Raw genomic sequence first — 57,671 nt, 5'->3', positions numbered from 1 at the left:
GTGGATGATGATGCCCATGGGTCTCAATGAATTGGTTTTGGGGATATGGCTCATAGTGAAAGGATTTAATACCACTGCAACCACTGCTCGTTCAACGATTCAATAAACGAACCGGTTCCAATTTCAATAGGTTTTGAGGAAAAGGGATAATCGCTGGGAGGCCACATTCAGTGATCAGTGCTCAGAAATCAGAAGTCAGAGGTCAGAAATCCGAGGTCAGAGGTCAGGACTTAGCACTGACAACTGCCCCCTGCCCAATGTTCAAAGTGCAAGTGCAAGCCCAAGGTTCCTGGTTGATCATTGTTAATTGCTAATTGTTTATTGTTCACTGCCCACTGCCGGATACAATGTAGCGCGCCATACGCTAAGCGCCAAGCGCATTGCCAACTCATCGTTCATAATTCAACACTTAAGACTTAACGGCCAACACTGAAAACTGCCTACTGCTTACGGTTTCTGGTTTCTGGTTTCTGTTAATTGAAAATTGTTCATTGCAAACCGCCCACTGTCAGCATACACCACAGCCTGTGCCTCCGCTAAAGCTATGGCGACATGTGGATGGCGTAGGTGTGCACACTGCTTACTGCCTAGTGTTCAAGAATGTCAGCATCCGTTAACTGATTGATATCATTTTAATTGGGCGTGATCAGGATTAATTTTGTAGTTCCAGTGTAATCCTAAAAACATCTATCATGAATCAAGAGCATCCCAACATCGCTGTTTTGAAGAAATTGGATCTCACGAATATCGCCGGAGCTGCTGACCTGTTGGCCGAGGATGCCGTCTTTCGTTATTTTAATCCGCGACTCCCCGATGTCCAGGGAGACTATGTGGGCCCAAAAGGTTTTCAGGCGTTCTTCGAAAAAATAGGAGGACTTACCAAAGGCACCTTTAAAGTTAATCCGATTTCTATCTTTGCTGCCGGAGATGAACTGGTCGTGGTGCACAGCAAGAACACCATGACCCTGGAAGATCAACAAATAGCTACCCATGTGGTGGTGGTTTGGCGTATTGTTGACGGTAAGATTAAAGAGGTCTGGGACATCCCGTCCGTGTATTCGTAAAGGTTAGGGGTCATGAAGTTGCTCACTGACTCTTTGGCCCGGTTGACCATAGGCCATTTTTTACAATCAAATTCGAAACGGACCTGACCACCTAAAATCACCGAATTTTATCCAAAAAGTACTGCTTTCATGGCTTATGGAATGGAGTTCGCCCAAAAAATGCCCCGCATGGGTGCGCTTTCAATTACCGTTGGGTTTGTTATATAGAAACCCTTAAATCATTTATCTTTAGGTCAGGGCAAATCATTTGCGCCATGGGAAGGACGGCAACTTGACCCATAATCTCGGGCAGCGCGTAACCCATTGTACATTGGACCCATTGTAAAACACAAATACCCTTAACATCATGAAGCATTTTTCCCATCTTATTATCGGAACAGGTCAGGCAACAGGAGTGTTACTGGGAAAACTCATTCCCACCAAGGCCACTATTGGGGTTATTGAAGCGGATAAAGTGGGCGGCAGTTGTGTGAACTATGGCTGTACCCCTACCAAAACCCTAGTGGCCTCCGCAAAAACCTTCCATCAGGCCCAAAGAGGGGATTTTTATGGCTTTCGGGCCGAGAATTTACAGCTTGATTATGGAAAGGTAAGAGCGCGTATGAACAGTATTAGAAATGGTGGCAGCAAAGGCCTAACCAACTGGATGGACAACACCCCCAATGTGGACCTCATGATGGGCACCGCCAGGTTTATAGGAAAAAAACAAGTGGAGGTGAATGGCGAGGCATGTACCGCAGACCATATATACATCAATGTGGGGACCCGGCCGTCGGCCCCGCCAATTCCAGGTTTGGATGCTGTAGATTGGTTGGATAGTGCCGGACTGTTAGATCTGGATAAGGTCCCCGAACATTTGGTAATCATTGGGGGAGGCTATATCGGGGTGGAATTTGCGCAGGTGTTCCGGAGATTTGGGGCCAAGGTCAGTATTATCCAGCGCGGGACCCAGTTGATGCCCCGGGAAGACGAGGATGTAGCCAAGGCCGTACAAGAATTTTTGGAAGAGGAAGGAATCGATATTTACTGCCATGCCAACACCCTAAAAATTACGCAAAAAGGCGATTCCAAAGAAGTGGAGATCCAAGTAAACGGGGAAGCGAAGTTATTGTCCGGAGACCAGATCTTGGTAGCAGCAGGGCGGGTTCCCAACAGCGATACGCTAAACTTGGAAAGTACCGGAATAAAAACCAATGCCCGTGGCTATATTGAAGTGGACAACTATTGCGAAACGGCCGTCAAAGGGGTCTACGCGGTGGGCGATGTTAACGGACATGGCGGGTTTACCCATACCGCAGTGAACGATGCAGAGATCGTTTTGGACAAGCTCTTCGGAGGGGACCGGACGCTCGACGGACGGAATTTGATCTATGGCCTGTTTACCGACCCCCCACTGGGCCGGGTGGGCATGACGGAAAAAGACGCCAGAAAAAGTGGCAAGAACGTTTTAAAGGCCATCAGACCGATGAGCAGGATAAGTCGGGCCAAAGAAATGGGCGAAACCAAGGGATTTGCCAAGTTATTGGTGGATGCCGATACGGACCTGATCCTGGGTGCTTCTATTTTAGGGGTCGGGGGCGATGAAATCATCAATATGTTTGCCACGATCATGCATTCCAATATTCCGTGTAAGCATTATAGAAAGGTGGTATTGGTCCATCCCACGGTTTCCGAGTTGATGCCCTGGATTTTGGATGGGATTCAGGAATTGATGGAGGAAAAGGGCCTCTGACAACCTTTAACCCCTTCGTTTGTTCTTTCCGATTAATTCTCAAAAGCAAAGGAGATCAACTTAAGACGTGGATAACTTCAAGCTTATCCGATTACCATGAAAAAATTGAACTCTGTAAGAGAATAGATTGCCCTGGCACAAGCTCCGTCACATAGATTCACTTTAAATTTCCCTAAAATCAAGGTTTAGATTACCTAATTGCCTTTAATTCTGAAAAGGATATACAGTTTTTACCATGTCTTTGCTACCTATCATATGACAACTGGTACATCCAATAACACCATTGCCAATGGCCTGGAGAGCATTGGAATTCTCTGCGCTGGTCACCTCGTACCAGAACCAACCATTACCTTCATCTGAAATTTCCTGGGTCTTGACCATAACCGCCCAACCAGATAGGTTGTTGTTCGCATCGAACATTTCCTTTACTATAGCGGATCCCATGGGGTGTTCACTATTGTTTGCCTCCAGGGAATTTACGATAGCTTCGTTCATATAAACTCTTACCGGAAGCCCCAGTTTCGTATGAGGTCCCGCGGACGGATGTCTGCCCTTTTCTTTTGCTTTAAACGCTTCATATTTCTTATCTGACAAAAAAGAGAACAGTGCTTCCTTATCCACTGGCAGATCTAAATTCAAACCCTCTGGCGTAGGAGCACCAGCTTGCCATATTTCATCCATTGGATCTTCACTCATATGCATCATACTGAAGGGTCCATCACCGCGTTGTGAGGAATTCTCCGGAACAACATCGGCCCCAACTCCTTTAGCAGCACGCAAGACGGGATAAAATTGTGTGAATACAAAATCGTCCGCTGCAGTCTGGTCGTGGCATAGATTGCATTGGTTAGTCTTAAAGGCAACGCCCCTGTCCTTCAAATTTGGTTCATCGTGATTGGTAAAACTGAAATAGGCCCAATTACCGGGTTCATCAGGGAATCGTGTTTTATCCTTAATAGTGGCCTCTAAACCTTGAAATTCGCCCATGAAGTAACCGTTGCCACTGGTGGCGGTTTTTGCACCCACGCTAATCAATTCTTTCATCAGAATGGTACCGTCCCTGAATTCTCCGGTAGCTTTATAATGTTCGTAACTCACAGGATCTATGTATACACTATGAATTTCCGGAAATGGCGCCAATCCGTTATTTAGTTCGTTGGGTGTTACCGGTGCTCCAACATAGACCCAGGTTCTATAGTTGGTAGGCCGAATGAGTTCATCTCCCTCGAATGTGTAAAACGTTACATTTTCATAACCTTTCTCAACGTCATTGCAAGAAGTAAGAGTAAATAAAACTCCCAATACCAGTGTTCCTAAAAGTTTGTGATTCATTTTTATTGTTTTTATTGGTTAATTACCAAATGTTTATGGTAACAAATAAGGTTGTCTTGCCATTTATTCAAGATTTGGTGTTCACTGAAATCGATTTGATGATTTTCGTCCATTGTTACCAAATAAATTATATAAGAAATGTGGTTCGCGGTATACTCAATGTCCGCCACTTTAAACTGTAAAATCTGCAGAGGTTCCACCACCTTTTGAAGTAGCTGTATAGCCGAAGTTTTTTTATTGGTTTTAGCCATATTATCTAGAATTACATTGACTATGTCTGCATAATATTTTTCGACCAAAACGTTATAATTACCTGATGACAATAGCGAAAGGAAGTGATTTAATACATTTTCTGACATACTATCCGAGTGTTAACATATTCGTTGAAATAAATGTTCCATATATCCTCAACCTAGGCTATATCTAGTGAAGACGATACATGCTTTTACAGTGAACACTACAAACTTAACCGAAGAATACGTGTTGTAAAATGTGGATAATTCCAAATTGCTTGTACATTCCACCTAGGTAACCGGAGTAAATACTCTTTTTCTAAATTGAGTAGGACTTGTACCTACATTTTTTTTAAAAAATTTTGAAAAGTTACCCGGTTCGCTGTATCCCAAATTGTAGGCAATTTCCTCAGAAGTTTTATCTGAGAATAGCAATAGACGTCTTGCCTCAATGAGGATACGTTCATTTATGAATGATAAGGCTGTCTTTTTGGTATGTTTTTTAATGATACTTGAAATGGTTTTAGGAGATTTGTGGAGCAACTCCGCATAATCAGTGACCTGATGTTTATTTCTAAAATGTGTTTCTACCAAATAACTGAATTCTCCTATAACGGTAGAGGCTCTATTTGGTATTTCATCATTTTCGCACCGGTTGTTGACCATTCTTTTGAACATGATCAACAATTTTTTTAAAAGTACCATTAACATCTCTCCCTGAAAACGATCCTTGCGTTCAAATTCTTTCTTGAATAATTTAAATAATAGCTCAAAATTTTGGGTGTCGGCTTCATTAAGTCGAACTAATGGCAGGATTAGTGCTCCTTGAAAAAGATAATCTTGAAAAGATAATTTACCTGTGTAATCCCATAGGTTATAAAACTCTTTGCTGAAGATAAAAGAAATAGCACCTTCGGTATGAGGTTCAATGTCCAAGATATTTAAAGGAGAGCATAATAGTACGTGGTTCTTTTTTACAATTATTTGATACCCATCTATCCCAATAGTTATGTTCCCTTGTCTTGCCCAAATTATTTTATAATTATTACCCTTTCCCAATCTTTCCGAAAAAGAAGCACAGTTAAAGTCCGTTAGCGCAAAACGACTTTTATCAGTAAGACCAGAGTAGATATGATTCACGACTCAGAGATTTATAACTTATTTAGGTTTTCTATCAATTTATATTTAAACATGTGACTTCCCTTTGATTTTAAGCAAGATTATTGCCTCCTCCCAATTCGGTAACGTATATGCTTCAATCGTAAGCGTTTTAATTTCTTTTGCTATTGTTTTAGACTTTCCAATTGCGTGCTTGTGCGCCTCATTATGAACAAATCTTTTTATATCATCTTTATTTCTCCACAAGGTCATGGTATAGTACTTTATCCAACTACCTTTCTTTTTAAATTCAATACAGTTATGGGATTTAAGTTGATGAACTATGTTTTGATTAAATATTAAAAAAGCAAAAATTTTAAATGGCGATTTTAGCTCAATTGATGTTATAGCTACAATCATTTTGTTTCTGTACTCTAGCGCCATTAAATTTTGATCTACAAACATTATCAACCTCCAGTTCGCAATATTTCCTAATCATTTGTTGATCCCATACCCTAGGTCACAAATATTAAGAACATTTGAGATTTAAATGCTTCATTCGCTAAATTGAGACCTTTTTACTAGTACGTAAATGGTCTTAGTTTGTAAATTGAGCTTTTTGGAACTCTTTTGGAGAAACCCGCACGTACTTTTTAAAGATTCGGTTTAAGGAGGCTTTTGAGTTAAAACCACTTTCTATGCCAAGTGCCAGAATGGTATATTTACGATTTTCAGGATTAGCTAAAAGGTTTTTTAGGTACTCTACCCTAAAACCATTGACATAATCAAAAAAAGACATACCCCCTTGCGTATTAATGGTTTGAGATATTTTGTGCGTGCTAATTTGAAGACGGTCTGAAAGATTCTGAATTTTTAACTGTGGATCCAGATAAACTTTTTCTTCATCAAGGAGTTGGTTTATTTGGATAAAGAGCAAACGCAACTCTTCTTTAGACAAGGAGGAGGTCCTATATTTCAGATGAGGTGAACTGACATTAAATTGTGTATTATCACCGCTCTCGTAATTATCCAATTCTTTAGGTTCTAAGGATTCATGAAATTCAGCCAGCGTATATTGTCTAATTCCATTATAACATAAATAAAACACGGCCAGAACCATCGTAATACTACTAATTGTGATAATGATAGGAAGGTTTTTTTGAATCCCAAGATCTACAAGAGAAAACAGAATCAATTCAATTATATGAAGTATTAAGTAAACATAGGTGAAATTTCGAAACCAGTTTAAGTGAATCAGTTCAACAGACGAATATTGATTCTTGATTTTATTTTGATACCATTTGATCTTTTTCAAAAACCAAACGGAGACCACTATAATAAATAGATAAAGTGCCTTGTAAATTAATGTATGAATCAGAGGAGGTGATTGGAGAAGTGCTTGCACTTTTTCGGGTGTGCTGTAATCGCTGACAAACACAACATCAATAAGCATAAAAAGGTTGAAGACGATGGCAAAACTAAAGATCCACCACCATTTTTTTCTAATTTTATGTTCTTCATCGATTAAAACTAAGCCATAGATTAGAAAACTCGGAAATAGAAAAGTGTTGAATAGATAGGTAAAAATAAGTTTTAATACCGTAAGACCGCCTTCATGTATCCAAATATTGGTAAGTAGTACAAGTCCAAATAGTAAGATTGTTAAAATGAGCAAATAATCGCTGGTTACTTTCTTTCTTTTTAGAAAAATGAACAACAGAAAAATCCCAAGAATAGATATCCCAACAATATTTACTCCAATCATTTTGAGTTTTGTTAATTGCTAAACAACTAAACTGGGGAACTTACTCTATTGAAAATTAGCAGTTTATATAAATATAGTCAAATATTTATACATGGGCTCAAATGATATATGAAGCGCATTGACATTGTTGTTTTTTTTCTAGGAAGTGTAGAGAAATTCTAAAAACAGAATCCTCCTTTATATTTTTACAATATGCTCCATTGAAATTGAGCATGGATACACGTTTTTCCTGGTTTTAGATTTTTCTTCTCTTCAAAATGCAAAACCCAAGGTAAAGACGACCCTACCGCTGTCCGTGCTGTCAAAATAACCGATATTGGCCGTAATCGCCTCAACGCCAATTATCCATAAAGAGCCACCAACGCTGTTGTGCCATTGGCTGGAAGTATCATCCGCTGTCCAGACCCGGCCATAGTCAAAGCTTCCAGTAATTCCAAACCGGATAGGAATAACACTTGTTTTTAATCCGCCAAATGGAATCCTTAAATCAGTATTTTGAAAGAACGATCGTTTTCCGATAAAACGTTCGTTTCTAAAACCCCTTAATCCATTATTACCACCAATTTGAGCGCCGTGATAGAATTCAAAATCATCTCCCAAAATAAGTTCACCACCAATTTTGGTTGCCAACACCAAAGAACCGCTTTTGGTGAGTTTATGATCAAGGGCAATTTCCGGTTGCAGATAACCGAAACTGTTTTCAGCCTCTGTATTATCAATATTTGCCTTATAACCAATCGCAAGACGAATGTGGAGTCCCAAAGTAGGATAAGCCAGATTGTCCTTATTTATGAACTCGTACGCCACCTCTGCCCCACCATAGGCCTGTTTTTCAAAAACGGTGCTTGTAGCTGGTATTCCTTGAATGAAGCGATCTTGGGTATTCTCTACATCAAAGGATTCTATAAGAGGTTTAATGTGAAACGAACCCCCATTTCTTCCTCTATAGATTAAGGAGACGGCTGCATTCCATTCTCTGATCCTCACGCGGTTAAAATCCAGGTCAACAACATCTTTATCGTATGAAGTCTCATTACCAATACCGAAGAAATTGGTAGCAAAGTTGGGACTTGTATAGCGCCCTTCCATACCAAAATTCCACTTATGGAAAATGTTGGAAAATTCACCTTTATAGGATAAATCGTATCCTGAGGTACTTGTGTAGTACGATGCGCTGATTGTATGCCTTTGTGTAAATGGATTGCGTTGCAGCCCATAGAACGTATGGTTACCGAATACACCAATGCGCAGACCATCATCAGGATTGGCCGCCAGGATGGGCAGTAGCTGATTAAAGCTATGCTTTACCTTACGGTGATCATAGTTGTTCACGCCATAATCGTCTACGATCCATTTTTTGGATCTCTTGTTTACAACCGAATTTTCTTTGCTCTTGTAATCATAGAGTTTAACCCTTCGAGTGTTTTTAAAATCATAGGTGTCGTTTTTTTTGCCGCCAATAATTTTTAATGTGATCAGGTTATCCCCTTTTCCATCTACCGTAAACGTATCTTTTCCATCCAGCCCATAAATCCAGATTTCCTTGGTAATATCGCGAGAGAAGGTCCTGTTGAGAATTCCCAAATCTTTCCGGTGGACGTTAATTGTGGTTTTGCCTCCAGAGCGTCTTGTAATTTTGAAGTCATCCGCTTTTTGGGTTCCTACCACAACCTCAAACTTATTCAAATAGGTGTAGTAGTCCTTTGCAATGCGCATAAGATTTCCCCGCCTGCCTTTGAGCTTCATTTTAATGTCCGATATGGTCTCGCCTTTTACCTCTGTAGGAAGGGTCTCAAACGCTTGCTCAATGTCTTCGTCAGTGATGTTCTCTTGAATGTATTTCGCCTGTTTTTCCCATTCTTCCCAACCCGAACCATTGATTAAGGTCAGATCCAAGTGGTAAGGTGATGTTGCAAACCATTTTACACTTCTCAAATCGTCATCATAGGTTTGCATTTTACGCAGTCCTGGAATGGCACGAGTCAGAAAAGCGATCAGTGCACCGTCGTATTTAGAGAATGCCTGATCCCTGTCCCGGGGAATGGGTTTACAAATTTTCGAACCATCTTCCTTTTTAAAAAGCGCCCACCGCCATTGGTCTTCGTGTCTGTCCCAATCGCCCAGGAGCATATCAAAAAGTCGCGCCCTGATATATGAGGGTTCATCTACAACAGATTTACCCGACTTGTGTATTTCACGCAATACATCGGTGGTATTCAGAATTTTGTCGGGAGTGCCAAAACTTTCTACGTCTAACTGTGTATCCCCGACATGTTCTTCGATCATATACAGTTCATCCCCAAAATCTGCGTTGAATACACCTAAAACTTCTTGTTTAGGGATGTAGAATAGTGATGGGTTGGTATGAAAAACGCCAATGGCATCAGACAATCTACCAATAGCAAAAGGCGTATAGGGATGGGAGGTAGTGTAGAAATCTGCAAGAAATCTATCAATCACGCTACCGTCCAGAGCACTGCCTATGTAGGTGTCTTGAAACGCATTGGTCTGCAAAAATTTAATGGTGCTTTTTTTGAGTGCCCGCATTACGAATTGTTTCCCAGACTTGTCCTCTAATCTTAAGGATTTAGATTGTTGGCCCCCGCCCCGTTTTAAAGGTGTAAGCCCATCCATAAGAGTATCTAATAAGACTACGGGAGCGTTAATAGCTCTGCTGTAATATTCCCTATAATGATTTCCCCAAAGTGCTTTGTAAAAACCGCTTTTATCCGTTGCATCAGTAGTATAGATAGAGGAGGCCTGGGTTTTTGGAAAATCGTTATTTATCTCATAGGCAACACTGGCCTTATTGCCCCCTTTTAAAATGGTGCTTGAAAATACCGACATGGAGGCTCCATTGCCCAGGGTCAAAAAATGCGTGGTAACTTTTCCGTCAGTATCAATATCCAATCTTGCATAACCGTTTTCAGCCATAGCAAAATTACCATCTGATGCTTTTTTCACCTTTTCCAAAGTGCCTGCCGCCCCACTAATGATTTGCGGAACCTTATTGTTTATATATTGAAGGTTTTGGTCATTGCCAGAAACAAAAATGATGTTGTCTGTTTCCCTGGCAATGGTTTTTAATCTTTTTCTTAGTTTCCTATATTGTTTACTTTGAAAATCTTGAAGCCCGGTCCCTCCTGTATTGGCAATCAATCCTTGTTTGGTGTAGGTCTCGATAGGATGGTGAATCGCTACAATTTTAATTTTACCCGCTGCTTTTTTAATTTGATTTTCAAACTCCAAAAAGAACAATGTCCTGTTTTGGATTTCTGATTCCTCGTTAAGATAAATGTGCTTGTTCCAGTCTTCCAAAAACCATTGCGAATCAATTGTAATTAACACAATGTTATCTCCCAGATTACGACGTTTAATAGGTTCACTTTTGTCCGGATAAAATTTTGCCTTACTGTTTTTTTGAACATATTTTTCAATTTCTTGAACACTTTTATGACCCTTCACCCATTCATGACTTCCAGGCACAAAAATGGCATTGTCTTTAAACACCCTTATTACTTCGAGCTGTGCTTTAATTGCATTTGCCGCAATGTTGTCGTTAAAACCATGCCTATTTATTGCATTCCCTAAAATTAATAGGGTAGGCGAATTCATGTTTTGAGCGTCCTTTGCAATTCGATTTAGAACGTTTTGATTACTTGCACCTCCTGTATTGGCCGTAATAAATATGGACCTTTCAATTTCTTGTCCATAGACGGATCCCAATATAAAAAACATACATAGTCCGTAGATGAGTTTTATTGAATCAAGGATTTTCATATTTATCGGTTTGGAATTAGGGCAAGGTATACAGCTAAAATCCGTCCACCTTGATTACTATAATTTGTTTTGTAAGTGTATATCAATATTGAGTCTTTTGACCGATACTGTATGAATTATCCAGTAAAAAGAATGGGTTAACGAAAGTTTTGATGCCACAGATCCCTTTGATGGTAGTATTAATTAATGGTTGTTTTGGGTTGACCGACATTATAGGTGCACTTCCTCCGATCAAAAATCAAATTAGTTGTTTCGAATTAAGTGTTTTTTAAAAAAAAATTTAAATCCAATTCTCGAGAGCATTTTTTTCTCCATATTCCAAAAGAATTTATGTTGCCCAAATAGTGTTCCTATAAGGACAAGAAGAATCTGATAAATAACAAACATCATTAATAGCCTGATCGTCCAGAATACAAACAAGTTTGTAGTTTCCTGGGAAATTCCAATTAGGTGTATAAGTGGTTTGGCCAAAGCAACCGATAATGAACCATTTATTGCAAATACGATCATTATTACTAGAATTTGAAAATTAGATTCAATATTCCATCGTTGTTTTAATTTTTCCATCATTTCATACTTTTTTAAATGGGAAATTGACGTACAATTCATTAAAAAATAAGAAAGAAGGCCTTTATAATTTAAAAGTCTCCAATCCAAAAAAAATAAAATGTCCACCTTGACTCTTAATTTATTTGGTATGCCTTATTTGGAATAATGACATCCTCCATTTCATTTGATCTCCCTCCTTACAATTATAAAGGGGATTATCTTCTATTAAGAGTGGTGGACATTTTTGCTACTTTCTATTCTCCTTCTTTTTCAACAATGTCCGGGCGCAAAGTGCCAATAATTGCCATTAGCTCATCGTGTTCTTTTTTTGGGACATTGAATTTATTCAGAACATCCACCAAATGCCCAGCTACAATGTCAAATTCCGAAGCTTTGATTCCCAGCCCCTGATGTGTGGTTTTGGCACTCCGGCTGATAATTTTGCATGGACCTCCCGTTGCGGCGCAAACCAGGTTTATGTTTTTCTGTTTGAATCCTGCCCTAGAATCATCGCCCATACCAAAAAATCTTTTGCCAACCACCTCATCGTTAAAAAGCCGATCTGCAAAATCATCAACAACTGCAGAAATGGCCTCATAACCACCTAATCTTTCATAGAGAGACTTCTCTTGTGCTAGCACTACGGTGGAGGTGGCAAGTAAAAAGATGCTAACTAATGCTACCTTATTGAAAGAACTAATTAAATTTTTCATTTGTCAGGGTTTTGAAAGTTAGTACTGTCCTATCCGGCGTTAAAGTATTCTTCGTTAACAACTTTGCCATCTCGCCAATCACGTTTAATAATCTCATGCCAGTGGATATGTGAATTGTCTTTCATGTCAAAATCAAAAACAAACCTAGAGGCAGACTTGTTTCCATCTACCAAGGTATCAAGGTGGGTAATCTCATTTACTTTGGCTATCGCCCCCAGAAAACCTTCCATTTTTTCTACCATCTCTTGTTTGCTGGCAGTAGCGACATCACCATAATCTGATGAGGCGGCGGTCTCAGCATAAAATTGTTTAACGGCGTCCACCATTTGTCCTTTCTTTACTAAATCATCCATTTGGGCGTTTAGAATTTTTACATTCATTGTTTTTACTTCCATGATTACTTTGTTTTAGTTAATTACTCGATAAATCACTTTTTTTGATGTGTTAATAAATAGCATTGGAACCAATGACCTATTTATTCGTACCTCAATGATACAGAGGGAATCAAGGTGTAAAATTATTGACACTATAGGTTTTATGGAATGTCAATTGTTCCTAAATAATGGTAGATTTTTCCGAAATAAAAATATAAATTGAGAGAAGAGTTGGAGTTGGATTTGAGGAAATTAAAGGTGGATGGAAAAAAGTATTTAACGGCTAAATTCGTGGTGGACTTTTTGGGGCTTTCGGCACCAGCTTTCTTGGATTTGTGGAAAAAAGGGGCATAGTAAAAAAAGAAATGAAAACACGGGTGCAAGGCTGACTCCTTAACCTGACTCAAGGCTTTGCGAACGTATGACCCTACCATTTTGACAACCGCTCTTAACTTCCTGTATTTTAACAAATCCGTAACGCTCTTAATCGGGTAAAATCACCAGTTTTATATCCGAAAAGCACCATTCCCATGTCTTATTGTGCAGGTATATGGAGTTTTCCAGATATCAAGTAGTTATCAATTAATTTAAATCGGGCCAAATGAACAGCAAGTATTATTTCTTATTACTAATTGGACTGACTTTTCTTTTGCAAAGCTGTAAACCTGATACCCCAAATAATCCCTATCTAGGTCTGGAACCACCGGATGGTACCCCTAAATTATTTGCCCCGTCCGTGGTGAATACCGATGCCATAGAAATCAATACGGTGTTCAACGCCACTTTTACGGAATTGTTTTTTACGCGGATCACGGATGGCAGGTTTGTTATACATCATTCTGAATTAATCGAGGATAATTGGACAGCACCCCGACCCATTCAAATGTTTGCGGACCAAGAGGCCAATTCCGTAGCTATTGATCCATCCATTACCCAGGATGGTAACACGATGTATTTTCTCGGGATAAGCCCCGAAGATCGGGCCAAGAATGCGAAACCGGATATTTATAGGAGTCAAAAAATAAATGGCACATGGCAAATCGCCTCAAAGGTGGGATACCCCGTATCTACAGATGAATATGCGGAATCCTATCCCGTAGTAGTTGCCGATGGAAGTATCTATTTCACCTCCGACCGTCCGGGCAGTTTGGGCAAACGCGATATTTATCGCGCCCAATATCTGGGGGGAGGAAAATTTGACACCCCGGTCAATATCGGTCCCGAGGTGAACTCGGAAAAAAATGAACGCAGCACCTATGTTTCACCCGATGAAAGCTTTTTGATTACCGGAAACACCCAAACGGACGAAAAAGGGTTTGCAGTGTCCTTCAAAAAGGATAACAAATGGCAAACCCCCATTTATTTTAACTTTGGCGCATCTTTACTCAAAGATTGGATTTATTTTTGTCCGTATATGTCCCCGGACGGCAAGTATTTTTTCTTTTCCAGAAGATACAGCGATCCCCCTGAGAGTGGGTGGAAAGGGGCAACCAAAGGAGAAGTGTATTGGGTAAATGCCAGCGGTATTTTTAATCTTAAAGGAAAATGAACATTGAATTTAAGCGCCTAACGGAGGTTACAACATCGGATATCATGGAATTGATGAACAATCCGTTGGTGAAACGACAAATGCCCTTGTTGAAAGATGGTTTTGATGAAAGCGCTTGCGATCGGTTTGTAGCTGCCAAGGAACAGCTTTGGACCGAGCATGGCTATGGCCCGTGGGCGTTTATCATCAATGACCGGTTTGCCGGCTGGGGCGGATTGCAGCCGGAGCGCGGGGAGGCCGACTTGGCCTTGGTACTGCATCCGGATTTCTGGGGCACGGGCAAGGTCTTGTATAAAGAGATTATCCGTAGGGCCTTTGGCGAATTAGGGTTGGATTCCGTTACCGTGTTGTTTCCACCCACGAGAACGCGAATTAAGGGATTTTTGCGCCTCGGGTTCAAGGAAGATACCACCTTGGAGATCGGCAACGAACGGTTTATCCGGTATCGATTGGAGAAAGCGGTTACACCTGAAGGCAAGAAAGAAAACTAACACAGTATAAAATGTATTAAACACATCTTAAACAAAACGTTATATCCTGTTTTTTTTAAAGCCCTGGCAATGTACCGTTTTACGGGATAAGGTAGACCTAATTTGCTTGTTAAAGCAGTCCTTTCTCCTCAAGGGACGTTCTCAGCTCCGCCTGATTTTCCCAAAACCTATCCTTGATCTTTTGGATAGTCTCGTCATACTCCGGATGGCTTTTTAGGGGTTCTACGAGCGGGTCCATTTCCAAGAACAACAAAATCCAATACTGATAATTATCCTGTGCCGCAAAAACTTTGAGCTGCTCAATTGCTTTATCGTTCTTCCCCTCATGCGCATACTTCATAGCTGTACTGGCACTTTTGTAGATAGATTTGTCCTTTTCGCAATATTCGGCGTAGGCATTAAAAAAATCCACTGCTTGTTCTTCCAAGCCCATTTTTTCATAGACCACACCGATCTTAATGTCCTCGTGAGGATAAATATTTAGCTTATACGCTTTTCTGGCCTCGGCAAATTTTTCATAATACGTAAAAGCATTTTCGTAGTCCGCCTGAAAATAATGCAGTTTTGCTACCTCCTGCAGGATGTCTAGCCGGGTGGTGTCCTTCTGCAATTCCCACATTAATGCCTTTTTGGTCTGCTCAATATCCCCATCTTTTGCATACTGGATATATGCTTTTACATAAGGCGCATAATAGTTCCCGGGATCATAATCCAAGGACTTGTTTATATACGTAATTGCCTCTTCCGTAAACCCGGTTTGGATTAAGGCATTTCCAAGGTTCAAATAAATATAGCTTTTACCAATAGAGTCGTTAGCGGCAATATCGAGCTGTATACCCATTAGCGCATACTCTAGGTATTTGGCAGTATTTGGAATATAATTGGCGTATAAACTGGAAAGTACTTGCACCACTGCGGCTGAATTGGGATTGTATTCCAAGGCTTTCTCCAAATGGGGCAATGCCAGTCTATACTCCTCGGCATGCATATAATACAGCGCTTTGGCTATAAGGCTTATATCCGATTTGGAATCGTACAGCAGCGCCTTGTCCGCAAAGTTATTGATACGCTCGGTGTATTGTTTTTGCTTCTGGAATACGTCCAGGAAGTAATACGATATGGCAATATTGGCGTAGGCCTGATCGAACTGCGGATCGTGTTCTATGGCCTTCTCAAATAAGGGAATGGCTTCTTCCAGCCCTTCCTTGGTCCTCGAATAAAAAGGGTCGAGGGCCTGGAGGTAATAATCATATGCCTGCAGATTGTCAGTTGGTTTTTTATCAATTTGCTCGAGCTCGGCAGGGGTCACCACAGCCTCAATGGCAGCTGCAATTTTCCGCGCCACTTCATTTTGCAAAGCAAAGATATCTACCACTTCCTGCTTGTATTGCTCCACCCATATGGGGGTATCGGTCGATGCTTCGATCAATTGGATATTAAGCAATACCTGGTCGCCAACCCGTTGGCCGCTACCTTCTACCAGGTAGTTGACATTGAGTTCCTTGGCTATCTCTGGGATACCCTTGTTGGTTTCTCTGTATTTCTCTACCGAGGTTCTACTAATTACGCGAAGATCCCCAATCTTCTGAAGGTTGTTCAAGGACGATTCCATAAGCCCGTTCACAAAATAGAGGTTGGTAGAATCACTACTCTCATTTTTGAACGGCAGGACGGCTATGGACTTCTCAATTTCCACCTTGGGAACGGTATCCTTCCCACTGTAAAGGAAGAATCCAACCGCCATAACCAGGGCTACAGTCACCATTATAGGCCATAGGTATCGCTTCAAAAAATGGGGGCGAACGCTATTTTCTTCCTCATCTTCCACCGTGCCTTTTCCCACCTCCCCCGGGGGATACCCATACTGCTCCCGAAAACACTTGATAAAGTATGACGCACTTCCAAAACCTACTTGATACGAAATCTCCGAAACCGTTAAGGACGTTTCCTTTAACAGCTCCATGCCTTCTTGAAGGCGAACCTGGCGAATGAATTGGCTTGCAGAAAGCTGTGTCTGTTTCTTGATTTTTCTGAGCAGGTTAGACCGACTCATGTTCATGGCGTCTGCCAGTTCGGACACCCCAAATTGTTCGTTGGCCAAATTCTCCAGAATGATAGCCTCCGCCTGTTCAATAAAGTTAGACCTATGGGATGATGGGTTGGACATGTCGTTGTTTGCTAGCCCTAAATTAGAAAAATGTAAACACATACGTGCTATTCCGTCAGGTACATATGTAATGGGGGGAAGTCACCCTTTGCTTCATAATTGATATCCATGCGCCATAGTTTTTATGCCCTCCCGAAACTTGACATCTTTGGCCGCATAGCTCATAGGTGTTGCATCAGCTTCTAAAGGACCTTTGTTGTAACAAAAATTAAAGTCACACTTTTTAAAAATCAAAATCATGAAAACATTTAGAATTGATTCGTTGAAAACCATGGTAAACATGTCACTTGTTCTCCTTTTACTCACATCTGCCTGCGGTGAATCCGGCACTAGGTCAAAGGCCGGGGCAAACAACGGTACGGAAACCACGTCTGTCGTTGAGGCTCCGGAAATCGATATCCAGGCGGCCATATTATCGGATAATCTGGAAGCCGTTAAACAGCATATTGAAGCAGGTACCGATATTAACAAGAAAGACGCCATGAGCGGCTCCACGCCTCTGGTCACTGCGGCGAGTTTTGGAAAAAATGAGATTGCCCAAGTACTTATTGATGCCGGTGCAGATCTAAACCCTAAAAACAACGATGGGTCAACTGCCCTACATGCGGCCGCATTCTTTTGCAGAGTAGAAATCGTGCAGATGCTTATGGACGCCAAGGCGGACAAATCCCCACAGAATAATTTTGGTGCAACAGCCAGGGAATCCGTAATGGGTCCTTTTGCAGAAATCAAACCCGTCTATGAAATGCTTCAGCAACAATTAGAGCCCTTGGGCATGCAACTGGATTTGAACGAAATAGAAAAAACGCGTCCGGTTATTGCCATGATGTTGCAGTAATCCATCTAAAACCACATTCCCATGATAACAGAAAGAAGACACGATATTGATTGGTTGCGCGTAATCGCCATTGGCTTGCTCCTCATCTATCACATCGCCATAATATTCCAACCCTGGGCCATGTTCATTGGCTTTATCAAGAGCGATGAACTCCTTGAGGGTTTATGGAAACCCATGACCATGCTCAACGTCTGGAGAATTCCCCTTTTATTCTATGTCTCCGGGATGGGGCTCTATTTTGCCATGCGTAAGCGAAATTGGAAGCAATTGCTTACGGAGCGGACAAAGCGAATTCTTTTGCCCTTCCTCTTTGGCTTTGTGGCAATTACCCCGCTACATATGTTTGTTTTTCAAAAATATTATAACCTGCCCTTGGGTTATTATCCCCATATGGGTCATTTGTGGTTCCTGGGAAATATATTTCTGTACGTACTGTTGTTGTTGCCACTGTTCTCCTATCTGAAAAAGAAGGAGAACGGTAGTATTGGGAGGGGATTATCCGCACTTATGGGCCATCCTGGTGGATCTTTGTTGGTATCCCTGTTTTTCGTCCTTGAAGCCGTATGGGTAAAGCCACAGCTCTTTTCATTATATGCACAGACCTGGCATGGCTTTTTCCTTGGGTTTCTCGCCTTCTTTTTCGGTTTTCTTTTGGTCTACAGCGGCAAAAGGTTCTGGCTAACCGTTTTAAAATGGCGGTATGTATACCTTGGTATGGCCGTTGTTTTGTACAGTATCCGATACCTTGTTTTTGCAACGGAAGCCCCTGGTTACCTTATGGCCCTTGAATCCAATGGCTGGATTTTTGCCGTTTTTGGCTTTGGCTACAAATACTTGAACAGGCCAAGCAACCTCCTTGGTTATTTAAGTAAGGCCGCGTATCCTGTGTACATCATTCACATGTTTGTCCTGTATGCCGGGGCCCTGATCATTTTGCCCTTGGAGATACCGGCCGTGCTAAAACTCGTGGCAATTATCACGTTTACCGGCCTTGTATGCTATCTGATTTATGAATATATCCTGAGGAGAGTTGTTTTCTTAAGGCCTTTGTTCGGGTTAAAATGGACGTATAAGCAATTGGAAAGGCCAAAACTCAAAGCGTCACCTGAATCAAAAATCCAGTAAATTCAGCTGCGTTGTAAGGTTGAAGCGGCCTGCGGGTTTATGGTACCACCGCATTTGTTCATGCTTATACACGCATTGTTCGTATATTGGATATATAACCAATGACCCTATTCTTAAGTTATCGGGTGCAATAAAAACGATGCATATGAAACCAATAATAATTGCAGTCCTATGTTTATTCCTTCAAGGGGTAAGCGGACAATCTTTAAGCAAGTTGACCATCACAAATGGATCCATTACCTATTTTTCGGCTGGTCAGGGAGAGATAATCGTTTTTATTCATGGGGGGCAAGAAGACTATAGAGTATTCATGCCTCAAACAGAATTACTTAGCAATGAATTTCAAGTGGTTACCTATAGTAGGCGTTATAATTTTCCAAACAACAATGAAATCAACGGGGAGTATAACGTTAAAACAGAGGCTGCTGATTTGAAGGTTTTAATTTCAATGTTTGATAAACCTGTGCACCTGGTAGGGCATAGTTATGGTGGGTTAATCGCTTTGGAATTCGCTGTACGCAATCCCAAAATGCTCAAAAGTCTAACACTTTCCGAACCGGCTTTGGTGAATTGGCTAAATGATATCCCCAAATGTGAATTTTGGTATGAAACCGTTCAGGAGAAACTCATTAATGAAACACGAGATGCTTTTATAACTAAGGATACCACTTTGATAATGAAAGAGTTATTTGAATTTTTTGCTGGCGCCGACATACAAAATCAGATTCCGCCTGAGGTGTTAAGTATGCTAAAGGCAAATCTTAGGGAAATGGAGGTCTTAGTGAATTCTCCTGCTGGGTTTGATTCTCCCTCCCCGGAAGATGTAAAGGCTTTGGATATACCTTTGATGATTTTGACATCGGAGAAAACAATGCCAATGTTGACCTGCACAAACGCCAAACTAATTGAGATCAAACCTCAGGCAACGCATCACCACTTAACAGAGGCTGGACACGAAATGTGGATGACCCACCCCAGGGAATTATCTGTTCATATATCAAATTTCATCAAGAATTAGCATACTTGCAAGTTGGTCAAAAAGTGGTATTTTCACGGGGTGTAGTATGGCTATACGGAAATTTCTTTATATCCATTAGTTAGCCCTTAGTACGACCAACTATTGACCAATGATAAAAATTTTTCGAAAAACTAGACAAAAATTCCTGGCTGAAAACAAGTTCAGTAAATATTTGGTTTACGCCATTGGAGAAATCATTCTGGTTGTTATTGGAATTTTGATCGCATTACAAATCAATAATTGGAATGAAAGTCGAAAGGATGACCTCCAACTTCAGGAGTATGAACAAAGTCTTATAGGAGAGCTAAGAACTGATTTAACCAGGTTGAAGGCGCTTGACAGCGTGAACAGTAAAAAAAAGAAGGCCATCAAAAATTATTTTGATTATTACCATTCTGAAAACCCGGAATCCGAAGTCCTATTACAAGAAATGAACAGCTTGGATATTTCAAAAAGGGCTTTCTATACCACCACTTATACCATTGAGGACTTAATTACCACAGGGAATTTGACCCTATTTCCCGAATCGAAAAGGATTGCCATATTAAAGCTCAAAAATGTTCACGAACAATATTCGTTTTATGAATCTTCCAGTATGCAAGACGTTGCATTGTACGAGCAGGAAATAAAGAAGAACTTTGATTTGGTATTACTAACAGGATTATCCAATAAAGAAAGGGAAGAAACCAAAAGTTGGGAGTTAAATCCCGAATCAAACCAATTGAGGATACTGAACAATTCTGTCGTTGAAAGCTTGAAATTGTTCGAGTTTCAAAGTGAATTGTACCAGGTCATTATCAAAGAGACCACGGAACTTCTGGAACTATTATCCAAGAATAACAAAGGCTAACAACAACGATAACCTGCCTGCCAGGAATCATAGCCAAGAACGTTACCAATCTTATTTTCTGTAAAATCCCGCAAATGGAAGGTTTTATAGACTTAGTCTGCTCGTAAGCTCTCTACCGGATTGGCCTGGGCCACCTTTAGCGTCTGGAAACCAACTGTTGATAAGGCAATAACGAACGCTCCCAGTCCGCCAAGAACAAAAACCACCCAAGTAATATCAATACGGTAGGTGTATTCTTCCAACCATTGTCCCATAAAATGCCAGGCTACTGGTGCAGCTATCAGAAAAGCTATAGCAATCAGCACAATAAATTCCTTGGAAAACAGATATAAAATATTACTGACCGTCGCTCCCAAAACTTTTCGAATACCCGCTTCTTTTATACGCTGGTTCACCATAAAGGAAGCCAGTCCGTAAAGCCCTAAACAGCTCAATAAAATAGCTATGATAGCAAACAACTTGTACATTTGGGAAAGCTTTTTTTCCTCTGCATAAAAATTGGCTATTTTGTTATCCAAGAATTGGTGCTCAAAGGCATAATTGGGAAAGGTATCGTCCCATGTTTTTTCTATGGCCGTTATCGTGTTCGAAATATTGTTCGTCGCCAATTTGATTCCCGCCATACCGAGCCAACTTTTTCTATTTACCATTATTATTGGGGACATTCCGTCTTTAAAAGTACTACTGTGGTAATCTTTTATCACGCCAACTATTTCTCCTTCTATTCGGCCACCTGCAAGACGTATCTTTTTGTTCAGGATCTCGTTTCCGTTAGTAACCCCAAGACGTTTCATAAGATTTTCGTTCAGAAGAATTTCTGTGGCTTCAGAAGATTTTTTTACATTTCTGCCGGCCACTAAAGAAAGTCCATAGGTTTCCAAATATTTATGGTCGATTCCTTTTCGGATGCTATAAAAGTCAGTTTCTTCGGAAGCGTTGTCATAAACGAACCTGGTCCAGTTATTTGTTCTGTACTCCGTGGGAGTATTCGAACTAAAGCTGACATTTTGGATACCGTTTATATCCAATAGCGAGTTGCTTAGATAGTCAATTTTATCTATGCTAACGCTATCCGTGGGTATCAATACGTTTACAATGGCCTCTTTATCATAACCCATGGATTGATTGGTAAAATAGTCCATTTGTTTTACGGTAATCAGTGTTCCAAAAATTAGTGCTTGCGCAATTGTAAATTGAAAAACAACAAGGCTTCGTCTTAAGGTAATCCCTTCGGTCTTACCAACTTTTCCCTGATTTTTGAGAGCGGAAATAGGATTAAATTTAGAAAGCACCAATGAGGGATAAAATCCTGCCAAAAAGGTTACAACAATGGCCATAGCACCGGTTAAAATCAAGGTTTTCAAATTTAAGACCGAAGAAATGGACAAGGGTAAGTCAAGAAGCTCGCCTATCGATGGCAACGACATAATGACAATCATGGATGCAATACAAATAGATGTCATAACTATTATTAGGGTTTCGGAAAGGAACTGCGCCTTCAATTGAATTCTTGTACCCCCTATCACTTTTCGTACCCCTATTTCCTTTGAGCGATTTACCGCCTGTGCTGTGGATAGGTTGATGAAATTAATACAGGCGATCAAAAGAATGAAAATCCCGATGAGCCAAAGGACATGTATGAGTTTCTTGCTTATCGTTTTTCCGCTGTAATTTCCGGCCAGAGCATCATAATGAATCTTATCCAATGATTGTAATAAGTGAATATCTTTGTTAGCGCCTGTCTTTTTTTCCTTGGACAACACTTTTAATCTGGCATTGATATCACTTTCAGAAACATTTGGTGGTAATAGCACAAAACAACCAAATCTTCCGTTGGTACCATTCCAATTATCGGAGTTTTTAAAGTTGGTAGTAAATCCGGTACCATAGGATATTACCGCTTTAAACCGTAAATCCGTATTTGGGGGTATTGTTCCGAGAATTCCCGTGACGGTCAAAATTTCATTGTTATTCCACTTTATCGTCTTTCCTACCGCGTTCTCCCAACCGCCAAAATATCTCTCGGCGGTTTCTTTCGCAAGTACAACATTATTCAGGTCTTTTAAGGTAGCAGGTGCACCCGCTAGCCATTCGTAGTCCAAGATGTCGAACAAAGAAGGCTCGACTAAAAACACCCCATTTTTTTCCTTGAACTTTTTAACGGGATTACCTTTATTGTCCAGCACCAATATTTGATCATCACCATCAGAATATATTGCCGATACCTTTTCCAATTCAGGAAAAGAACTCTTTAACTCTTCGGGTAATGGATACGGGACCCCGCTGCCATAGAAGATTTCAGGCTCTGCATGGTGGTACTCGGTCAACACACGATAGACACGGTCTTGCTTTTCATGATAGTCATCAAAACTCGATTCAAATTGAGTAATAATAAAGATCATCAAACAAACGGCAATCCCCAAAGCCAAACCCCCGATATTGATCAGGGCATGGCTTTTTCGCCGGATTAAATTTCTGAAGGCTACTCTAAAGTGGTTTTTAAACATGGTTCCCGTTCTTGATGACGATGTTATTTCATTCCGTTCGCAAACTTTTCACAGGGTTGGCGTTCGCCGCCTTGATAGCTTGCAAACTTATTGTAATCATAGCGATTGTTATGGTTAAGATCCCAGAGACCATAAAGGCCCACCAACCCATATTGATCCTATATTCAAATTGTAAAAGCCAATTGTTCATAAGGTACCAGGCTATGGGCGAAGCGAGCAAAATGGATAGTCCGATCAATTTCAGAAAATCCGATGACAATAGTTTCATTATCCCAAATGAAGTTGAACCCAATACTTTCCGAATACCGATTTCCTTTATCCTAATCTCAGTATTAAATGCCGCTAGCCCAAATAACCCGAGACAAGAAATGAAAATAGCCAAGAATGCAAAGTACCGGGAAAGGCTCAAAATACGTATTACGGAAAGATATTGCGCATTGAATGCCTGATCTTGAAAGGTGAAATTAAAATTATACCCCGGGTTGTAGCTCATATACGCTTGCTTGATCTTTTCAATGGTCGCTACTTCGTTGCCCGGTGCCATTCGAACCATGGCCAAGCTCATATTTTTTTGGGCATACCTAAAAACAACGGGCGAAATGGGCATTATGACCGAGGCCGTGTGAAAATTCTTCATGACCCCCAAAATGGTCTTGTCCTCTCCCCAGAGTTTTATTTTTTTCCCTATTGGATCCTTTATTCCCATTAATCTAATGGCTTCTTCATTTACTACAAGATAAGATTCTGGTGACCCAAGCTCCTCGGTAAATGTGTCCCCTTCTGCCATTTCAATGTTCAAGGTTTGTATTAAATTTTCATCTACACGACGAAGTACAAAATCAATCTCCAAGTTTTCCGCTTTCCCCGGCCAATCGATACCATAGGTAGAGGAGCCCCCATCTTCACTGATCAGGGTTTCACTAATGCCTCCAACATGTTCTACCCCCTCTATGTTTTCAATCTCATCGAACAACAGGGTCGCATTCTCGTATGCCTTGCCTTCAAGATTTATCTGGACCATATTTTCCTTTTGATACCCTAAAGGTTTGGTAAGTGCAAAATTTATCTGATCGCTAACGATCAATACCGATATGATCAACACTAGCGATGCCATAAATTGAAAGACCACCAGTCCCTTGCGCGCCAACAATTCCGATCCCTTACTTTGAAACTTCCCTTTTAAGGAGGCCATCGGGCTAAATGCCGAGAGGTAAAATGCTGGGTAGCTTCCCGATAGTAATCCCGTCAGCAAAGTGGCTGTTAGCAAGATCCAACCATTTTCGAAGATCAAATGTATACCAAGTTCCTTTCCCGTAATGAAATTAAAGACGGGTATAAGAAGTATGACGATCATTATGGCCAATACCAATGAAAGAAAGGTAATTAAAACCGACTCTGTCAAAAACTGAGCGACCAAATTCCCCTTAGTACCGCCAACGGTCTTTTTGATTCCTATTTCCTTAAATCTTCGTGAAACCCTGGCCGTTGACAGGTTCATAAAATTGATGCATGCAATAAGCAAGACCAAAAGAGCAACAAAGGAAAACAATTTTACATACGTTATCCTTCCACCGCTTTGAACTCCATTTTCATAATTGCCTTTTAGGTAGGTGTCCGAGAATTTTCTGGTAAAAAGACTGAACGTATTGTATTCATCATACTTATCTATGAACCGTTCAATTTTCGAATTAAAAGCAGCAATGTCAACATTTGGTTTAAGCAATAGGTAGGTGCTCGGCCCGGTATTGATCCATAGTAAACCATTGGTCCATATATCTTCCAAAAACTTTTTCTTTGTTGCTACAAAACTGAACTTCATCGTCGAATTGTTGGGGGTGTCCTTGAAGACTCCGGTCACCTTGGCATGCTGTTCTTTTCCGAACATAGTGTATACCATCTGACTGTTCATGGCACCTTCAACGGACCCGAACAGTTTTACGGCAAAGCTTTCTGAAATGACAATCGCATCCTTATCGGCAAGTACTTGGGATGCCGTACCTCGAATCAAGGGGAAGGTAAATGCGTTGAAAAAAGATTTACTGGCAAAAAGTCCTCCGGTCTTAAAATTGTTCCCATCGTTTCTAAAGGTAATTCCTTGCCCAAATTTCTCAAGGTCCATGACGGTAATAGCATGTTCCACTTCGGGTAGATCTTTCTCCATGGCCTCGGCGAGCGGCCCCTGAGTACCATCAAGAACTCTACTAATTCCATTTTCCTCGCTCTTCATCATTACTTGATAAAGATTTGGATCGTTTACGTGAAAACTGTCGACCTTTACTTCGTCGGAGACCCAAAAAAAGATTAAAAAGGCACTGGCCAATCCTGTGGAAAGACCAAGGATATTGATCAATGAAAACAGGGGGTTTTTCTTTAGGTTCCGCCAAGCTATTTTAAGATGGGTTTTGAACATGGTTCTCATTTTTAGATTGATGGATGTGTGAACCTTCCAGATGACCGGATAATTGCCTATGGCCGTTGAACAGTTTCAAAATTTCTATTCCTATATTCATGCCAAAAACGTAACTATTTGTATATCAAATTTTTATATCGAATTGACATTGAAGGGGTTCCAAGAAATGTAAAATAACTTTACGGAAAGTGTCTAATATTTTTACGTTCTTTTTTGCAATTTAATCGGAGAATGCTTTCCTACCATAGTTTACCGGTTACAGTTCCAAAAAAAAATATTTTCCAAAAACACCCCTCCCTACTCCATACCTAGCGCCATAGGCTACGTCTTGTTCTTTTCGTATTCGGTCTCGTCAAAATCCTTTTTTCCGTTTCCTTTCCAAACTCGGACCCAGGTTTTATTCGCTATATTTGAGAAAACACTAACGCCCCAAATATGAAACTAGTGAGATTTGCAGCCATTGCATTATGCCTATTTCTTTCCGCAAACGCTTTTGGTCAAACGCAAACGACCAAAGATGATGAAACCAACAAAGTTTGGATTTTTACCGACAAGGAACGCGACAGCATGCAGATCTGGTTTTACAACCGCGCTACGGCCATGGGGCTTTCCGATGAGATCCGGGAGGAATATTACAACATTATCCTCTACCATTCCTTTAAAATGGCTCGTCTTGATGACAAGGACAAGGGCTTTGCACCAGACGAAATCCGAGCAAAATTTGACGTCCTGCTCGCCAAACAGCATGCCGAGGTCAAAGCCATTTTGACAGAGGAACAATACGGGCTTTATTTAAAAAAATACGCCCTTTTGCTAAAGGGCGTGTTTGAAAGAAATGGTTGGGAGTAGGAAACCTGTTTTAAGCGTGTATCATAGTTGTTATGTCATTGCATAACACTGTTATTTTCAACTTCTTCCAACGAATACACATTGATGGGAGCGTTTTTACCCCGTAATTGCATTTCACCCATAAGCGTCGATCTAAATTCTGTATTTAGATCCAAATCGTTTAAAAGTTTTTCGGAAATTAACAGCTTTACATCCAACCTATTGCATTCGCCCTGAAGTCTTGCTGCGGTGTTTATGGTATCCCCATGATAGGCAATATCACGCTTTAACTCTCCAACTTCGGTCATGGATATGATTCCCCCGTGCATCCCGGCCTTAAAATCCGGAACCACACCATACAAGGACAGATAATGTTCAGATCGCTCGTTCAGTCTTTTTTGAAAAGCAAAAAAAGCTTTAATCCCGTTATTCATTTGTATGGCCCTGTCCACATCCCAAGTAAGCACGGCTTCGTCGCCCACATACTGATAAATCTCCGCACGATAATCGTGTACCACCACAAGATCGCGAAAGCAATCCTGGATTAATTTACTGTAGGCAATATGTCCCAATTTTTCCGCCAATTGCGTAGATCCCTTGAGATCGACAAACATAAAAACCTTCTTGGTTACCAAAGGGGTATAAAATTTCCCAGATAGTATTTTTCTAAGGTTTTCCTTTCCAACTATTGCGCTAATGTACATCACAAAGCCGATGCAAAAATTTATGATCAAAATATAGATACAGGCTATGAGCACCGATAGATCATTCAATAATCCTAGCGTAGAATCGGGAAGCTCAACACCCAAAAGCGCCCTCAAAGATTGCATGAGTGCCACGATGATGCCTATAAAGAGGATCAGCTGTACGAGCACGGTGAAAAGCAACAGTTGATAATACTTAATTCTGCCGATTACAAATTTGGCGATAGCAATATGCATCAAGCCGAAGAGTACTCCCATGATCAACCAAAGCACTATGAATACAGTAATATTGCTTAAAGTAAATTGTTGGGACAAAGGCTCCTGACTTAAATCCGTATCCCTAAGTATCCTCCAAACGATGCTCCCAATAAACCACCCTATCAAGTAGGACTTTATCGTATTTAATTCTCTAACTCTTGGCAAGGGTATACGCTATTTATTGGCGCATTAAGATATAAAAATATATGGCATGTAAAATTACATTTTTTACAGCGCTGCATATTTCGAATACAGGGGTCTATTTTTTTTAAAGGAAAAGAAATTGTATCTTAAAATCTGGCAATAACAAGTGCGGATTGCATAGGTATGAGCACCGTCAATAGTATACGCCTTATTTCAACATTTCTATCGTAATCAAATTTACATCGCGAAGTTTGTGGTTTAAATCTTGGTTGGATGGTACGGAAATTTTAACAAAAATCAACTAAAAGTAAATTATGATGTTTAAAAAGAGAACTATTAACACGTTTGTTTTGGGTATAGCCGTTGCACTTGCCGTTGGTTCATGTGGTTCCTCGGGAAAGGCGGTTAAAAACTATACGGCCACGTCCGATCTGTCCGGACTTGTCGAAGATACCAGTCAGGCACCCACACTTTTATATATCCGCCCAAATGCACCCTCTCTAGGTGCTTATGATGCATTTATCCTTGATCCCGTAGTTCTGGACCCCAGAGATCCCAGTATCAAAAAATTAAAAACTGAGGATTTAAAGCGTATCCAAACCTACTTCACTGAAAGTTTGACCAAGGAATTGGAAGGGAGCGGTTACACGATTACCAGTACTCCTGCGGAAAAAACCTTGCGTATTTCTTTTGTTTTGTCCGGCATAAAAGTACCCAATGCCACGGCAAACGTTACAAGCGTTTTAATACCAGTAGCCTTAAGTGTAGGCGGTGTTACGGTCGAGGGAACCTTTAGGGAGTCTATCTCCAATCGTATAGACGCCGTTGTAATAAGCAGATCACAAGGTAGTCGTGTGGCAAATGACTCCCCCTGGTCTACGTGGGCCGATGTTGAATCGGCACTTGACCAATGGGCAAAGGGTATCGCAGCATCAGTAGACAAGGCGCATGACGAGTAAGGTATGGTTTGTCTTTCAAGCTTATACGCTGCCACAAATCATTTATAAGCGTTTATTGGAACTAGGATTATACCTTGGATTAAAACGTTGTCCATTATGAAAAAAACACGGCCGCTAGTCTTTTGTGGAGTGTTGCTACTACTTATTTTGGTAGGGTGCGCACCCGCTAAAATGAGTTCCTCTTGGACCAAAAAGGATTACACCAAGCGTGAATATGCCAAGATAGCCGTTGTTGGCATTGGGAAAAACTTGGCTGCCCGCAATACCTTTGAAAAAGATGCCGTTTCCCTGCTAAGGGACCAAGGTGTCAATGCCGTAGCGGGGACCCTTCTTTTCCCCCCGGGAGGAACGAAGGAAATTCGTACCGCCACGGATTATATTAAAATCATTACGGATAATAGATTGGATGGTGTTCTTACCATGGCCTTGGTGGATTCCAATGAAAGGGACCGCTACCAACCCGGGGAAACACGGTACATTCCCTCCTATTACCGGGTTGGAAAATACATCGTAAGACGTTATGCAGCCTATGAAACCCCGGGGTACTATTCGAAGACCAAATCCTATCTTATCGAAGCGATTTTATACGATGTAAAGGGGGAGCTTTTTGAAGGAAAGGAAACCATGGTATGGACCGGCCAATCTTCTCTTGTTGACCCTTCTTCAATGGAGTCGGCTTCCAAAAGTTTCACCAAGCGATTGGTAAACCAGCTTATTACCGATGGCATTCTAAAGACACAATAAACCATTGATACGACAACCTTTTGCTCGATTCAGGCCCTCCCCGTTAAGTAGGAAACAGCTTTATCCCCTACCAGATGGTTCTTTCTCCAAACGGGGCATACGTTCAGGGATGCTTTTGGCTGTCTCACAATTCAATTTTGCCGTTTCACTTTAAAACCGTTGATCCAGGCTTGGACTTCTATCTACATTTGTTCAAGAAACAGGATATAAACTAAATAGTAAGACCATGAAAATGCAAAGTGTATCAAGTGGAACAGTAATCGTGCCTAACAGGCCCTACCCAACACATGTCATAAAAAAGGTGTTGATCAAGGTCATAGGCAAGTTACCTGAAAACCTTGGGGTCGTTTCTGAAAAAGTACAAAAAGAAATGGAAATTTATGGCGCTGCAGCTGCTGCGGCCATTAGAAACTGAGAATATCAAAAAAAGATGGAAAAAAAGAAAATTGTCTTGGGTTATAATCAAAAAATATTGAATTAATTAATACCTTGATATTCAATACGATGAAGCTCATTTTCATATAGGATATCAACTAAAAACCACTAATTATGATTTGGATTGAATTACTCGTTGTACTCTTTTTTATCTTTTTGGGCTCTAAAATGGGAGGTATTGGTATAGGCTATGCCGGTGGTGCCGGCGTGGTTGTACTTACCTTGATCTTTGGTTTAAAAGCAGGCTCCGTACCTGTTGATGTAATCCTTATCATTATGGCCGTTATTTCTGCCATTGCAGCCATGCAAAAGGCCGGTGGATTGGATTATCTGGTACACCTCTCGGAGCGGCTGCTTCGCAAAAACCCAAAACGGGTAACCTTTTTAGCCCCTACGGTCACCTATTGGATGACCTTATTGGCCGGAACGGGACATACAGCCTATGCTGCTTTACCCGTCATTACCGAAGTTGCCAAGGAAGGCGGGGTCAGGCCATCAAAACCATTGAGTATTTCCGTGGTCGCTTCACAAATTGCGATAACGGCCTCCCCCATTTCTGCCGCTGTGGTCATTTTTGCAAGCTTTTTAGAACCCTTGGGCGTTTCCTACTTGCAGTTGTTGGCCATAGCCATTCCCTCTACGATCTTGGCCTGTATGGTAGGTGCCATTATAGCAAACAGATTGGGGAAACCCTTGGCGGAAGACCCTATTTATCAGAAAAGGCTTGCCGCCGGTTTGGTAAAGCATAAAAGCGAGGAACATCATGAAGATCCCAAAAGTGCCAAGTGGTCCGTAGGTATCTTCTTGGCCGCCATAGTTCTTGTTGTTACCTACGCCAGCCTGATCTCCAAAAAAGTGGGATTGATAGAAAACCCGGCAATTGGCCGTAATGAAGCCATAATGGCCGTAATGTTGCTGGCCGCAATGACCATTGCTTTGGTCTGCAAGATTAAATTAAGCGATGTACCCGCTATGTCCACCTTTAAATCGGGAATGAGCGCCGCCATATGTGTCCTTGGGGTAGCATGGCTGGGAGATACTTTTGTCAGTAACCATATTGAGGAAATCAAGGAAGCTGCAGGAGGAATCTTAAACCAATACTCGTGGTTGTTGGCAATAGTTTTGTTCTTTGCCAGTATGCTCTTATACTCACAAGCCGCAACGACCATGGCATTAATGCCCGCTGCACTGGCCCTAGGGGTGAGTCCCCTGGCTGCCATAGCATCCTTTGCCGCTGTAAGTGCCTTGTTCGTGTTGCCTACATATCCAACGCTCTTGGCAGCAGTTGAAATGGATGATACAGGTACTACCAAAATTGGAAAATACGTATTCAATCACTCCTTTATCATACCGGGAACCGTAACGATCGCCGCAAGTGTAATCTTCGGATTTCTGATCGGAGGTCTAATACTATAATTTTGAAAATAAAAACACTAGATATGAAAACAAGAACAGAAACAGATCTACTAGGCAATCTAGAGATTTACGACGAACTGTATTATGGGGTCCATACACAGCGGGCCGCTAATAATTTTCAAATTTCAAATACAAAAATTGGCGACTTTCCTATTTTTGTTAAGGGATTGGTATTGACCAAAAAAGCTTGTGCTGCGGCCAACAAAGAGATAGGGACCATCCCTGCGGATAAGGCCGATATGATCATGCAGGCCTGTGATCATATACTCGATAACTTAAAAAAGTATGCATTGTTTTTTCCTTCGGATGTATTTCAAGGAGGGGCCGGTACTTCGGTGAACATGAACGCCAATGAGGTGATTGCCAATGTAGGCTTGGAACTGAATGGCCATGCAAAGGGCAGCTATGACCTATTACACCCCAACGACCATGTGAACAAGTCACAGTCTACCAATGATGCCTATCCAACAGGTTTTAGGGTAGCGGTGTACTATTATATGAACCACCTGCTTGAGCGACTTAATATCCTGACCACTAGTCTGGATAAGAAAGCCGCCGAGTTTAAAAAAGTGCTCAAAATGGGGAGGACACAGCTTCAGGATGCCGTCCCGATGTCCTTGGGTGATGAATTTGGCGCCTGGTCCACCAACCTAAAGGAAGAGATCAAAAATTTAAAACACGCCCGCGATCTGATATTGGAAGTCAATCTAGGGGCAACCGCCATTGGCACAGGGGTAAATGCGCCCGAAGGGTTTACAGAACTTTCCATCGGTTATCTACAACAATATACCAAGGCCAGTTTTGTTAGGGCCGAGAACCTTATTGAGGCCACTTCGGACTGCGGGGCTTACGTGATGATCTCCGGAGCTTTGAAAAGAAGCTCCGTTAAGCTTTCGAAAATATGTAACGATCTAAGGTTGCTGTCTTCAGGGCCCCGTTGTGGACTGAACGAAATAAACCTGCCCGAAATGCAGGCAGGGTCCTCCATTATGCCCGCCAAGGTAAATCCGGTAATTCCCGAGGTCGTCAATCAGGTGTGTTTCAAAATTATAGGCAATGACGTTGCGATATCCTTTGCTGCCGAAGCGGGACAACTTCAACTCAACGTAATGGAACCGGTAATAGCACAATGTATATTCGAATCGGTAGAACTGTTATCCAATGCTTGTACCACACTAGCTGAGAAATGTATCAATGGTATAACGGCAAACGAGGAACATACCAAGCAAATGGTATTTAATTCCGTGGGGATCATCACCTTTTTAAACCCATATATCGGCCACCATATGGGCGATGTTTTGGGAAAAGAAGCCGTAGAAACCGGAAAAAGCATTCGCGAACTGGTCCTTGAAAAGGAATTGCTCACAGCAGAGGAACTCGACAAAATTTTGAGTGTAGAGAATCTGATGCACCCTAAATACACAGCAGCATTGCATAAATAGCCGATAATACCTCAGCGATTTACCGATGTTTTTGTGATTAGAGGTCGCAGGGGTATTATCCATAAATTATCTTGGATAGCAACTATTTAAAAGAAAAACAGATGAAAAGGTTTAAAATAATCGTATTGCTTTTGGGTATAGCCTTGCTCCCTATTCGGGGATTTGCCCAGGACACGGATACCGAACTCCCCAACATTAAAATTCTGGCAACAGGAGGGACCATTGCAGGGTCTGCTGCATCGGCTACTTCAGGGAGCTATTCCGCAGGGCAAATTGGCATACAGACCATGATCAACGCGGTACCTGGAATCAAAAAGATAGCGGATGTCTCAGGGGAACAAGTTTCCAATGTAGGCTCGCAGGATATGACCGTTGAAATTTGGTTAAAACTGGCCAATAGAATTAATGAATTATTGGCTTCCGATGATGTTGATGGCATCGTGGTAACGCACGGTACGGATACGCAGGAAGAGACCGCTTATTTTTTAAGCTTGGTCGTAAAAAGTGACAAACCAGTGGTTACTACGGGTTCTATGCGTTCTTCCACTTCCATTAGCGCGGAAGGTCCCCTTAATCTTTATAACGCAGTGGCCATAGCTGCAGATGAGAACGCGAAAGGCAAGGGGGTCATGTTGTCCCTTAACGATCAGATACACAATGCCCGCGATGTCAGCAAAATGAACACCACCAATGTGAATAGTTTCGCTTCCCCAATAAAGGGTATGCTGGGAGGTGTCTTTTATGGCAGGTTGGGCTTTTTCCGCGAACCAAATACCAAGTTCGGTAAAACCAGTGAATTTTCAGTGACAGGGATTACCAAACTTCCCCGTGTAGATATCATCTATGCATATACCGACATGTCACCAGATCTAATAGATATGCATGTAAAGGCCGGTGCCGAAGGCATCGTCATTGCAGGCGTAGGCAATGGCAATATGACGGAAGCCACTTTGAAGGCAGCCAAGAAAGCCTATGAAGACCATGGCGTGATCATAGTCCGCAGTACCAGGGTAGCTACAGGATGGGTGTTGCGCGATAACGAGTTTAAGGATGATGATTATCACACCGTTGTTTCAGGAGATCTGAACCCGGCAAAAGCGCGAATTTTACTGATGCTTTCCCTATCCAAAGGGAAAAAACTGACCGAAATGCAGCAACTTTTCGACACCTATTAATTTTAAAAGCTGATTATGGCCCTTAACCCATTATTTTTTAGAAAAACGATCATCGCAGGTACAGGGCTTTTCCTATGCATATTCCTGATTGTGCACTTATCGGCAAATTGCATTTTACTGCTGCCCGAGGAAACCGCCCGCGGATTGTACAATTCGTATTCCACCACCCTACGGGAGAGTCCGTTGATCAAATTAGTAGCCTATGCGCTTTATGCATCCATTTTGCTCCATGTGGTTTATGCCTTACTGGTTACCTTACAAAACAGAAAGGCAAACCCGCAGAAGTACGTTCTGAACCGTTTCCAGGAAAACAGCACGTGGACCTCACAGAATATGGGACTTATCGGAACAATGATCCTCCTCTTTATTGTTGTCCATCTGGCCAATTTTTGGGCGCGGATCAAACTGGGAATGGGAGAGGCTGTTAGGCTGGATGCAGCGGGAAACATGGATGTTTATGAGGTTACCAGCAGCCTGTTTCACAACATTTATTATGTGATTTTCTATACGGTATTGGTAATTCCTTTGGCTTTGCACTTGCATCACGGCTTAAAAAGCGCCTTTAAAACCCTGGGGTTCTATCATAAAAAAGGGCTTAGGATCATAGCTAAAGTGGCTTTGATCTATGCCATTATTATGGGAGCAGGTTTTGGAATTATACCATTCATTGTTTATTTCAAATAACACAGAAGAATGAAACTAGACGCAAAAGTTCCAGAAGGAAGACTCGAAGACAAGTGGCGCAACTATCAGGTGCAATCCCAGCTGATCAACCCCGCAAACAAAAAGAAGCTCAATGTTATTGTGGTCGGCTCGGGACTGGCAGGAGCCGGAGCGGCATCTACCCTGGCGGAACTGGGTTACGATGTAAAATGCTTTTGTTATCAGGATTCGGCTCGCCGGGCACATTCGGTCGCTGCGCAAGGCGGTATCAACGCGGCCAAAAACTACCAACATGATGGGGACAGTGTCTGGCGAATGTTCCATGACACCCTGAAAGGGGGTGACTTTAGATCGCGAGAGGCCAATACCTATAGACTGGCAGAACTTTCCGCCCCCCTTATAGATCATTACGTGCAGCAAGGGGTTCCCTTTGCCAGGGAATACGGTGGCACGCTGGTCAATAGAAGCTTTGGAGGGGTGCAAGTACAGCGTACGTTTTACGCTCGGGGACAAACGGGGCAACAGTTGTTGATGGCCGCATACGCCCAACTATACAAAATGGTGCGGGCCAAAAAAGTGGAAATGTTCCCGAGAAGTGAAATGCTAGATCTGGTGGTGATCAATGGTAACGCCAAAGGAATAGTTGTTCGCGATTTGATCACCGGGGAGCTAAAAAGATATGCGGCCGACGCCGTGGTGCTTGCTACCGGAGGTTATTCCCGGGTTTTCCGCCTGTCGACCCTGGCCATAGGTTGCAATGGCAGTGCCCTATGGAAAGCCCACAAAAAAGGAGCGTTCTTTGCGGCACCAAGTTTTACACAAATACATCCTACTGCGTTACCACAGTCCAGTGAAGCGCAATCCAAGTTGACCTTGATGTCGGAATCCTTGCGTAACGATGGACGGATATGGGTGCCCAAGCAACAAGGGGATACGAGAAAGGCAAACGATATTCCAGAGCATGAACGCGACTATTACCTGGAACGGCGGTATCCCAGCTTTGGGAATTTGGCCCCTCGTGATATCGCGTCCCGTGCAGCAAAGGAACGGATAGATGCCGGGTATGGCGTGGGCAGATTAAAAAATGCGGTTTACCTCGACTTTAGGCACGCTATTGAAAAGTTTGGTATTCAGACCATAAAAGATCGCTATGGCAATCTCTTTGCCATGTATAAGAAAATCACCGGTATCGATGCCTACCAGGAACCTATGCAGATTTCACCGGCGGCACATTTCTCGATGGGCGGACTGTGGGTGGATTATGAATTGATGACGACCATTCCCGGATTGTACGCCGTGGGCGAATGCAATTTCTCGGATCACGGGGCCAATCGTTTAGGGGCCAATTCCCTATTACAGGCCAGTGTTGATGGTTATTTTATACTGCCCAACACCATAAATAATTATCTGGCAAACGCTTTGCGGGAGGATCATCCCACTACGGAACATCCTGCATTTGAGGAAGCGGAAAACGAAGTCAGATCGTCTATAAACCGGGTACTTGCGGTGAACGGCACCAAAACCGTAGACCATTTCCACAGGGAACTGGGCAAGATCATGTGGCAGGAATGTGCCATGAGCCGTAACAAAGAAGGCCTGCAAAAGGCCATCGAACAGATAAAAACCGTCCGTGATGCGTTCTGGAACGATGTTAAAGTTACCGGAAGCAGCAACGAACTCAATACCGAACTGGAAAAAGCCCTTCGCTTAGCGGATTTTATTGAATTGGGTATACTCATGTGTACCGATGCCTTGCAACGGGATGAATCCTGCGGGGCACATTTTAGGGAAGAGTTCCAGACAGCGGACGGGGAGGCGGTACGGGTCGATGAGGACTATTCCTATGTATCTGCATGGGAATATAATGCCGGAGATTTTAAATTGCACAAGGAAGCTTTGGCATTCGAATATATACAACCCTCGGTACGAAGTTATAAATAACACATTATGAAAGTAACATTCAAAATTTGGAGACAGGAAGGTCCCAAGGACAAAGGTGCTATTAGGGACTATGAAGTAGAAGGACTTACAGAAGATATGTCCTTTCTGGAAGCCTTGGACCATCTAAACGAGTTGCTGGTCCTAAATAACGAAAAAGTAATCACCTATGAATACGATTGTCGGGAAGGGATTTGTGGGCAATGTGGGGTTTTTATCAACGGTAGGGCACATGGTCCCCACGATAATATGACCACCTGTCAGTTGCACATGCGCAGTTTTAAGGAGGGCGATACCATTGTGGTAGAACCGTGGCGGGCGGCATCTTTTCCCGTAATCAAGGATTTGGTGGTGGACCGTTCCGCTTTTGATCGGATTATAGAACAGGGGGCTTACATCAGTGCAAAAACGGGTGCGGCACCGGAGGCGAATGCCATCCCCATTCCGAAGGAGGTGTCGGACAGGGCCATGGATGCAGCTGCCTGTATAGGCTGTGGTGCTTGTGTGGCCACTTGCAAAAATTCTTCCGCGGCCCTTTTTACCTCGGCCAAGATCAATCATTTGAACGGTTTACCGCAGGGGTACGCGGAACAGCATAAACGCGTTAGTGAAATGACCTATCAAATGGAAATAGAAGGCTTTGGAAGTTGCACCTTTACAGGGGCTTGCGAAGTGGAATGCCCGGAAGGTATTTCCATCATAAATATCGCAGAGATGAATGCAAGACTGACAAAATCCAGAATTTTTGGATAAAACATACAACCATATAAACAAGCATTATGAATAAGAATACGTACGCTTTAGGAGGGGTTTTGACGCTTATGACATTCTTGTTTGCCTTATCGGGTATACGGGCGCAGATTGCCCAGGACAACAAGGATTCGAACACCGATTGGGTCGATGAAATTACTTCCAGGATTACCCTGTATGGCAGTCTCCGGATCGGAGCGGGTTTTGCCGAGGAAGGGGAAATAGCAATAGCCAACAATGCTCCCCGGGCCGGGATTAAAATGAAACATGCATTATCCCAAGATGAAGCGGAGAACTTCAACGTCATTGGCGGTGTGGAACTCGGTTTTAACCTTGTCTCCAGGGACGAAACTGTGGAGTTTGCCGTAGACCCCGGTGCAGGAATAGCCCAGGTAGGTGATGCGGTATTTACCCGTTTGGGGTTCGTGGGGTTCTCCTATCAGGAATTCGAGTTCACCTTTGGAAAGCAGAATTCGGTCTACTATACCATGGGTGCCAATCAGGTTGATAAATTTCTGGCTTTTGGTGGAGCAGGCATCGGGGTCTGGAATATTTCGGACGGCGGTATATCGGGTACAGGCCGTGCCAACCAGGTTTTTATCCTCAAATACAAGAAAGATGGATTGAGCCTGGGTACGCAGGCCGAAGCAAGAAATATATCCGAAAACAGTGAAAGTATAGACACCTATGGGTTTGGTGCCAACTACGAGATTGATGGTTTCCAAATAGGTGTGGGCTACAATAAGGTAAATGATGGTGTGGAAGATCCTTTGCCCAATCAGGCAAAGGAGGGCGATGAGGCTTTTGTGGTGTCGGCCTCCTATGAAAAAGATCGATTTACCGTCGCGGCCTCCTATGCAAGCCTAAAGCAACACCAAAGGACCACTTTGAACGGGGACGACTTCTTTTACGACGCTACGGGGATAGAGCTGTACAGCCGTTATAAATTTTCAACCGACCAAAGATGGCACGTGGCCGCCGGTTTTAATTATTTAGGTCCTGATGATGATCAGGGTCTTGGGGATTTTGACACGAAATTTGGAATTGTTGAAGTAGGTTATAACTTCAAGAAATCCAGTCATATTTTTGTGGCTTCCCAAATTGAGCAGAGTAAGGACATCGTTGGGGACCGCCGCAACCAAAGTGTATATGGCTTAGGAATCCGTTTCGGTTTTTAATTCCACTTTACTCTTTTCCCAGTGCCCGAGCACTTTAGACCCTTTCGACGGATTTCGTTCATTGTTCTTTGCAATTCTCCTTGGAATAGTGATCTAAAATTGAAAATATTTTCCAATCATCATCTTCCTTTACCAATTGAAAGGAAGTAGAGCCGCATTGATAGTAAGAATCATAGAGATAAAACTTGGTCTTGACCCAGGCATTGGCGATGTATTCATCTGCATGTATGCTCACATCACTTGCCTCTAACTTGAATTTTGTGGTTTTTGGAATGGCCATAATGGATTTTATAACTTCGGAGATGTCATTTTCCTTTACCGCTTTGATCCAGAATACGTCCTCAAGTTTTTGGTATTTCACATTTCGGTGCAGGGCAAGCTTTATTTTGACAGAATCACGTTCATTAAACCCATCGTAAAACGTTTTGATGACCCTTTCGACGGACACGTCATTTCCGTTTTGGGAATAGGAGGCAAGACCGATCAGTAAAGCAAGAACAAAGACTATTTTTTTCATGATATTTAGGTTTAGGGTTCTTTTAAAGTTACGAAAAAAAAGGGGAATATGGACTCCCTTAGTTCCTCAGGGAAATTACTTTCCCATCCCTGAGGATTTCCAACACGATGGGGTCCCCCGGCTTTAGGGCATTTGCAAAATCCCCCAACTTGGTCAAGGTCTCATCGGTAAACTCAAAGCGGATTCCATTGACCGCCAAAATAATGTCCCCTCCCAATAATAGGGTCCTCTCCTCTATGGTTGCTTCAATGGTCCCTCCTCGCAGGCCCATTTTACCATAGGGTGAATTGGAGACCACGCGTTGTACGAGCAAAGCATCGTTTTGAGGTACGTTCAACATTTTGGCGCTCTCGCCGGATAGCGGGATGACCTCTGCCCCGGTCCATAGGATTTTCCTATCCAACAGCAATTTTTTTGCAATGTTGGAGCTAGCGGCAAAACCGATTCCCTGAAATCCTCCAGTAATGGTCTTGATGTGGCTTACAATTCCAATAACCTCTCCCTCAAGGTTAAACATAGGGCCGCCAGAGTTTCCCGTGTTAATAGCCGCATCGGTTTGGATATATTCGGCATTGGTGAAGGGGTTTTGATCATCGGTATTTTTGATGAAGCCACTGATATAACCAGAGGAAAGTGAATGTGATAATCCAAAGGGAGCGCCTATCACAACAATCCGTTCCCCTACCTTACTTTTATCCGAATCCCCTAGAGCAGCTATTACGGGATTTTTCTTGGGAGCAGTCAATGCTATCAACGCGATATCGGAATTTTTGAATGAGGATACCACCTTGGCCTCAATGATTTCCCCATCAGAAAATTGAACCAAAAGTTGTTCGGCCACATCCACCACATGGGCGGCGGTCAAAATTTCCGTATCGGAAATCAAAAATCCGGAGCCCAAACTTTGCGAACTGACCATTTGGACCGTAGCACCCTGTTTCTCAAGTTTCATTTCCTCGGTAAAAATAACAACGACCGAAGGCCGTACGGTTTCATATAGTTTGGACAGGTCCTGAGCTTTGGACGCCGTATATAGGAACAGTAGGATACCAACTAACAAGTTGCGCATAATTGAATTATTTGGGGTATGTAAAGATAGCAGAATGCCTTTTTCTATAGGGTTAAAATACTACTTTTTGCCGGTGTTCAAGCCTGAAAATGAACGAATCAAACAATAAGCCCCTGTTTTTCCTGGACAACAAATCCTGCGGTGTTCGGGATGATTTCGACGCCTGTAATTGGAGTGTCTTATGTTATTTTTGGGGAATATCCGCTATAAATCTTTGCGCTTTTAACCTGATAGTAAGTATATTTAACATCTATGGACACTAACATCATTCCTACAGCAAGCAGGTGAGGACCAAAATCTCCAAAATACTTAAAAGCTATCTAATTGGTTGGTTTATCGCCAATTGTATCTGGTTCATGGCAACTCATGTTACTCCTAATGAAATTAGTTCTGTAAACGAAACCGCCATTGGTGAAATTTATATGTTCTTAGTTACGTGGATTGCGCAAGCCATCGTTTACGGACTGTTATACGTAGCCATAGACCGCTTTATAAAAGGTAGGGTCCCTTTTTACAAACTTCAAATATACGCGGTACTGCTTCAAATTGCTATGGGGGCTATACTTGTAGTCTTAGTATTTTATTTGTTCAAAGTCTTCGATGTTGTAGACACAAGCACATCGATTATCGTATTTGTAAGTGAACTCCCGGGACTTTGGTTGGCGTTCATCTATGCCTTGGTCGTAAATTTTACCATCAATCTTTTTATGTACATCGATCTGACTTTAGGGAAAGGAAATCTACTAAAAATTATTAAGGGAAGTTTCTATTTGCCCAAGGAGCATCAGCATATTTTTATGTTTTTGGACCTGAAAGGTTCCACTACCCATGCAGAACGGCTGGGGCATATTAAGTACAGTCAATTGATCCAGGACTGTTTTTACGACTTGGCCGTGGTTGATGCCTATAAAGCGGAGGTTTATCAATATGTAGGTGATGAAGCGGTCCTGACCTGGTCCCTGGAACAAGGGGTTCACAATGATAACTGCATTCGGGCCTTTTATGCGTTTAAAGCGCAACTGCAGAAAAGGGCGGCTTACTACATGGCCAACTACAACGCGATACCCGTCTTTAAGGCCGGAGTAAACGTAGGTCTGGTCACGGTTACGGAAGTCGGAGAAATAAAGCGTGAAATAGCATATCATGGAGATACCATCAACGTCGCGGCCAGGTTGCAAGATCAATGCAACAGGCTTGGTGCGGAACTTATTATTTCTGAGACCATGCTGAACACATTAAATTTGGGTAATTGGATAAACACAAAAGCCATGGGCGAAATTGTTCTCAGGGGAAAAGAACGAAATGTAAATATGTATTCCCTCCAAAAAGTGTAGGCCACGGCATATCGTTTTACGGTTTTTAATGGCAGAAATTTTTTCAAAGGTCAAAAGGTATAAAATATATTGTGGATCCCCTTGGACAGAAACCAGGGAAAATGGCATTTGGTCGGGGATAACTTAAACCGGAAGTATATGAAGTTGGACGTAGATTTTGATCCCGTGTTGTTTAGAAAGGGATACCTATTAAATTTTGATGCGCTCTGGTTGGTAAAGGCAAAATTGAACAATTGGGTCATCGTGTGGAGTTCCATAATGATCCTAATGGGCGCCATTACTGCCTATACAGGAAATACCGTTGGTTACCTGATCGTAGGCATCTCCCTCATTCTGCTCATCAGTTCCGTCAGATTTCTACTTCAATATCTTAGCCTAAAAAAACGGTATGCCCAAGGTATTGAGAAGGAGATTGAAGCGTACACGCAGCCGGGTCGAAAACCCATTGTTTGGGCGTTTAATGCCGATAGTTTTAGTTATCGGGATCATAAAATGGAACTCACCTATACCTATTCCGCATTGCAGGGGCATCGGGTCGTTCAGGACGTTATCTTTATCGATGTATCCAAAGAACGGTATATCAGCTATTCCTTGAGCAAAAAACAGTTGGGAGAAGCCAATTTTACCAAGATCGCCGAATTGCTGTCCAAAAAAATCCCATGATTTAGGTGTTGACCCATTTTTTAAATTGGGATGCCTTGGCCTTGCTGATTACAATGCGCTCTTCGGCCGGGGGAATTACATTGACGATCAGTTTACCGCCAAAATAGTATTTGATCTTTGCTATGGCCTTTCTATTGATCACAAATTGCCGATTGGCCCTATCAAAAATCGCCGGGTCCAATTCCTTCTCCAAATCTTCCAGTTTGGTGTCCATCATATAGGCCTTGGCCTGAAAGGTAATTGCCCTTACCACTCCGGTATCTATATAAAAATAGGCAATATCCTCTACCTTAACGGGAATCAGTTCGTCCCTATGGGCCATCAAATAATTGGATCTGTACGCCTTATGTTGTTGCTGTATCAATTGCAATACGTCCTCCAACCGTTCCTTGTTATAAGGTTCTTCTTTGGACCAATTCTTGAACTTTAGGAGTGCTTTGGCGAGTTCTTCCCGGTGTACGGGCTTTAGGATGTAATCAATACTATTGACTTTAAACGCTTTAAGGGCGTATTGGTCATAAGCGGTCGTGAATATAATGGGGATTTCCAGATCGACCTGACTAAAAATCTCAAATGAAATACCATCGGCCAAATGTATATCCATGAAAACTAGGGCGGCATCGGTGGGTTGGGAGAAATAAGCGATACAGGATTTTACCGAATCCAAAACCTTTATAATCTCCATATCCGGGTCAATAGCCTGGATCAGATGGCTTAAGTGCTCACTGGCAGCGATTTCGTCCTCTACGATAACAACTTTCATGACCTCTAATTTAATGGAAGTTTCACACGAAACACCTTATTCTTGTTTGTTATGACGATTTGCCTGTTTTTTAATAGAAAATACCGTTTTTTCAAATTCACCAGGCCGTTGCCGGTGCTGTCCACAAAGGTATTTCTGGGTTGGATTTTATTTTCGACCACCAAGTGCTTTTCCGTACTGAAAACACGGACATGCAAGGGTAGGTTTTCTGAAATTTCATTGTGCTTCACCGCATTCTCTACCAGTAACTGGATTGCCAATATAGGAACTTTCGTATTCATCCATTGGTCTTCAACGTCAATGGTGATCGTAAAGCGATCTCGATACCTTGTTTTGATCAAATGCACATAACTTTCCAGGAATTCTAGTTCTTCCTGTACGGTGGCCAGATCCTGATTCCCGCTCTGCAGGATATATCGGTACATAAAGGAAAGCTTGTTCACAAAAGTGATGGCTTCCCTATTGTCCCTGACCAAGGTGTTGAGGGAATTCAACGAATTGAATAGAAAGTGGGGGTTGATCTGGTTCTTTAGAGCGGCAAGTTCGGCATGTAGTTTTTGCTGTTTCAAAAGTTCATTTTGGATGATATCGTCCTTGTGAATTATCTGATACCGCAAAACCCTGGATACAAAGATAAGGATCAACAGTATGATGAAGTATACAAAATAGACAAGGCCTTGTTCCGATTTGTGCATGGATTGCTCGGTCAAAACCGGATAGAGATAGGCAAACAGTAGTATTGCGCCCGAAAAAAGTATGATGTTCAGCAGGATTGTCAAGAGATATCGAACAAGCGTCGAATACGATTCATATAGGAATCTCAAGTTGGTGTTGCATTGCAGTACGGCCCAGTAAAAGAAGGCCAGGAAAACGAAACGGAAAACAATGTCGTTGATGGTGGCCGCCGTAAAGGATTCCGTAAGTTGTTCCACAATATTGAACATGGACAATACCCTGGGCAAGGTCAGAAGAACGGCCACGATAAGTGCTATGGCCCGGAGTACCGGTTGTTTTACTTTTTTAAATCCCAAGACAAAGAAGGTATTTACGTATTCGTTTTTGGCGTTTGCATACGAATTTACAGGATTTAGCATAGTTTGTTTAGGATAAGCGTCGAAAATCATCTTGTAATATTTAAGGTTCCAGGCACAAAACTGCCGAAGACCATGAAACTATCTCCGGCAGTTCATCCACAACATCACCAATTAAAAAACTACTTGACCAATCGTTTAACAATGCTGTTTGAAAAATCTTTGGAAACGGAACCCAGGGTCGATGGATTATCCACCTCCAACGTAATTATGGTGAGTAATTGCTCGTTTTTTGGTTTTGCCAGGTCGTACACCAAGGTTTCCACGATATATTTTGTTCCCTTTATCTCCACGGTATTATGGTTGGAATAAAATCCTTGATAACCATAGAAGCTTCTATAACGCCTGTACCTGTAGGAGAATGGATCTGAATAATACGAATCGCCATTGCTCACGGTTGTGGTATATTCTTTGGAATCCACTAGGTGGGATACGATTACAATATCAATGCACTGGTCCCATAAATTTTCTATGACTTGATCTATTTCCTCATTTTTTACTTCCTTCAGGGGATCCGAGAGCGGAAATTTGACATGAGCTTCCACCGCTTGGAATCCATTTTTATTCAGGTTTTGGACCAGATCCTTTTCAAAGCGCATCCTGGTGGTCTTGTTTTTCGTTTTGCTAACGACCAGGATGTTTTTTTCTTTGATGTCAAGTGTTTTAAGGCCTCTCCAGGAGTCGGTAACCTTTACAGAGGAACAGCCAGATAACAGGGATGCCACTATAAGCATTCCGAACAATGATTTTATACTTCTCATAATTTCCAGTTTTCAATCCGTTAAGGGCTAAATGAACAGAAAGATATTTTCGTCATTTTCGTACCTAGATCGCAGTCTTCCGAGATCTTGGTGCAGTTTCCTTTTTTTTGGGTATCCCCAAATTGTGGGTATCCTTTTAATTGATTCGATCGTTTTCATATTATTGAATTTTTGTTATTGCGTTAGTTGCTGTCCATGTCTTCCAGGAGGCCTTCTTTCAGCTCCAATATCTCCATTAGGTATGGTACATACGTCGGGTTGGGCTGGTCAACAGCTTGCTCCGTTAAAAGGTCTTCATGCGGTAGCGGCTCGTATGTTGAGGACAAAGGTTCTACATACCTTTCTATAGGTGTTAGATCCGGTTTTCCGTTAAAAGGGATGATCAGGCTTACGATTACCCCGGTCAGAAAAATTGTGCTCATCGTTTTCATAGGCTTCTATCTTTTGATTTACAGGACAAATGTATTATGCTTTGGGTGCTGATACCGGCCTATTCTGGGCAAAACGACCAAAATGCAAAGTGAAGTGACCTTAGGGAAAGGTAAAGGCCAAAGATTGGGTAAAAGGTGTATTGAGGAAACTATTAAAAAACACCACAAAAGGAAGTGGACGTCCTATTTCATCTTGTCGATTTCCAAAGTTTCCAAAAACGGCTATTTTATGGGACCGCGAACCGGTTCAATAATGACTATATGGGTACAGCAGGTATAATAGGCATATGATTATCGACCGTATATAAACGTTGGCCTTCATTATGGCCAACCACAACTACTTCAGTAATTTCATAAGTTGCTTTCACATTTCTCATATAGGCTGGAAGTTGAACAGTCAATCCTTTTGTTATTGAAGCTCATCCGCGATTAGCTTTGCAAAAGATTTTCGAAGACCGCTTCAAGTACAAAGGTAACTGTCCTTTTTGTGGTAGGTTCCAATTCCGTCCCAAGGGGTGGTAATTTGGGTGGGGCATTTAGGTCGTCATAATAGCCTTTTAAGGTAACATATTCGTTGCCGTAATAATCCAACATGGAGCCATAGCCCTCTCGTCTTCTTAAGATTTCCTGTTCTTCTACATCCTTCAAGGACGTCAACAGAAGAATTTGGAATCCTGCTTCCCTGAACATGGATATGGTATTGGTAATCCTTTCCACTGTCTTGTTGGTCAAAGGCTTTAAGTCGGGAAAAACAACATGACTGGCGGTGGCATTTAAGCCTTTAGCTCTGAGTTTTTTTGTAATTTCCTTTTCATAGGCCCTCCTGATATCATCCTGCGGTGTTCTGGACACTACCAATATTTTTTTATTATTAACGGTATCAAAACTATCCGATTTGAAGGACCTCGTAAGTTTCATTGAAGAACAAGCTGCAAAAAAAAAGGCTGCAACAAGTAGAAATATGTATTGACGGGCAGATCTGGCCATAGGAACAAAGCGTGTTGGTTATAAATAAAAATAGGAAAAATAAAGCAATTCATCTGAAATTCATAGGACTTGGGCTTGCCTCGAGGCAGAGCAATAATAGCAAGCCCTTTTTACAAAACCAAATGAAATTGTTCGGTGAGGATCCAAAAAAACTATCACTATTCAAATCGGAGATGTGCATAAAGCAAGTTTGCCCATATGGTCAATGGGTAGAACAATCAGTATAAAATTGGATACAACGGCTATACCCTGCTCCACAAGTTGATCAAAAAGCACTATTTTCATGGGGTATAGTATGGATACAACGTGTTTTCTGTATGTCCCGTAGTTAGCTCACATTTAAATCAAAAAACTATTTGCAAAAAGTAAAGCCTGTACTATCAACTAAAGAAATTGGACCCCTGAGGTTCTATGTTGGAATTATTATTGGATTGGGGTACGGAATTCTTACCCACCTATGGTTTAGGTTGTCGGACAAAGCAATTTTGGTTTTATCCGACATAAGAAATAGGAATTCAATACTAGTAACAGACTTGACTTTCAGTTTGTACAATTCATTATTGATCACACTGACTTGCGCAGCGCTTGGATTTTGTTTTACCATGTTCTATTGGACAAGTAAGCCGCTACATAGCAACCGAAAAAGAACCTTAAAAATGAGGGTGGCAAACACAAACAGCATTTTTCAGGGTATGCTCATTTTATTTGTATTCACAAAATTTCTGACATTCGATACTTCGTTAAGATATGATGGATACGGAGTTGATTTAAAGGGGAACTACGGTTATCTCCCTTTCGCTCTTCCTCTATTCATTTTTCTCTTCAATTGGTTAACGATTTCCAGAGTTTATAAGTCGGGAAAAATTCTGTTTTTTTCAGCTTTGTGTGTCATCCTATATGGAATTTTATTAACTGTAATACAAACGTGAACTAACATCGGCTATACCCTGCCCCTCCCAAGTTGATCAAAAAGTAGTATTTTCATAGTATGCATGGATACGCGGAAATTTCCTTATATCCCATAGTTGGCAACAATTAAACAACTGATATTCCAATGAGGCAATTACTTTTATTATTTCTGATTACGGTTACATCGTGTTCAGAAACCAAAATCAAAGACGATCTACGTCGGTCCAATCTTGAATTGACTTCTCGTTATTTCAATGAAGTTTACAATGAAAATAAAATCGACCTGATCGATACATTATTTGTTGAGAATTACGAGCACACCTCAACAGAAGGAAGAAAATTTAGGAGTCGGGACGAATTAAAATCTGCGGTAAAGAGAATTGAATCACTTCTTCCAAATTTAAAACTTGAAATAGTAGAGGCGATTCCTGATGAAGAAAAAGTTATGTTCTTGATTCGAATGGAATCTGATTTGCCGAAAATAGCACACCCATCGACTAAAGCCACAAAAACAGATTTTAATGAAACTTTCATCTTTTGGGTTAAGGACAATAAAATATATAAAGGCAGGTCAATTGGAGCGCACTTACCCTTTATAAAACAAGTATCTGGATTTGAAGGCGGACTTTTAGATGTCATTAAAACATTAGCGAAAGAAAGTGACTCGTTAAAAGTGGAATAAAAACTGTTGCCAACACCATACCTAAAAAATAACGGTTTTGGTCCTTAAACGAAAGATAAACAATAAAATAAAGGCCCGTTATAAACCGAAAAATTGGTGTATAAAGCCGGTTATGTGCCATTTGAAAAACAAACCAACTTAAATGAAAAAACTACTTTTGGGGATTTTTTTAGTTGCAATTGTAATCAGTTGCAAAGACAATAAAAAAGAAAGGAAGTTTGAAAATTCTTCGGACGAAATTTCAAATATCGTTGAAGAAAATGCCATTACCCTTCTAAAAGACGAACGATTTCATTCTGTCTCCATAGCTGTCGTAAAAGATGAAATTGAAATATCAAAACATTACGGGGAACTCGAAATTGGAAAGGAAAACCCGCCTAACGATTCTACCGTTTATGAAATCGCTTCAGTAACAAAAACATTTTTAGGTACAATAGCGGCAAAAGCTGTTCTGGACGGTAAAATCAATTTAAACGATGATGTTCGAATCTATTTAGAACAATCTTACCCGAATCTTGAATTTGATAAAAAACCCGTAACGATCAAACATCTTTTAACCCACACCAGTGGGTTCCCAAATTTCCCCATTAAAGGAGAGAATAAACCTGATTTTTTTGAAGGATTAAAAGAAATAAAAATAGAATCAAAAATCGGTTCAAACTATGCATATTCCAATACGGCACCTGAGTTGATGGCATACATTATAGAAAAAGTATATGATATGCCATACGAGCAACTATTATCAAAGTACATTTTTGTGCCAAATGAAATGAAAAGCACAAAATTTGACTTGAATGAAGAAGAGCAGTCTCGCTTAATAAAAGGCTATAATGATGAAAATGAATTGATGCCAAATTTTAAACGGAATTTATGGGGTGGTACGGTTGGACTACATTCAACAACATCGGACCTACTTAAATACATACGATTACAGTTGGACGAGACTAACCCTATAATAAAAGAATCACACAAGGAATTTCTTGAAACGCCATATGATTTCTCAATCGGCTATCATTGGAACATCATTAAAGAAAATGACAATATAATTTACAGACATCACGGAGGGATTTTTGGAATGCAAAATTGGCTGATGATTTATCCAAAATACAATATGGGTGTTTCCATCTTGAGTAATACCAGTTTTGATGAAACTGGAGATATCTTAGAAGAAATTGCGGAAAACATAGCAGAAGAAATCAAGGACTTAAAAAAAATTGACTAGAAATAAGGGTATACATCACTGGTAATACCCTACCTGCCAAAGTAGACAATCCTGTTATGCTTCATTTGTGTCGGTTGCAAAATGTGACAGAAAAGGAAACCGAACAAATTCAAATGGCGGTCGATTCAACTGCGTCCTTAGGGAATTGGGCCGCTTCTACTTTGGAAACCGACTTCTTTCTCCTATAAATTCATCGAATTTCAATTTTGAATAATTTCCCAGGCTATCTGGCACAAACTCCAATCTGGACCAAAATTGCCTGTTAATGAATTTAATGATCTGACCTTCCCGGCCTACAACGGGTATTAATGGGGCCCCATCGGAAAGTAACATCCCATGATCATAGGTAATGGTAACCGTACCATTCGGATTGTAAAAATTTTCATCAAACTGAAAGGTCCCGAGCATTTCCCGTGCCAGGTCATACTTGACTTCAGTGGGACTAACGAGGTTTAGCTGTTCATAGTCTTCCCCGAAAACTATCGCGGCGATTTTGGGAACGTTAAAGTAAGGGATGTGTATCTTAATATTCGATAACATTATCACCGTTAACCCTTCTTCGGGATAAACTACAAAATAGCACGAAAAACCAGGTGAGCTTCCGCTTCGGTAATGGCGGAGTCGATCGTCCTGGCGTTTACTGGACATGCCGTATCCTAAAGTCGATCCATAATAGGACGTTGTCATTTTCGTCCAAGAATCACTCGTCAGCAACTTTTTGCGCATCATAGCCTCTGCAAAGGTATTGAGGTCGTGCGCCGTGGAATATATGGAAGCATGCCCAATTTTCGTGGACCAGTGAATTCGTTCCGCACGCTTTAATTCTGTCACCCCTTCCTGCTCATATCCTATGGCCAAATCCTGAATGTGGTCATAAACTTTATCATACCCAAAATGCCCCGTATCGGTCATTCCCAAAGGGGAAAAAATTTTGTGTTCAAGATATTCCCCAAAGGATGCTCCGGACACCAATTCTATTACCTTGGCCAAAAGAATATAGGAAGAGCCAGAGTGTCTATACTTTGCCCCTGGCTCGGCGATCGGCTCCAATTCTTTGATCAGATCCACCAGCGCATCCAAGGTATGGGCGGTTTTGGTCAATTTGGTGTAAGACCCGTCTGCTTGCGAAACAACTCTTGGCAATCCGGATCTTTCCGTAAGTAAGTGATGAATGGTGATTCTTTCTGAATTCGCAATTTGGGGGATAAATTGGTGGAGCGGGTCATCAACGGACAACTTTCCTTCTTCTACAAGCTGCATGATGGCTACCGCCGTGAACATGGCTGAAATGGAACCAATCAAGAATTTTGTTCTTACCGTGGTTTTTGTTCGGCTTTCGCGGTCGGCATACCCATAGGGTTTTGATAACACGATGCTATCCTTTTGTTTGACAAACACCATCCCACTAAAATTATTTGAATTGGAAAGGGGACGGATTAGCGTGTCAATTTGAGCAGCGAGATCGGGTGTCCCGGGAAATTTTGCCTTTTCGGGTCCCTGGCGGCATGAGGTGTAACTCAGTACCATACAAAGCACCAACACCTTACCCAAAAAAGGGTTTATTCTTGATTTTTGCGTGCGGACCATACATTACATACTTCGGGAAATAGGTTTGGTTACAAAAGTTCCGCAATTTGAGAATTTTGTCCGCTTTAATATCTTTGGTCCGCAATGCACGGGCCTACCAGCTAGGCCGTTCCTATGCTTCATTACCTGGCCTTTACCGAAAATTCATGGCAGAAGTGAAATTGGAATAATTACAGCCCATAGGAAATGACAAAGGGCCCACAAGAAGTGGATTGAGTTTCAAGAAAAGAAAAAAAAAGGATTGAACAAATATGGGCCTGACCCAAAATATGAACTATGAAAAACAAAACGGATTTATAATTAAAGTTCAAAAAAAGGATTATAAAATGACTAGAATTAAATCTAAGGCCATTTGGGAGGCATAGGGTCGTTACGTTAAACAACCGATTTACAAACCCGCACGAATCTTTCTTCATTCCCAAAACAAAAACCCCATTAAAACTGACTTTTACGCTAGTATATTCTATGACTTTTGTCAGTTGGCATCGCCTTTTTAAACTTTATCTTGTTATGCCTCCTATCTAAATATTTTAAGTTTTTAAAGTCTATGTAAGAAAAATAAATACCGTACAGCACTAAGTGGGAAATTAAATAATTGAAATTGGGATGTTCTTGTCTAACGAACAATAGCTAACCTAAGGTAAAATCATCAAGCAATAAACTGCCAAAGATGGGTGCAAAACAAATTTTAAATTGGACAGGGCGTACTGCTTTGCTGCTATTATTGTTTTTTATCCTGTTTATAATCGGGTCAATGGCCGTTTCAGGGATGATTCCCGATATAGAATCGGAGCCGGGGCTGTTGCCTGATAACCTTGGATTCTTTATTTTCGGGATGCTCAACACCCTTCTTATCATCGCATTAATTCTAAGCTCACATTGGCATGGATGGAAATTAGCCCTGTTATTGGCCTTTGCCTATTATGGAGCGGTAACTGTTTTAACACAAATTGAAACTTGGTATTTCATGTCAAATATCACAGTAAGTGCAAAACTTTTACCACGGCTGTTTATAATGGGCCTACCGGTAGCTTTTGTTTGTATACCACTGGCCGTATGGATTCTGGGCAAAGGAAGAGCGAAGGAGGCGATAGAACCTAAGGCAGAAATGAAAATGTCGGTTAAACAGACGCTATTTAAATTATTGGGCATCGCACTTCTTTATATTGTACTCTATTGGGGTGCAGGGTACTATATTGCATGGCAAAATCCTGACCTGCGCTCTTTTTATGGGAGTCCGGGAGCCATACTGCCTTTTTGGGAGCACACAGTCAATACTTTAAGTTCGGATCCGGGATTATTTCCGTTTCAGGCATTACGTGCCATGCTGTGGACGCTTTGCGCCATTCCCATCATACGAGGTTCTAAATTAAATGTTTGGCGTACTGCCGTTCTATTGGGGCTTTTCTTTACCGTTCCACAGATATCAGGTCTAATTTTGGCAAATCCACTTATGCCGAGTGCCAGTGTACGCCTAAGCCATATGATCGAAGGTCTTGCCTCCAATTTTGTCTTTGGAATGCTAATCGCTTGGCTGCTTCATCGTGAGCATACATCGATACAGGATTTGTTTGGCCTTGGGAAAAAATAATAAAAGAATAATTTTTATTGCCTAGGGACAATTTTGAAAGTAATTCCATTAAAACGCCCTAACCAAACCATACCAACAAAATTTCCCCCATGTAACCTCCGTATTAGCTTTTGAAACGTCGCTGGCAAAGCGTCTATGGTCTATTTTGTAATTTTAGTACATAACATAAATCCTAGCACTATGAAACGGACAATTTTACACCTCATTTTTGCATTGTTACTCACCGGTATTTCCCAACACGTCTTTGGTCAAAACACCTATGAAGATCTTCAAGGCCGTTTTGTCCTAGATCTGCCCAAGGGTTGGGCATTGGAGCCTCAAACCGTTGATAAAGTCTATATCTTCAAGGGAAAGAGCAAATCGCTTATCGTTGAATACAACGAGGACACTAATGATATTGACCAACTGTTTTTAAACGGTTTGGCCACCTTAAAATCCTCCGGGCTATCCAAGCCTGAAACGCATAGCGAAATTAAGCAGCTGAAAATAAATGGCCTTCAGGCCAAGTGGGGTGTTTACAAATCCGACTACAATGCTTCGGGCATTACGGTTACCCTATACGGCCTGGTAGGGAGTTTAGGACTGCAGGATCAGGGTCTCTATGCCATAGCGATCCTAAATGAAAAAGACCTTAAGAAATGGGAGGCCGTTATTGAAAACATCTTTCAAAGTTTTCGACTCCCGGGGGAACAGTTAAGTGGTGTCCAGGAAATCAGCAGCACGGAGACCGCCGACGACTCGGATGTTTCCCAGGCCGCAACGACCAATGGACCTACCGCCGATGCAGAAGATGGCGGTTCCCAAAAAAGTGCGCCCACTCGCTGGACCCACGACGAATTTTCAATTACCCTGCCCGAGGGGTGGCATGAACAAGAGGGGAACAGGGCCATGGAAAAGGAAATGATCGGTTGGTTCAACTATGCACCTATTGCCGGAGCCAACTCCATGTTGTTCTGTTACCAGGGCATTATATGGAACAGAAAGCTGATCTCACAAACCGCCGACAAGACCGTCAAGGCCGCTATGCCCGACGCCGAACTTACCAACAGCTACGTGACCAAATTGGCCAACAACAAAAAAGCCAATGTTATGGTGTATACCGGAAGCGGCGTTTCCAATGGCAATGAGGTGGAGCTGGGTTCGGTAAACATCATTTACCGGGGCGGCAAATGTGTCCTGCACCAATTTGGACTGGGTCCCTTAAAAGAGATAGCCACCTTGGAAAAGCAGTTGTTGGCCATCGCCAATTCCGTAGAATAATCCAATCATGGAAAGCAGATCCAAAATAGGGTGGATTTTAGGCCTTGTGCTGTTAACGATGCCCATAGGGCATGCGCAAAAAGAATTGTGGATGTCCTCCTCCGACGCCAATATCACTAAACGGGCGCAACGGCAACCCGCTCCGAAATTCCAAATTCCGACAGGGGCCTCACATGTGGACAATATGCAATTAATTGGCCCTGATAGGCTTCTGGTAGGACTGCGCGAAGATGCGCAAGGCGTTCCCAACGCCGATTACCTTTTAATAGATACACGCAAGGGAACGGTGCTCTGGCGTTATCCCCGGGAGAAAGGAGCATATCACATCCAATTGATTTTTGATGATCTGCTGCTTATAAGGGTCGATGGTGAAAAAAAGACCGATTTTTTGGCTTTGGACCCCACCAACGGTACTGAAAAATGGAGGCGGAGTTTCAAAAGTAAAAATACGTCCTTTTTGCCGGTGCTTCCGAGCGGGCAAATATGGGCTTTTCAAGACACGTCAAAAAAAGTACAGATTACCGGTTTTACTATCGCCGATGGGGAGACCGTTTGGCAATCGGAAAGTGCCGGGACCATGGAAAATTCGCCCTCACCCGTGGTCCATGACCCCTACGTCTTTACTACGTTTGACGGCTTAAAAGCGCTAGATCCCCGAAAGGGTACGGTCTTGTATAACCTTCCGGAACTCCAATTGCATGCGCTATCGCCCCCCTTGGAATTTGATGATTCACATCTTTATGTCATCACAAAAAACAATGACCTGGCCATGGTCGACAAGGCGTCCGGAACCATCCTGTCCCGCACCCCATTGTCCGATAACATTACGTTTACCAATGTGTATCACCAGGATGGCGTTTTATATCTTCGGGGGCTCGATGATCAGGCATCGCATTATTTGATTGCTTTCTCCGTAACCGATAAAAAAGAGCTTTGGCGGTACACGATCGGTGAACCGCTACTAAGCAACCTGGTGCTACACAAGGGAAAATTGTTTATGGGAACGGCGAGTTCCTTACTAGCCTTAAACAGTAGTAATGGCAATCAGATGCTGGCCGTGAAGGTCACCGATACCGGAAGAAATTACCCCGTTACGCTTAGAGAGGTCGCAGGGAATATTGTTTATGTGGGAGAACTGGTCATCGCAGCCTATGATGCCACTACCGGAATCCAAACGTACAAACATGGGATGAGTCCGTTGGGCCCCGACCTGCACCTCAACGGTCTTGATGCCTCCATTCCGAACCTCAAAGAAGAACTGGGCAAACTGAAAGCGAGTGCTTCCCCCGGACTGGGGGCTATGGCCAATGCCGAAACACGATCCTATCAGCAGATGGCCAACAGACATTATTCCGATTATTTGAGCTATAAAAACTCCGGAAATTATTCTTCGAGCCAACACAGTTATACGCGCTATAAAATTTCCAACGAGATGGCCAAAACACAGGCCACCGTGGCCATGGCCATTTCATTGGCAGAATTGGGAGGCGCCATTGCAAAGGGGATGCAAGCTGCAGCGGTCAAGGCATCCATTGAGAAGCAAGAGCTTTTTAGAAAATCCATACTGGACGTGTATTCCCGGTCCCAGTCGGCCGCATATCTCTATAGGCCCCATATGGCGTATCACAGTAGCAACGATCAATTCGCGACCTTGAGTTTGATCCACTTGCCCAGCGGTAAAATACGCCGGACCTATTTATCGCCCATCTATCAGAGCTACGGCCTTTGGAACCTGGTAGATTTTGAAAACCAAACAGTGTATCATCACGGTATAGGTATGAACCCTGCGCTTTATACCTTGAGCAAAGCCCGAAAGTCGACCCTTTTTTCCAAAATTAAAACCGTAGAGACCTTTATTATAGCCGTACCGCTTCGGCTGCAGGAATAAGGCAGAACCTATTTATTGGACGTACTTTTGGGTTTTTGTCCAAGAAAAGCCCGAAAAGTGGTATTTTCATGGGGTATAGGATGGATATAGGTGGTTTTCCGGATATCTAGTAGTCGGCCTTAATTTGAGATCCCTAACCCAAAAGCCTAACTCCCTCATTAAAAAAGTGGTTAAGCCAATTATTATTTTTTAGAAACCGTCAAAGTCTCTAGTTTCGAAGCAATTAATCTAGCTCAACTATGCACAGGGCAATAATTATTCTCTTCTTAGTAGTATTTTTTCATGACCTTAGGGCAACCCCTCAGATTCCGGATTACCTTATTTATGAAGGAAAAATGGTTGAATTGTTCACAAATCCCTTAGAGCAGTATTTAGAACTTAAGGGCAAAACTGATATTGACAGAGGATGCAATTCCAGTGCTTGTTCAAGAGGCTACACGGCTATTTGGGAACTAAAAATTGGGAAGCTTTTTTTAACGGAAATCAAGCGCTGTGGAATTATTGCAACTGCGGGAGTCTATACTGGATTGGAATGCGGAGAAAATGAGGTTTCGGAAGTTTTAAAATACTTCGAAAATCAATTTGGGAATAAGGTCGTATTTGCCGATTGGTACACTGGTAAATTGATTTCACCCCAAGGTAGGATTATCAATTATGTGCATATGGGTTATGAATCGACCTATGCAAAAGAAAGACATTTTGAAATTGAGAAAGGTGTTCTATTGAATACTAAGATCTTAGAAAATGAAATTAAACCGGAATATTTTGATTTGTACAACCACAACTTGGTCATAGATACCCTTTTTCACAATATCGCAAAACTAGATTGGAAAAGCTTGGAAGAAGAGTTTTTTTGTGCGGATACCTATTCCATAAAAATTAATAAAAGGGGCAAGGTAGCAAAAGTCTGGTATGAGACTTATTTTGATTCTAAATGGGAAAGATTTTGGTATAATGTGAATGACCTTGGGTGCAGAAGAAAAATAAAAAAGAGCATTAAGCATCTGCGATTTGACAAATATCTTAAAGGACAAAAAAAAATAATGACGGTTCAGTTGAATTTAGATTGGCACAACGGAAAATTAAGATTGCTAAATTAATACAACGCCAACAACGGCTTTGACTCATTGCTTCGCAGGTAGGTTAAAAAGCAATATTTTCATGTGGTACGACAAGTACCGGGAATTTTCCCGATATAAAGTAGGTAGTTGATATTATGATTGACTACAAATAAAACAATATTGATGAAACCATCTTTTTTTCTTCTTTTAATTACCTTATCATCCGGGATTTGTTCACTTGCTCAGTCCGAAAGTCGTGAAATCCCTTCAAAAAAAATTGCTGCGGAAAATATCAAAGGATTTGTCGATAGTTTAAGGCAAAAGATTCTGGTAGATACAATCCGATTTGACCGAAAAGATTTAATACACCATAACGGAAGAACCAAAAATAAAAAACCCTACTCCATGTTGATAACTGTGAATATGAAATATAATTATAGACTGGATATTGTTAAAGGGAAATTGGTAAAAGAGTTTGTTGATAAAATTTTGGATAGCGACCATATTGACTCGATACACTATATAACCAAAGAAAATGCACCGACTCTTGAAGGTTCTACAGCTAAAGGTGGTTGGATTCTAATAGATTTTAAACCCAAGACTAAATTGAACCTCGAGGTCGGAGGATTAAAATATAGAAAAGGTAAGAAAAGAAAAGGAGGAGATAATTATCTTCAGAGGAAAGAAGGAGAAATAATGATTAGAACATAAAAATAACTGTATACAACGATGAATATAAGCGACTACAACTACTCATAGTCGAGACCGTTGGCAAACATTATGAAAAGGACTTTTTTAGTAATATCATTCTTTTTATTTTCAGCTGAAATTTATCCGCAATCTTTGTTGGAAGCAGCCTTGAAAGACCGGTCGAATCTTGTTTCGAAAGAACCGATTAAAATCCACTTGAACAACTATAAGTTCGAGTCACAAGAGTTTTTTGGTTATTTGGGAGTATTGAAAACCCAATTCCCAAAAAAAGATACCATTGAACTAAAAGAACTTATTAGAAAAGTAATGAATTCGAAGACAGATTTGACTACATGGACTGAAAACGAAATCCCAAACAAAATCCTAGTTAAACCCAATGAATTTGTGAAACCAAAAGTCGGACTTGAAAAAATCAAATGGACAACAAGGGAAGAAAAAAAGGCTATTATTAAAGAAATCCGTAAATACAATAAAAATAGCACAATGTGGCCCCGTTATCCCGTTTACTTATCTAGACCAGTTCATTCACGATCTGGTAACTACGCAATAATTGGACTCATTAATGGAGGGAGTACAGGAAAAGTTTCTCTTTATAAAAAGTTAGACGGGAAATGGTCTGTCGTTTCGGACTTAAAACGCTGGGCGTATTAAAAATACTGTGCACAACCAAGGCTATAACTTTTACTCTTAACATCAATGCCGAAAAACTTTATGAGATTGTCAATAACACTATTAATGCTCACCATCTGTCCCTTGATCTTTGCCCAAGATGGGTCGGACATCAACTATATTAAACCAGAAAACCTAGATGACTCCCACATCGAAAAAACCTGTCATATAGACTTTGGGTCAAGATCATTTAGAGGCCAAACTCTGGACACGCTCGAATTGGAAGTCAAAGGTAAGCTTATCAAG

51 protein-coding genes (2 of these 51 only partly in view) are annotated in these 57,671 nt (G+C 41.6%); 31 read left to right on the top strand and 20 right to left on the bottom strand.

Translation table 11 applies throughout. From position 1 onward, the window contains the following. The 3 genes from ACRD67_RS02075 to ACRD67_RS02065 form a co-directional block, all read left to right on the top strand. A protein-coding gene (locus ACRD67_RS02075) for a DUF4386 domain-containing protein (RefSeq protein ID WP_430965372.1) crosses the window boundary here: on the top strand, positions 1 to 106 show its end. Its footprint begins 581 nt before the window's first position; 106 of the gene's 687 nt are visible here — the last part of the coding sequence; its start codon lies beyond the left edge, outside the window; its stop codon occupies positions 104 to 106. A gap of 586 nt (positions 107 to 692) precedes the next feature. After that, the gene (locus ACRD67_RS02070) at positions 693 to 1,064 is read left to right on the top strand and encodes a nuclear transport factor 2 family protein (protein ID WP_430965371.1); all 372 of its coding nucleotides are present in this window, start codon (positions 693 to 695) and stop codon (positions 1,062 to 1,064) included. 346 nt (positions 1,065 to 1,410) lie between these two features. Further along, a complete protein-coding gene (locus ACRD67_RS02065) occupies positions 1,411 to 2,796 on the top strand; it encodes a mercuric reductase (protein WP_430965370.1) in 1,386 nt (461 codons plus the stop codon). 204 nt (positions 2,797 to 3,000) lie between these two features. On the opposite strand, the gene ACRD67_RS02060 is transcribed toward ACRD67_RS02065, so the two are convergent. From ACRD67_RS02060 to ACRD67_RS02025, 8 genes are all read right to left on the bottom strand, one after another. Then, positions 3,001 to 4,128 (bottom strand): cytochrome P460 family protein, encoded by a 1,128-nt coding sequence (locus tag ACRD67_RS02060; protein ID WP_430965369.1) that lies wholly within the window; start codon positions 4,126 to 4,128, stop codon positions 3,001 to 3,003. Positions 4,129 to 4,652: 524 nt separating this feature from the next. Continuing rightward, entirely contained in the window at positions 4,653 to 5,501 is an 849-nt protein-coding gene (locus ACRD67_RS02055) for a helix-turn-helix domain-containing protein (protein WP_430965368.1), read from the bottom strand. Between the two features lie 45 nt (positions 5,502 to 5,546). Continuing rightward, on the bottom strand, positions 5,547 to 5,903 hold the full coding sequence (locus ACRD67_RS02050) for a DUF3291 domain-containing protein (protein WP_430965367.1): 357 nt from the start codon (positions 5,901 to 5,903) through the stop codon (positions 5,547 to 5,549). 154 nt (positions 5,904 to 6,057) lie between these two features. Next, entirely contained in the window at positions 6,058 to 7,224 is a 1,167-nt protein-coding gene (locus ACRD67_RS02045) for a helix-turn-helix domain-containing protein (RefSeq protein WP_430965366.1), read from the bottom strand. Positions 7,225 to 7,476: 252 nt separating this feature from the next. Next, entirely contained in the window at positions 7,477 to 11,004 is a 3,528-nt protein-coding gene (locus tag ACRD67_RS02040; protein WP_430965365.1) for a bifunctional metallophosphoesterase/BamA family protein, read from the bottom strand. 243 nt (positions 11,005 to 11,247) lie between these two features. Continuing rightward, on the bottom strand, positions 11,248 to 11,571 hold the full coding sequence (locus ACRD67_RS02035) for a DUF6787 family protein (protein ID WP_430966176.1): 324 nt from the start codon (positions 11,569 to 11,571) through the stop codon (positions 11,248 to 11,250). 236 nt (positions 11,572 to 11,807) lie between these two features. Further along, complete coding sequence (locus ACRD67_RS02030) at positions 11,808 to 12,266, bottom strand: group I truncated hemoglobin (protein WP_430965364.1); 459 nt, start codon at positions 12,264 to 12,266, stop codon at positions 11,808 to 11,810. A 29-nt stretch (positions 12,267 to 12,295) separates the two neighbouring features. After that, positions 12,296 to 12,661 carry a hypothetical protein gene (locus tag ACRD67_RS02025; protein ID WP_430965363.1) on the bottom strand — a complete coding sequence of 122 codons (366 nt, stop codon included), beginning with the start codon at positions 12,659 to 12,661 and terminating at the stop codon, positions 12,296 to 12,298. A gap of 580 nt (positions 12,662 to 13,241) precedes the next feature. Between ACRD67_RS02025 and ACRD67_RS02020 the strand changes: the two genes are divergently transcribed. Together ACRD67_RS02020 and ACRD67_RS02015 are read left to right on the top strand one after the other, a co-directional pair. Further along, positions 13,242 to 14,189: a TolB family protein gene (locus ACRD67_RS02020; protein WP_430965362.1), complete on the top strand. Its 948-nt coding sequence runs from the start codon at positions 13,242 to 13,244 to the stop codon at positions 14,187 to 14,189. Continuing rightward, positions 14,186 to 14,680: a GNAT family N-acetyltransferase gene (locus tag ACRD67_RS02015; RefSeq protein ID WP_430965361.1), complete on the top strand. Its 495-nt coding sequence runs from the start codon at positions 14,186 to 14,188 to the stop codon at positions 14,678 to 14,680. The genes ACRD67_RS02020 and ACRD67_RS02015 overlap by 4 nt, the downstream gene beginning before the upstream one ends. A 109-nt stretch (positions 14,681 to 14,789) precedes the next feature. Here the strand turns inward: ACRD67_RS02015 and ACRD67_RS02010 are convergent, their stop codons facing one another. Further along, positions 14,790 to 16,847 carry a helix-turn-helix domain-containing protein gene (locus tag ACRD67_RS02010; protein ID WP_430965360.1) on the bottom strand — a complete coding sequence of 686 codons (2,058 nt, stop codon included), beginning with the start codon at positions 16,845 to 16,847 and terminating at the stop codon, positions 14,790 to 14,792. Positions 16,848 to 17,085: 238 nt separating this feature from the next. Between ACRD67_RS02010 and ACRD67_RS02005 the strand changes: the two genes are divergently transcribed. From ACRD67_RS02005 to ACRD67_RS01990, 4 genes are all read left to right on the top strand, one after another. Further along, positions 17,086 to 17,685: an ankyrin repeat domain-containing protein gene (locus tag ACRD67_RS02005; protein WP_430965359.1), complete on the top strand. Its 600-nt coding sequence runs from the start codon at positions 17,086 to 17,088 to the stop codon at positions 17,683 to 17,685. A 21-nt stretch (positions 17,686 to 17,706) separates the two neighbouring features. After that, positions 17,707 to 18,810 carry an acyltransferase family protein gene (locus tag ACRD67_RS02000; protein ID WP_430965358.1) on the top strand — a complete coding sequence of 368 codons (1,104 nt, stop codon included), beginning with the start codon at positions 17,707 to 17,709 and terminating at the stop codon, positions 18,808 to 18,810. Positions 18,811 to 18,955: 145 nt separating this feature from the next. Then, positions 18,956 to 19,828 carry an alpha/beta fold hydrolase gene (locus ACRD67_RS01995; protein ID WP_430965357.1) on the top strand — a complete coding sequence of 291 codons (873 nt, stop codon included), beginning with the start codon at positions 18,956 to 18,958 and terminating at the stop codon, positions 19,826 to 19,828. 109 nt (positions 19,829 to 19,937) lie between these two features. Continuing rightward, the gene (locus ACRD67_RS01990; RefSeq protein WP_430965356.1) at positions 19,938 to 20,678 is read left to right on the top strand and encodes a DUF6090 family protein; all 741 of its coding nucleotides are present in this window, start codon (positions 19,938 to 19,940) and stop codon (positions 20,676 to 20,678) included. Positions 20,679 to 20,770: 92 nt separating this feature from the next. On the opposite strand, the gene ACRD67_RS01985 is transcribed toward ACRD67_RS01990, so the two are convergent. Beyond that, the gene (locus ACRD67_RS01985; RefSeq protein WP_430965355.1) at positions 20,771 to 23,185 is read right to left on the bottom strand and encodes an ABC transporter permease; all 2,415 of its coding nucleotides are present in this window, start codon (positions 23,183 to 23,185) and stop codon (positions 20,771 to 20,773) included. Between the two features lie 28 nt (positions 23,186 to 23,213). Continuing rightward, positions 23,214 to 25,595 carry an ABC transporter permease gene (locus tag ACRD67_RS01980; protein ID WP_430965354.1) on the bottom strand — a complete coding sequence of 794 codons (2,382 nt, stop codon included), beginning with the start codon at positions 25,593 to 25,595 and terminating at the stop codon, positions 23,214 to 23,216. A gap of 435 nt (positions 25,596 to 26,030) precedes the next feature. Between ACRD67_RS01980 and ACRD67_RS01975 the strand changes: the two genes are divergently transcribed. Further along, positions 26,031 to 26,444 carry a hypothetical protein gene (locus ACRD67_RS01975; protein WP_430965353.1) on the top strand — a complete coding sequence of 138 codons (414 nt, stop codon included), beginning with the start codon at positions 26,031 to 26,033 and terminating at the stop codon, positions 26,442 to 26,444. Positions 26,445 to 26,479: 35 nt separating this feature from the next. Here ACRD67_RS01975 and ACRD67_RS01970 read toward each other — a convergent pair whose 3' ends face one another. Further along, entirely contained in the window at positions 26,480 to 27,550 is a 1,071-nt protein-coding gene (locus tag ACRD67_RS01970; RefSeq protein ID WP_430965352.1) for an adenylate/guanylate cyclase domain-containing protein, read from the bottom strand. A 293-nt stretch (positions 27,551 to 27,843) separates the two neighbouring features. Here ACRD67_RS01970 and ACRD67_RS01965 point away from each other — a divergent pair, with 293 nt between their 5' ends. The 10 genes from ACRD67_RS01965 to ACRD67_RS01920 all read left to right on the top strand — a co-directional run bounded on the left by ACRD67_RS01965 (position 27,844) and on the right by ACRD67_RS01920 (position 38,229). Beyond that, positions 27,844 to 28,488 carry a DUF3313 domain-containing protein gene (locus ACRD67_RS01965; RefSeq protein ID WP_430965351.1) on the top strand — a complete coding sequence of 215 codons (645 nt, stop codon included), beginning with the start codon at positions 27,844 to 27,846 and terminating at the stop codon, positions 28,486 to 28,488. 96 nt (positions 28,489 to 28,584) lie between these two features. Then, the gene (locus ACRD67_RS01960) at positions 28,585 to 29,232 is read left to right on the top strand and encodes a hypothetical protein (protein WP_430965350.1); all 648 of its coding nucleotides are present in this window, start codon (positions 28,585 to 28,587) and stop codon (positions 29,230 to 29,232) included. Positions 29,233 to 29,464: 232 nt separating this feature from the next. Beyond that, on the top strand, positions 29,465 to 29,647 hold the full coding sequence (locus ACRD67_RS01955; RefSeq protein ID WP_430965349.1) for a hypothetical protein: 183 nt from the start codon (positions 29,465 to 29,467) through the stop codon (positions 29,645 to 29,647). A gap of 134 nt (positions 29,648 to 29,781) precedes the next feature. After that, a complete protein-coding gene (locus ACRD67_RS01950; protein WP_430965348.1) occupies positions 29,782 to 31,083 on the top strand; it encodes an anaerobic C4-dicarboxylate transporter in 1,302 nt (433 codons plus the stop codon). Positions 31,084 to 31,106: 23 nt separating this feature from the next. Next, positions 31,107 to 32,525, top strand: a complete 1,419-nt coding sequence (gene aspA, locus ACRD67_RS01945; RefSeq protein WP_430965347.1) for an aspartate ammonia-lyase — start codon at positions 31,107 to 31,109, stop codon at positions 32,523 to 32,525. Between the two features lie 101 nt (positions 32,526 to 32,626). After that, on the top strand, positions 32,627 to 33,700 hold the full coding sequence (locus ACRD67_RS01940) for a type II asparaginase (protein WP_430965346.1): 1,074 nt from the start codon (positions 32,627 to 32,629) through the stop codon (positions 33,698 to 33,700). 15 nt (positions 33,701 to 33,715) lie between these two features. After that, positions 33,716 to 34,384 (top strand): succinate dehydrogenase cytochrome b subunit, encoded by a 669-nt coding sequence (locus ACRD67_RS01935; protein WP_430965345.1) that lies wholly within the window; start codon positions 33,716 to 33,718, stop codon positions 34,382 to 34,384. Positions 34,385 to 34,393: 9 nt separating this feature from the next. After that, positions 34,394 to 36,304, top strand: coding sequence for a fumarate reductase/succinate dehydrogenase flavoprotein subunit (locus ACRD67_RS01930; RefSeq protein ID WP_430965344.1), 1,911 nt, complete (start codon positions 34,394 to 34,396; stop codon positions 36,302 to 36,304). Positions 36,305 to 36,310: 6 nt separating this feature from the next. After that, positions 36,311 to 37,054, top strand: coding sequence for a succinate dehydrogenase/fumarate reductase iron-sulfur subunit (locus ACRD67_RS01925; protein WP_430965343.1), 744 nt, complete (start codon positions 36,311 to 36,313; stop codon positions 37,052 to 37,054). Positions 37,055 to 37,080: 26 nt separating this feature from the next. After that, the gene (locus ACRD67_RS01920; RefSeq protein ID WP_430965342.1) at positions 37,081 to 38,229 is read left to right on the top strand and encodes a porin; all 1,149 of its coding nucleotides are present in this window, start codon (positions 37,081 to 37,083) and stop codon (positions 38,227 to 38,229) included. 58 nt (positions 38,230 to 38,287) lie between these two features. Here ACRD67_RS01920 and ACRD67_RS01915 read toward each other — a convergent pair whose 3' ends face one another. Both ACRD67_RS01915 and ACRD67_RS01910 read right to left on the bottom strand, forming a co-directional pair. Next, positions 38,288 to 38,746, bottom strand: coding sequence for a hypothetical protein (locus tag ACRD67_RS01915; protein WP_430965341.1), 459 nt, complete (start codon positions 38,744 to 38,746; stop codon positions 38,288 to 38,290). Between the two features lie 58 nt (positions 38,747 to 38,804). Beyond that, a complete protein-coding gene (locus ACRD67_RS01910) occupies positions 38,805 to 39,815 on the bottom strand; it encodes a S1C family serine protease (RefSeq protein WP_430965340.1) in 1,011 nt (336 codons plus the stop codon). 422 nt (positions 39,816 to 40,237) lie between these two features. Here ACRD67_RS01910 and ACRD67_RS01905 point away from each other — a divergent pair, with 422 nt between their 5' ends. Further along, positions 40,238 to 41,149 (top strand): adenylate/guanylate cyclase domain-containing protein, encoded by a 912-nt coding sequence (locus tag ACRD67_RS01905; RefSeq protein ID WP_430965339.1) that lies wholly within the window; start codon positions 40,238 to 40,240, stop codon positions 41,147 to 41,149. A 138-nt stretch (positions 41,150 to 41,287) separates the two neighbouring features. Next, a complete protein-coding gene (locus ACRD67_RS01900; protein WP_430965338.1) occupies positions 41,288 to 41,812 on the top strand; it encodes a hypothetical protein in 525 nt (174 codons plus the stop codon). A 1-nt stretch (position 41,813) separates the two neighbouring features. Here ACRD67_RS01900 and ACRD67_RS01895 read toward each other — a convergent pair whose 3' ends face one another. The 5 genes from ACRD67_RS01895 to ACRD67_RS01875 all read right to left on the bottom strand — a co-directional run bounded on the left by ACRD67_RS01895 (position 41,814) and on the right by ACRD67_RS01875 (position 45,710). Beyond that, entirely contained in the window at positions 41,814 to 42,575 is a 762-nt protein-coding gene (locus ACRD67_RS01895) for a LytR/AlgR family response regulator transcription factor (RefSeq protein WP_430965337.1), read from the bottom strand. A 5-nt stretch (positions 42,576 to 42,580) separates the two neighbouring features. Next, entirely contained in the window at positions 42,581 to 43,669 is a 1,089-nt protein-coding gene (locus tag ACRD67_RS01890) for a sensor histidine kinase (protein WP_430965336.1), read from the bottom strand. Positions 43,670 to 43,788: 119 nt separating this feature from the next. Continuing rightward, positions 43,789 to 44,427 carry a hypothetical protein gene (locus ACRD67_RS01885; protein WP_430965335.1) on the bottom strand — a complete coding sequence of 213 codons (639 nt, stop codon included), beginning with the start codon at positions 44,425 to 44,427 and terminating at the stop codon, positions 43,789 to 43,791. A gap of 182 nt (positions 44,428 to 44,609) precedes the next feature. Next, positions 44,610 to 44,849: a hypothetical protein gene (locus ACRD67_RS01880; protein WP_430965334.1), complete on the bottom strand. Its 240-nt coding sequence runs from the start codon at positions 44,847 to 44,849 to the stop codon at positions 44,610 to 44,612. A 438-nt stretch (positions 44,850 to 45,287) separates the two neighbouring features. Then, positions 45,288 to 45,710 (bottom strand): hypothetical protein, encoded by a 423-nt coding sequence (locus tag ACRD67_RS01875; protein ID WP_430965333.1) that lies wholly within the window; start codon positions 45,708 to 45,710, stop codon positions 45,288 to 45,290. Between the two features lie 1,189 nt (positions 45,711 to 46,899). Between ACRD67_RS01875 and ACRD67_RS01870 the strand changes: the two genes are divergently transcribed. Further along, a complete protein-coding gene (locus tag ACRD67_RS01870; RefSeq protein WP_430965332.1) occupies positions 46,900 to 47,436 on the top strand; it encodes a nuclear transport factor 2 family protein in 537 nt (178 codons plus the stop codon). Between the two features lie 142 nt (positions 47,437 to 47,578). Further along, entirely contained in the window at positions 47,579 to 48,658 is a 1,080-nt protein-coding gene (locus ACRD67_RS01865; protein WP_430965331.1) for a serine hydrolase domain-containing protein, read from the top strand. Between the two features lie 156 nt (positions 48,659 to 48,814). Here ACRD67_RS01865 and ACRD67_RS01860 read toward each other — a convergent pair whose 3' ends face one another. Beyond that, positions 48,815 to 50,185 carry a serine hydrolase domain-containing protein gene (locus ACRD67_RS01860; protein WP_430966175.1) on the bottom strand — a complete coding sequence of 457 codons (1,371 nt, stop codon included), beginning with the start codon at positions 50,183 to 50,185 and terminating at the stop codon, positions 48,815 to 48,817. 730 nt (positions 50,186 to 50,915) lie between these two features. On the opposite strand from ACRD67_RS01860, the gene ACRD67_RS01855 reads away from it, so the two are divergent. The 7 genes from ACRD67_RS01855 to ACRD67_RS01825 form a co-directional block, all read left to right on the top strand. Next, positions 50,916 to 51,836: a hypothetical protein gene (locus ACRD67_RS01855; RefSeq protein ID WP_430965330.1), complete on the top strand. Its 921-nt coding sequence runs from the start codon at positions 50,916 to 50,918 to the stop codon at positions 51,834 to 51,836. Between the two features lie 180 nt (positions 51,837 to 52,016). Beyond that, the gene (locus ACRD67_RS01850) at positions 52,017 to 53,096 is read left to right on the top strand and encodes a hypothetical protein (RefSeq protein ID WP_430965329.1); all 1,080 of its coding nucleotides are present in this window, start codon (positions 52,017 to 52,019) and stop codon (positions 53,094 to 53,096) included. Between the two features lie 7 nt (positions 53,097 to 53,103). Then, the gene (locus ACRD67_RS01845) at positions 53,104 to 54,984 is read left to right on the top strand and encodes an outer membrane protein assembly factor BamB family protein (RefSeq protein WP_430965328.1); all 1,881 of its coding nucleotides are present in this window, start codon (positions 53,104 to 53,106) and stop codon (positions 54,982 to 54,984) included. 239 nt (positions 54,985 to 55,223) lie between these two features. Then, entirely contained in the window at positions 55,224 to 56,084 is an 861-nt protein-coding gene (locus ACRD67_RS01840; RefSeq protein WP_430965327.1) for a hypothetical protein, read from the top strand. 144 nt (positions 56,085 to 56,228) lie between these two features. After that, the gene (locus tag ACRD67_RS01835) at positions 56,229 to 56,756 is read left to right on the top strand and encodes a hypothetical protein (RefSeq protein ID WP_430965326.1); all 528 of its coding nucleotides are present in this window, start codon (positions 56,229 to 56,231) and stop codon (positions 56,754 to 56,756) included. Positions 56,757 to 56,825: 69 nt separating this feature from the next. Then, positions 56,826 to 57,407 carry a hypothetical protein gene (locus tag ACRD67_RS01830; RefSeq protein WP_430965325.1) on the top strand — a complete coding sequence of 194 codons (582 nt, stop codon included), beginning with the start codon at positions 56,826 to 56,828 and terminating at the stop codon, positions 57,405 to 57,407. Between the two features lie 60 nt (positions 57,408 to 57,467). Continuing rightward, positions 57,468 to 57,671, top strand: the beginning of a protein-coding gene (locus ACRD67_RS01825; protein WP_430965324.1) for a hypothetical protein. It continues 249 nt past the right edge of the window; 204 of the gene's 453 nt are visible here — the first part of the coding sequence; the start codon lies at positions 57,468 to 57,470; its stop codon lies beyond the right edge, outside the window.

Origin of the sequence: Eudoraea algarum (assembly GCF_050589645.1) — a bacterium.
Classification (GTDB): Bacteria; Bacteroidota; Bacteroidia; order Flavobacteriales; family Flavobacteriaceae; genus JBNGOQ01.
The sequence above is the reverse complement of the archived record's forward strand: the minus strand, read 5'-3'. Positions and strand labels throughout refer to the sequence as shown.

Excerpts from the sequence above, each read along its gene's own strand:
- aspA (WP_430965347.1), top strand. The coding sequence starts at position 31,107 with ATGAAAACAAGAACAGAAACAGATCTACTAGGCAATCTAGAGATTTAC.
- ACRD67_RS01890 (WP_430965336.1), bottom strand. The coding sequence starts at position 43,669 with ATGCTAAATCCTGTAAATTCGTATGCAAACGCCAAAAACGAATACGTA.
- ACRD67_RS01955 (WP_430965349.1), top strand. The coding sequence starts at position 29,465 with ATGCAAAGTGTATCAAGTGGAACAGTAATCGTGCCTAACAGGCCCTAC.
- ACRD67_RS01930 (WP_430965344.1), top strand. The coding sequence starts at position 34,394 with ATGAAACTAGACGCAAAAGTTCCAGAAGGAAGACTCGAAGACAAGTGG.
- ACRD67_RS01885 (WP_430965335.1), bottom strand. The coding sequence starts at position 44,427 with ATGAGAAGTATAAAATCATTGTTCGGAATGCTTATAGTGGCATCCCTG.
- ACRD67_RS01990 (WP_430965356.1), top strand. The coding sequence starts at position 19,938 with ATGATAAAAATTTTTCGAAAAACTAGACAAAAATTCCTGGCTGAAAAC.
- ACRD67_RS02065 (WP_430965370.1), top strand. The coding sequence starts at position 1,411 with ATGAAGCATTTTTCCCATCTTATTATCGGAACAGGTCAGGCAACAGGA.
- ACRD67_RS01845 (WP_430965328.1), top strand. The coding sequence starts at position 53,104 with ATGGAAAGCAGATCCAAAATAGGGTGGATTTTAGGCCTTGTGCTGTTA.
- ACRD67_RS02000 (WP_430965358.1), top strand. The coding sequence starts at position 17,707 with ATGATAACAGAAAGAAGACACGATATTGATTGGTTGCGCGTAATCGCC.
- ACRD67_RS01830 (WP_430965325.1), top strand. The coding sequence starts at position 56,826 with ATGAAAAGGACTTTTTTAGTAATATCATTCTTTTTATTTTCAGCTGAA.
- ACRD67_RS02060 (WP_430965369.1), bottom strand. The coding sequence starts at position 4,128 with ATGAATCACAAACTTTTAGGAACACTGGTATTGGGAGTTTTATTTACT.
- ACRD67_RS01915 (WP_430965341.1), bottom strand. The coding sequence starts at position 38,746 with ATGAAAAAAATAGTCTTTGTTCTTGCTTTACTGATCGGTCTTGCCTCC.
- ACRD67_RS01995 (WP_430965357.1), top strand. The coding sequence starts at position 18,956 with ATGAAACCAATAATAATTGCAGTCCTATGTTTATTCCTTCAAGGGGTA.
- ACRD67_RS01880 (WP_430965334.1), bottom strand. The coding sequence starts at position 44,849 with ATGAGCACAATTTTTCTGACCGGGGTAATCGTAAGCCTGATCATCCCT.
- ACRD67_RS01855 (WP_430965330.1), top strand. The coding sequence starts at position 50,916 with ATGGGTGCAAAACAAATTTTAAATTGGACAGGGCGTACTGCTTTGCTG.
- ACRD67_RS02040 (WP_430965365.1), bottom strand. The coding sequence starts at position 11,004 with ATGAAAATCCTTGATTCAATAAAACTCATCTACGGACTATGTATGTTT.
- ACRD67_RS01940 (WP_430965346.1), top strand. The coding sequence starts at position 32,627 with ATGAAAAGGTTTAAAATAATCGTATTGCTTTTGGGTATAGCCTTGCTC.
- ACRD67_RS02005 (WP_430965359.1), top strand. The coding sequence starts at position 17,086 with ATGAAAACATTTAGAATTGATTCGTTGAAAACCATGGTAAACATGTCA.
- ACRD67_RS01850 (WP_430965329.1), top strand. The coding sequence starts at position 52,017 with ATGAAACGGACAATTTTACACCTCATTTTTGCATTGTTACTCACCGGT.
- ACRD67_RS01920 (WP_430965342.1), top strand. The coding sequence starts at position 37,081 with ATGAATAAGAATACGTACGCTTTAGGAGGGGTTTTGACGCTTATGACA.
- ACRD67_RS01870 (WP_430965332.1), top strand. The coding sequence starts at position 46,900 with ATGAGGCAATTACTTTTATTATTTCTGATTACGGTTACATCGTGTTCA.
- ACRD67_RS02010 (WP_430965360.1), bottom strand. The coding sequence starts at position 16,847 with ATGTCCAACCCATCATCCCATAGGTCTAACTTTATTGAACAGGCGGAG.
- ACRD67_RS02045 (WP_430965366.1), bottom strand. The coding sequence starts at position 7,224 with ATGATTGGAGTAAATATTGTTGGGATATCTATTCTTGGGATTTTTCTG.
- ACRD67_RS01925 (WP_430965343.1), top strand. The coding sequence starts at position 36,311 with ATGAAAGTAACATTCAAAATTTGGAGACAGGAAGGTCCCAAGGACAAA.
- ACRD67_RS01975 (WP_430965353.1), top strand. The coding sequence starts at position 26,031 with ATGAAACTAGTGAGATTTGCAGCCATTGCATTATGCCTATTTCTTTCC.
- ACRD67_RS02050 (WP_430965367.1), bottom strand. The coding sequence starts at position 5,903 with ATGGCGCTAGAGTACAGAAACAAAATGATTGTAGCTATAACATCAATT.
- ACRD67_RS01950 (WP_430965348.1), top strand. The coding sequence starts at position 29,782 with ATGATTTGGATTGAATTACTCGTTGTACTCTTTTTTATCTTTTTGGGC.
- ACRD67_RS02020 (WP_430965362.1), top strand. The coding sequence starts at position 13,242 with ATGAACAGCAAGTATTATTTCTTATTACTAATTGGACTGACTTTTCTT.
- ACRD67_RS01935 (WP_430965345.1), top strand. The coding sequence starts at position 33,716 with ATGGCCCTTAACCCATTATTTTTTAGAAAAACGATCATCGCAGGTACA.
- ACRD67_RS01865 (WP_430965331.1), top strand. The coding sequence starts at position 47,579 with ATGAAAAAACTACTTTTGGGGATTTTTTTAGTTGCAATTGTAATCAGT.
- ACRD67_RS01965 (WP_430965351.1), top strand. The coding sequence starts at position 27,844 with ATGATGTTTAAAAAGAGAACTATTAACACGTTTGTTTTGGGTATAGCC.
- ACRD67_RS01960 (WP_430965350.1), top strand. The coding sequence starts at position 28,585 with ATGAAAAAAACACGGCCGCTAGTCTTTTGTGGAGTGTTGCTACTACTT.
- ACRD67_RS01840 (WP_430965327.1), top strand. The coding sequence starts at position 55,224 with ATGCACAGGGCAATAATTATTCTCTTCTTAGTAGTATTTTTTCATGAC.
- ACRD67_RS02025 (WP_430965363.1), bottom strand. The coding sequence starts at position 12,661 with ATGGAAGTAAAAACAATGAATGTAAAAATTCTAAACGCCCAAATGGAT.
- ACRD67_RS01985 (WP_430965355.1), bottom strand. The coding sequence starts at position 23,185 with ATGTTTAAAAACCACTTTAGAGTAGCCTTCAGAAATTTAATCCGGCGA.
- ACRD67_RS02070 (WP_430965371.1), top strand. The coding sequence starts at position 693 with ATGAATCAAGAGCATCCCAACATCGCTGTTTTGAAGAAATTGGATCTC.
- ACRD67_RS01980 (WP_430965354.1), bottom strand. The coding sequence starts at position 25,595 with ATGTTCAAAACCCATCTTAAAATAGCTTGGCGGAACCTAAAGAAAAAC.
- ACRD67_RS01905 (WP_430965339.1), top strand. The coding sequence starts at position 40,238 with ATGTTCTTAGTTACGTGGATTGCGCAAGCCATCGTTTACGGACTGTTA.
- ACRD67_RS01895 (WP_430965337.1), bottom strand. The coding sequence starts at position 42,575 with ATGAAAGTTGTTATCGTAGAGGACGAAATCGCTGCCAGTGAGCACTTA.
- ACRD67_RS02035 (WP_430966176.1), bottom strand. The coding sequence starts at position 11,571 with ATGGAAAAATTAAAACAACGATGGAATATTGAATCTAATTTTCAAATT.
- ACRD67_RS02015 (WP_430965361.1), top strand. The coding sequence starts at position 14,186 with ATGAACATTGAATTTAAGCGCCTAACGGAGGTTACAACATCGGATATC.
- ACRD67_RS01900 (WP_430965338.1), top strand. The coding sequence starts at position 41,288 with ATGAAGTTGGACGTAGATTTTGATCCCGTGTTGTTTAGAAAGGGATAC.
- ACRD67_RS01910 (WP_430965340.1), bottom strand. The coding sequence starts at position 39,815 with ATGCGCAACTTGTTAGTTGGTATCCTACTGTTCCTATATACGGCGTCC.
- ACRD67_RS02030 (WP_430965364.1), bottom strand. The coding sequence starts at position 12,266 with ATGAAAAATTTAATTAGTTCTTTCAATAAGGTAGCATTAGTTAGCATC.
- ACRD67_RS01860 (WP_430966175.1), bottom strand. The coding sequence starts at position 50,185 with ATGGTACTGAGTTACACCTCATGCCGCCAGGGACCCGAAAAGGCAAAA.
- ACRD67_RS01835 (WP_430965326.1), top strand. The coding sequence starts at position 56,229 with ATGAAACCATCTTTTTTTCTTCTTTTAATTACCTTATCATCCGGGATT.